The organism is Colwellia sp. MB3u-55, from assembly GCF_014076785.1.
GTDB lineage: Bacteria > Pseudomonadota > Gammaproteobacteria > Enterobacterales > Alteromonadaceae > Colwellia_A.
The window spans coordinates 57672-115342 of the sequence record NZ_JACGUS010000111.1; the positions used below are offsets into that span (position 1 = coordinate 57672).

52 protein-coding genes (2 of these 52 cut by a window edge) are annotated in these 57671 nt (G+C 37.8%); 26 read left to right on the top strand and 26 right to left on the bottom strand.

The window, feature by feature from the left end; all coding sequences use genetic code 11:
* A protein-coding gene (locus H4J66_RS09040) for an acyl-CoA dehydrogenase C-terminal domain-containing protein (RefSeq protein WP_182173430.1) crosses the window boundary here: on the bottom strand, window positions 1-1277 show its 5' portion. The gene continues 520 nt to the left of window position 1, outside the view; 1277 of the gene's 1797 nt are visible here — the first part of the coding sequence; its start codon is at window positions 1275-1277; its stop codon lies beyond the left edge, outside the window.
* Window positions 1278-1740: 463 nt separating this feature from the next.
* Between H4J66_RS09040 and H4J66_RS09045 the strand changes: the two genes are divergently transcribed.
* From H4J66_RS09045 to H4J66_RS09065, 6 genes are all read left to right on the top strand, one after another.
* A complete protein-coding gene (locus H4J66_RS09045; RefSeq protein WP_182173433.1) occupies window positions 1741-2403 on the top strand; it encodes a nitroreductase in 663 nt (220 codons plus the stop codon).
* Window positions 2404-2878: 475 nt separating this feature from the next.
* Window positions 2879-3487, top strand: a complete 609-nt coding sequence (locus H4J66_RS09050; RefSeq protein ID WP_182173436.1) for a glutathione S-transferase family protein — start codon at window positions 2879-2881, stop codon at window positions 3485-3487.
* Window positions 3488-3526: 39 nt separating this feature from the next.
* Window positions 3527-4219 carry a crotonase/enoyl-CoA hydratase family protein gene (locus tag H4J66_RS09055; RefSeq protein ID WP_182173440.1) on the top strand — a complete coding sequence of 231 codons (693 nt, stop codon included), beginning with the start codon at window positions 3527-3529 and terminating at the stop codon, window positions 4217-4219.
* 79 nt (window positions 4220-4298) lie between these two features.
* Window positions 4299-5192 carry an alpha/beta hydrolase gene (locus tag H4J66_RS09060; protein ID WP_182173443.1) on the top strand — a complete coding sequence of 298 codons (894 nt, stop codon included), beginning with the start codon at window positions 4299-4301 and terminating at the stop codon, window positions 5190-5192.
* 91 nt (window positions 5193-5283) lie between these two features.
* Window positions 5284-5433 carry a hypothetical protein gene (locus H4J66_RS20350; RefSeq protein ID WP_259369097.1) on the top strand — a complete coding sequence of 50 codons (150 nt, stop codon included), beginning with the start codon at window positions 5284-5286 and terminating at the stop codon, window positions 5431-5433.
* Window positions 5434-5439: 6 nt separating this feature from the next.
* Window positions 5440-6069, top strand: a complete 630-nt coding sequence (locus H4J66_RS09065; protein WP_259369098.1) for an alpha/beta fold hydrolase — start codon at window positions 5440-5442, stop codon at window positions 6067-6069.
* A 109-nt stretch (window positions 6070-6178) separates the two neighbouring features.
* Here H4J66_RS09065 and H4J66_RS09070 read toward each other — a convergent pair whose 3' ends face one another.
* From H4J66_RS09070 to H4J66_RS09160, 19 genes are all read right to left on the bottom strand, one after another.
* Window positions 6179-7351: a VWA domain-containing protein gene (locus H4J66_RS09070; RefSeq protein ID WP_182173447.1), complete on the bottom strand. Its 1173-nt coding sequence runs from the start codon at window positions 7349-7351 to the stop codon at window positions 6179-6181.
* 5 nt (window positions 7352-7356) lie between these two features.
* Complete coding sequence (locus tag H4J66_RS09075) at window positions 7357-8190, bottom strand: MoxR family ATPase (RefSeq protein ID WP_182173449.1); 834 nt, start codon at window positions 8188-8190, stop codon at window positions 7357-7359.
* Between the two features lie 47 nt (window positions 8191-8237).
* Entirely contained in the window at window positions 8238-10340 is a 2103-nt protein-coding gene (locus tag H4J66_RS09080; RefSeq protein WP_182173452.1) for a molybdopterin-dependent oxidoreductase, read from the bottom strand.
* Between the two features lie 87 nt (window positions 10341-10427).
* Window positions 10428-11105: a hypothetical protein gene (locus H4J66_RS09085; RefSeq protein WP_259369099.1), complete on the bottom strand. Its 678-nt coding sequence runs from the start codon at window positions 11103-11105 to the stop codon at window positions 10428-10430.
* A gap of 90 nt (window positions 11106-11195) precedes the next feature.
* The gene (locus tag H4J66_RS09090; RefSeq protein ID WP_182173573.1) at window positions 11196-12194 is read right to left on the bottom strand and encodes an NADP-dependent oxidoreductase; all 999 of its coding nucleotides are present in this window, start codon (window positions 12192-12194) and stop codon (window positions 11196-11198) included.
* Between the two features lie 54 nt (window positions 12195-12248).
* Complete coding sequence (locus H4J66_RS09095; protein WP_182173576.1) at window positions 12249-13307, bottom strand: patatin-like phospholipase family protein; 1059 nt, start codon at window positions 13305-13307, stop codon at window positions 12249-12251.
* A gap of 219 nt (window positions 13308-13526) precedes the next feature.
* Complete coding sequence (locus H4J66_RS09100) at window positions 13527-14651, bottom strand: zinc-binding dehydrogenase (protein ID WP_182173455.1); 1125 nt, start codon at window positions 14649-14651, stop codon at window positions 13527-13529.
* Window positions 14652-14756: 105 nt separating this feature from the next.
* Window positions 14757-15182 carry a DoxX family protein gene (locus H4J66_RS09105; protein WP_182173458.1) on the bottom strand — a complete coding sequence of 142 codons (426 nt, stop codon included), beginning with the start codon at window positions 15180-15182 and terminating at the stop codon, window positions 14757-14759.
* Window positions 15183-15317: 135 nt separating this feature from the next.
* A complete protein-coding gene (locus tag H4J66_RS09110; protein ID WP_182173461.1) occupies window positions 15318-16985 on the bottom strand; it encodes an AMP-binding protein in 1668 nt (555 codons plus the stop codon).
* An 82-nt stretch (window positions 16986-17067) separates the two neighbouring features.
* Complete coding sequence (locus H4J66_RS09115) at window positions 17068-18249, bottom strand: acetyl-CoA C-acyltransferase (RefSeq protein WP_182173464.1); 1182 nt, start codon at window positions 18247-18249, stop codon at window positions 17068-17070.
* A 46-nt stretch (window positions 18250-18295) separates the two neighbouring features.
* Window positions 18296-19219 (bottom strand): SDR family NAD(P)-dependent oxidoreductase, encoded by a 924-nt coding sequence (locus tag H4J66_RS09120; protein WP_070376881.1) that lies wholly within the window; start codon window positions 19217-19219, stop codon window positions 18296-18298.
* A gap of 41 nt (window positions 19220-19260) precedes the next feature.
* Complete coding sequence (locus H4J66_RS09125) at window positions 19261-19722, bottom strand: MaoC family dehydratase (RefSeq protein ID WP_182173467.1); 462 nt, start codon at window positions 19720-19722, stop codon at window positions 19261-19263.
* Between the two features lie 40 nt (window positions 19723-19762).
* Window positions 19763-21568, bottom strand: coding sequence for an acyl-CoA dehydrogenase (locus H4J66_RS09130; RefSeq protein ID WP_182173470.1), 1806 nt, complete (start codon window positions 21566-21568; stop codon window positions 19763-19765).
* 49 nt (window positions 21569-21617) lie between these two features.
* Window positions 21618-22379 carry an SDR family NAD(P)-dependent oxidoreductase gene (locus H4J66_RS09135; protein WP_182173473.1) on the bottom strand — a complete coding sequence of 254 codons (762 nt, stop codon included), beginning with the start codon at window positions 22377-22379 and terminating at the stop codon, window positions 21618-21620.
* Window positions 22380-22444: 65 nt separating this feature from the next.
* The gene (locus H4J66_RS09140) at window positions 22445-23488 is read right to left on the bottom strand and encodes a phosphotransferase family protein (RefSeq protein WP_182173476.1); all 1044 of its coding nucleotides are present in this window, start codon (window positions 23486-23488) and stop codon (window positions 22445-22447) included.
* 52 nt (window positions 23489-23540) lie between these two features.
* Window positions 23541-24749: an acyl-CoA dehydrogenase family protein gene (locus tag H4J66_RS09145; RefSeq protein WP_182173479.1), complete on the bottom strand. Its 1209-nt coding sequence runs from the start codon at window positions 24747-24749 to the stop codon at window positions 23541-23543.
* Window positions 24750-24875: 126 nt separating this feature from the next.
* The gene (locus tag H4J66_RS09150; protein ID WP_182173481.1) at window positions 24876-25991 is read right to left on the bottom strand and encodes an NADH:flavin oxidoreductase; all 1116 of its coding nucleotides are present in this window, start codon (window positions 25989-25991) and stop codon (window positions 24876-24878) included.
* Between the two features lie 88 nt (window positions 25992-26079).
* Window positions 26080-26850 carry an SDR family oxidoreductase gene (locus tag H4J66_RS09155; RefSeq protein ID WP_182173486.1) on the bottom strand — a complete coding sequence of 257 codons (771 nt, stop codon included), beginning with the start codon at window positions 26848-26850 and terminating at the stop codon, window positions 26080-26082.
* 36 nt (window positions 26851-26886) lie between these two features.
* On the bottom strand, window positions 26887-27612 hold the full coding sequence (locus tag H4J66_RS09160; RefSeq protein ID WP_182173487.1) for a histidine phosphatase family protein: 726 nt from the start codon (window positions 27610-27612) through the stop codon (window positions 26887-26889).
* 313 nt (window positions 27613-27925) lie between these two features.
* Between H4J66_RS09160 and H4J66_RS09165 the strand changes: the two genes are divergently transcribed.
* The 3 genes from H4J66_RS09165 to H4J66_RS09175 all read left to right on the top strand — a co-directional run bounded on the left by H4J66_RS09165 (window position 27926) and on the right by H4J66_RS09175 (window position 30380).
* Window positions 27926-28825 carry a LysR family transcriptional regulator gene (locus H4J66_RS09165; protein ID WP_182173488.1) on the top strand — a complete coding sequence of 300 codons (900 nt, stop codon included), beginning with the start codon at window positions 27926-27928 and terminating at the stop codon, window positions 28823-28825.
* Window positions 28826-29130: 305 nt separating this feature from the next.
* Complete coding sequence (locus tag H4J66_RS09170) at window positions 29131-30120, top strand: permease (RefSeq protein ID WP_182173491.1); 990 nt, start codon at window positions 29131-29133, stop codon at window positions 30118-30120.
* A gap of 23 nt (window positions 30121-30143) precedes the next feature.
* On the top strand, window positions 30144-30380 hold the full coding sequence (locus tag H4J66_RS09175) for a thioredoxin family protein (protein ID WP_182173579.1): 237 nt from the start codon (window positions 30144-30146) through the stop codon (window positions 30378-30380).
* Between the two features lie 121 nt (window positions 30381-30501).
* Here the strand turns inward: H4J66_RS09175 and H4J66_RS09180 are convergent, their stop codons facing one another.
* The 4 genes from H4J66_RS09180 to H4J66_RS09195 form a co-directional block, all read right to left on the bottom strand.
* A complete protein-coding gene (locus tag H4J66_RS09180) occupies window positions 30502-30912 on the bottom strand; it encodes a hypothetical protein (protein WP_182173493.1) in 411 nt (136 codons plus the stop codon).
* Between the two features lie 73 nt (window positions 30913-30985).
* Complete coding sequence (locus H4J66_RS09185) at window positions 30986-31999, bottom strand: glycosyltransferase family 2 protein (RefSeq protein WP_182173496.1); 1014 nt, start codon at window positions 31997-31999, stop codon at window positions 30986-30988.
* The gene (locus tag H4J66_RS09190) at window positions 31989-33269 is read right to left on the bottom strand and encodes an oligosaccharide flippase family protein (protein WP_259368595.1); all 1281 of its coding nucleotides are present in this window, start codon (window positions 33267-33269) and stop codon (window positions 31989-31991) included. The genes H4J66_RS09185 and H4J66_RS09190 overlap by 11 nt, the downstream gene beginning before the upstream one ends.
* Window positions 33270-33460: 191 nt before the next feature.
* Window positions 33461-34927: a sigma-54 dependent transcriptional regulator gene (locus tag H4J66_RS09195; RefSeq protein WP_182173502.1), complete on the bottom strand. Its 1467-nt coding sequence runs from the start codon at window positions 34925-34927 to the stop codon at window positions 33461-33463.
* 306 nt (window positions 34928-35233) lie between these two features.
* On the opposite strand from H4J66_RS09195, the gene H4J66_RS09200 reads away from it, so the two are divergent.
* The 17 genes from H4J66_RS09200 (at window position 35234) to H4J66_RS09275 (ending at window position 56079) form a co-directional block, all read left to right on the top strand.
* On the top strand, window positions 35234-36520 hold the full coding sequence (locus tag H4J66_RS09200; RefSeq protein WP_182173505.1) for a response regulator: 1287 nt from the start codon (window positions 35234-35236) through the stop codon (window positions 36518-36520).
* A 15-nt stretch (window positions 36521-36535) separates the two neighbouring features.
* Window positions 36536-36922: a heme NO-binding domain-containing protein gene (locus H4J66_RS09205; protein ID WP_220463260.1), complete on the top strand. Its 387-nt coding sequence runs from the start codon at window positions 36536-36538 to the stop codon at window positions 36920-36922.
* Window positions 36923-36924: 2 nt separating this feature from the next.
* Window positions 36925-37080: a V4R domain-containing protein gene (locus tag H4J66_RS20790; protein WP_220463261.1), complete on the top strand. Its 156-nt coding sequence runs from the start codon at window positions 36925-36927 to the stop codon at window positions 37078-37080.
* 1 nt (window position 37081) lies between these two features.
* The gene (locus tag H4J66_RS20625) at window positions 37082-38032 is read left to right on the top strand and encodes a sensor histidine kinase (protein ID WP_182173508.1); all 951 of its coding nucleotides are present in this window, start codon (window positions 37082-37084) and stop codon (window positions 38030-38032) included.
* Window positions 38033-38324: 292 nt separating this feature from the next.
* A complete protein-coding gene (locus H4J66_RS09215) occupies window positions 38325-39056 on the top strand; it encodes a glycosyltransferase (protein WP_182173511.1) in 732 nt (243 codons plus the stop codon).
* Window positions 39057-39239: 183 nt separating this feature from the next.
* On the top strand, window positions 39240-40535 hold the full coding sequence (locus tag H4J66_RS09220) for a WecB/TagA/CpsF family glycosyltransferase (RefSeq protein ID WP_182173514.1): 1296 nt from the start codon (window positions 39240-39242) through the stop codon (window positions 40533-40535).
* Entirely contained in the window at window positions 40535-41215 is a 681-nt protein-coding gene (locus H4J66_RS09225; protein ID WP_182173517.1) for a sugar transferase, read from the top strand. Before H4J66_RS09220 ends, H4J66_RS09225 begins: the two co-directional genes overlap by 1 nt.
* 303 nt (window positions 41216-41518) lie before the next feature.
* Window positions 41519-42796 carry a polysaccharide biosynthesis/export family protein gene (locus tag H4J66_RS09230; RefSeq protein WP_182173520.1) on the top strand — a complete coding sequence of 426 codons (1278 nt, stop codon included), beginning with the start codon at window positions 41519-41521 and terminating at the stop codon, window positions 42794-42796.
* Between the two features lie 7 nt (window positions 42797-42803).
* Window positions 42804-44195 (top strand): hypothetical protein, encoded by a 1392-nt coding sequence (locus H4J66_RS09235; protein WP_182173523.1) that lies wholly within the window; start codon window positions 42804-42806, stop codon window positions 44193-44195.
* A 386-nt stretch (window positions 44196-44581) separates the two neighbouring features.
* Window positions 44582-45850 (top strand): O-antigen ligase family protein, encoded by a 1269-nt coding sequence (locus tag H4J66_RS09240; RefSeq protein WP_182173526.1) that lies wholly within the window; start codon window positions 44582-44584, stop codon window positions 45848-45850.
* Window positions 45843-46985: a polysaccharide pyruvyl transferase family protein gene (locus H4J66_RS09245; protein ID WP_182173529.1), complete on the top strand. Its 1143-nt coding sequence runs from the start codon at window positions 45843-45845 to the stop codon at window positions 46983-46985. The genes H4J66_RS09240 and H4J66_RS09245 overlap by 8 nt, the downstream gene beginning before the upstream one ends.
* Entirely contained in the window at window positions 46945-47889 is a 945-nt protein-coding gene (locus H4J66_RS09250) for a glycosyltransferase family A protein (RefSeq protein WP_182173531.1), read from the top strand. The genes H4J66_RS09245 and H4J66_RS09250 overlap by 41 nt, the downstream gene beginning before the upstream one ends.
* Window positions 47890-48175: 286 nt before the next feature.
* Window positions 48176-51442, top strand: a complete 3267-nt coding sequence (locus tag H4J66_RS09255) for an LruC domain-containing protein (protein WP_182173534.1) — start codon at window positions 48176-48178, stop codon at window positions 51440-51442.
* 11 nt (window positions 51443-51453) lie between these two features.
* Window positions 51454-51984, top strand: coding sequence for a hypothetical protein (locus H4J66_RS09260; protein ID WP_182173537.1), 531 nt, complete (start codon window positions 51454-51456; stop codon window positions 51982-51984).
* A 218-nt stretch (window positions 51985-52202) separates the two neighbouring features.
* Window positions 52203-52451 (top strand): DUF3297 family protein, encoded by a 249-nt coding sequence (locus H4J66_RS09265; RefSeq protein ID WP_182173540.1) that lies wholly within the window; start codon window positions 52203-52205, stop codon window positions 52449-52451.
* Between the two features lie 247 nt (window positions 52452-52698).
* A complete protein-coding gene (locus tag H4J66_RS09270; RefSeq protein WP_182173543.1) occupies window positions 52699-53847 on the top strand; it encodes an ATP-grasp domain-containing protein in 1149 nt (382 codons plus the stop codon).
* 117 nt (window positions 53848-53964) lie between these two features.
* A complete protein-coding gene (locus tag H4J66_RS09275) occupies window positions 53965-56079 on the top strand; it encodes a S9 family peptidase (protein WP_182173546.1) in 2115 nt (704 codons plus the stop codon).
* 97 nt (window positions 56080-56176) lie between these two features.
* Here the strand turns inward: H4J66_RS09275 and trxC are convergent, their stop codons facing one another.
* Both trxC and H4J66_RS09285 read right to left on the bottom strand, forming a co-directional pair.
* Entirely contained in the window at window positions 56177-56632 is a 456-nt protein-coding gene (gene trxC, locus H4J66_RS09280) for a thioredoxin TrxC (RefSeq protein WP_182173549.1), read from the bottom strand.
* 308 nt (window positions 56633-56940) lie between these two features.
* Window positions 56941-57671, bottom strand: the 3' end of a protein-coding gene (locus H4J66_RS09285; RefSeq protein ID WP_182173552.1) for an EAL domain-containing protein. Its footprint extends 1201 nt past the window's final position; 731 of the gene's 1932 nt are visible here — the last part of the coding sequence; the start codon falls outside the window, past its right edge; its stop codon occupies window positions 56941-56943.

Consider the following 57671-nt stretch of genomic DNA (forward strand, 5'->3'; position numbering starts at 1 on the left):
ATGCCCCATTCTTTTATAAAACCATGTCCACCAAAAACTTGTACACCATGACTTGTACATTCGAAACCTAACTCTGTTAAAAATGCTTTTGCAACAGGCGTTAGTAAGGCTAATTTGTTTTCTGCATCAGCTTTAAGATCAGCATCATCTGATGCGTGGGTTATATCAACTAATTGCGACAAATAACCAATTAGTGCTCTACCCCCCTCAGAAATAGACTTTTGCGTAAGTAACATACGACGAACATCAGGGTGCACAATAATAGGATCAGCTGGTCCATCTGGATTTTTAACGCCGCTAATCGAACGCATTTGCAAACGATCTTTTGCATAAGCTAATGAACCTTGAAATGCCGCTTCAGCTGCTGCAGAACCTTCCATTGCTACACCTAAACGAGCAGCATTCATAAAAGTAAACATGCAGTGTAGGCCACGGTTCTCCTGTCCAATTAAAAACCCTTTAGCGTTATCAAAATTGATAACACAAGTGGCATTAGCATTGATACCCATTTTATGTTCAATTGAACCACAACTCACAGCATTTCGGTCTGCTTTTGTGCCATCATCATTGACATTAAACTTAGGAACAATAAACAAAGAGATACCTTTACTACCTTCAGGAGCACCTGGTAGGCGTGCGATAACAATGTGTACAATATTCTCTGATAAGTCATGCTCTCCGGCCGAAATGAATATCTTTGTGCCGGTAATCGCATAGCTACCATCATCGTTTAATATAGCTTTAGTGCGCAACATGCCAAGATCAGTACCACAATGTGATTCAGTTAAACACATAGTGCCTGTCCAGCTACCTTCAACTAATTTAGGCATATACTGCAGTTTTTGTTCACTGGTGCCATGAGCTTCAATTGTTGCTTGTGCCCCATGACTTAAACCAGGGTACATAGCAAAACTATGATTAGCAGACGACATCATTTCACTAATGGAAGCATTAAGAGAATAAGGTAAACCTTGCCCACCAAACTCTTCACTCTGAGATAATGTTGGCCAGCCACCCTCAACGTATTGTTGATAAGCATCTTTAAAACCATCTGGCGTAGTTACTACACCGTCTGTCCACGTACAACCTTGCTCGTCACCGATTTGATTTAAGGGTGCAATAACTTGTTCAGTAAACTTGGCTGCTTCTGAGATAATAGCGTCCACCATATCTTCACTAGCATCATCGTAACCTAATTTCTTATAGTGTTTGTCGCAGTCTAATAATTCTTGCATTACAAACTTAATATCACGAACTGGGGCTTTATATTCAGGCATTCTATTGACTCCAAAAATTTATTATTAACCGTTGACTTCACTATTCAACATTGCTTTAACCAAGTGGTCATACCACTGATATTATCGATATGAGATAAATTAGTCAAATGAATTTAATTTATCCCTAACTATTCAGTATCCATATAATAAAAGTTAATGCGCTTCTGAAATACCCAGTGAAAAATAACCACTTACTATATGATTTTAGAATAGAGCGTGATAATAATTATTCATTGGTTTTATAAAGATAACAGTTCTACCATCAGAAATGCGCTTAAATCTCTTTTAACCTTATTACAGTGGCTATCTATACCCTTTTGTAACAAGTATAGATCACTTTTTTAAGCGATATATACGGTTAATAGTTAATTAAACGTTACCAAAAATTTAATCGCTGTTAAGCTAAGTCTCATTTACAATGTCCCTTAATATGAGACTATTTTAAAATTATAAAGGAGTCTCAATGTCTATAACCACCCTCTTAGAAAAACGTAATTCAGTGCGTGCTTATTTGGAAACACCGGTCAAACAAGCATTATTAGAAGCTATTTTTACACAAGCACAACGCGCTCCTTCAAATTGCAATGTACAACCTTGGCAAACTTGCGTAGTGTCTGGCGCAAAAAAAGAATCATTGAAAAATGATCTACTCTCAGCAGTTATGAGTGGTACTCCACCAAACCCAGACTTTAACTGGCTACCTAAATACGAGGGTATCCATAGAGACCGCCAATTTGGTTCAGCTAATGCACTTTACAGTGCTATTGGTGTTACCCGCGAAGACAAACTGGGTCGTCAAAAAGCGATGATCCGCAATTGGAGTTTTTTTGATGCTCCCCATGTGGCCTTTTTTACTATGGATAAATATCTCGATATTATGGGTGCGGTTGACTTGGGTATTTATGCGCAAACTCTTTCGCTCATTATGGCTGAGCACGGTTTATCAAATTGTATGCAAGGGGCATTGGGGCAGTTCCCAGATCCAATCAAAAAATCCTTAAACTTACCAGAGCAAAGAGGTGTTTTATTTGGTATGTCATTTGGTTACGCTGATATAACTGCGCCGATAAATAAAACTCATACTGATCGCGAAGATATTGCCAGTGCGGTTAGCTTCTTTAAATAACGACTCACAATAACAATTAATAAATCGTCATCAGCGATCATGTTTTGTTCAATACGATGTTCAATAATCATATTGGAAATATATATAAAATATTTACCCATTAGATAATAAAGAATACTGAAAATCAGTATAGATAGTACTGAATTAATTATATTTGTAAGACAAAAAATGTACCTATTGGTATATTTTAAATTACGATGGGCATGGGATTAGCTATTTCCATTGGTCTAATTAATCCTTGACTGGTATTACCTATTATTGGCTTTAGTTTGACATATTTCATGTTATTAACGCTGAATATGCCGTTGATATTCTACTTAGGTTGTTACGTTCAAATATCATTTAACACAAAAAAGCCTTAACTCAATACATGCTAAGCTAACGTACCTATAAAAAAGGTAAAAATTTAATCTTACTACCAAGCGACACCTATTCATTAAGTTGATAACAATGAATTTCAAGGAAAAATGTAAACATGATTACTGTACATCACCTTAACAAATCACGTTCTAAACGCGTTATCTGGTTGTTAGAAGAGCTTAATATGCCTTATAACATTGTTAAACATCAACGTAACCCGCTCACAAATTTAGCGCCTGAAAGTTTAAAATTAATTCATCCGCTAGCAAAAGCCCCTATTATCGTAGATGGTGAGGTTACTTTGTGTGAGTCTGGCGCGGTTATGGAATATATTCTTAACCATGCAACGGCGAGTAATTTAAGGCCGAGCATTGATTGTAATGAATATTACCATTATTTAGAGTGGTTACACTTCGCAGAAGGGTCCTTAAGTTTACCTGTGATAACGACCTTGCTGATGTCAATGGAAACTCGTGAAGGCACTCAGCTTCTTGATGGTTACATTGCTAAAGAAAATCATCTCGATTTTTCATATATCGAAAATACTTTAACCATAAGGCGTTATTTTGCTGGTGATTCTTTTAGTGCTGCTGATATTATGATGGCAGTGATACTCGAAATTGCAGAAAGTATTGGTTTGTTAGAAAACAAAGACAAAACTAAAGACTATCTCGTTAATATCAGAAAAAGACCCGCATATCAAAAAGCGGCTCAATTTGGCTAACAGCCAGTGATATCAATTTTAACAACTATAGGAAAGAACATGGAATTAATAGATTTTGAACTCGATGAAAACATTGCAACGATAACTCTAAAAAATGGCAAGGTTAACGCTATTTCTCATCAAGTAATAACAGAAATCAACAGCGCTTTAGATCAAGCAGAAGCAGCAAAAGCGGCCGTTATTTTAACAAGTCAACCAGGAATATTTTCAGGTGGCTATGATTTAAAAACGATGAAAGAAAGTTCTGACTCTGCCGTATCGCTAGTTACAGCAGGCTCAACGCTTACTCGCCGTATGTTATCTTTTCCCTTTCCTATTGTTGGCGCCTGTACCGGCCATGCTATTGCCAAAGGTGCTTTTTTATTACTCAGTTGTGATTATCGCATCGGCACATTAGGTTCATTTAAAATTGGACTCAATGAAGTGGCTATTGGTATGACCATGCATCAAGCTGGCCTTGAACTCGCTAGAAACCGAGTACCGATTAACTATTTAACGCGTTCGGTAATAAACGCTGAATTGTTTGATCCAGAAACAGCTGTATTAGCTGGATTTCTTGACACATTAGTTGAACCCGACCAATTAATGGCAACGGCAAAAGTGGCAGCTACCCAACTGTTAACCCTAAATATGACAGCACACCATGGTACTAAACTAAGAGAAAGAAAAGACATACTAACGGCATTAGATGCGGCAATAGCAATAGATTCAACGATGACCTTGAGCCTATAGTAAATCTACCATGTCTCACTAAAGTATTTTCTTAGCGCTACATAACAAGAATACTCACAGTATATTAGGCCGTTAACGTATGATAAAAAATTTCACCCTGTTTTCTGTTTTATTATTTATGTGTGTTTTCTTTAGTGGTGCATGGTATTTTTCTTCAAAAATATTAATACTGCCAATTACTGAGTGCACACAAGCCCGTTTTGCCTTTTGTGGAGAGCCAAGTGAACAAGGCCTCAGTTTTGAAAACGTTGCTTTTAACACCGATGATGGCCTAACACTGCCGGCTTGGTATATGCCTGCAGATAATGACACCCATAAAGCGATATTATTAGTACATGGTAGAACAGCAAACAGGTCCGAAGGTATGCGCTACGCCAAGGCTATTGTTGCTGCCGGTTATAATGTTTTAGCTATTGATCTGCGTCATCCACGCCAAGACCCTGCTATTATTTCAACGATGGGCTATCACGAGAAAAAAGACGTCACAGCCGCTTTAAATTATTTAGTTGATAAGAAAAATATTAGCTCGATTGGTGTAATGGGATTTTCTATGGGCGCAGCAACTAGCATCATAGTTATGGCAAAAGACTCTCGTATAAAAGTGGGTGTTTTTAGTGGTAGCTATGCTAATTCGATGGACGTACTCGCTGAACAGGCAAAAGTACTCTACGGTCTTCCTCGTTTCCCATTAATGCCAATGGTAGCAAAATTTTTTGCTTGGCGCGGCGATTTAAAAATTGATGAAATTAATCCAGAAAAATACATCGCAAACATCTCGCCTCGACCTGTTTACATTATGCATGGCACAGCCGATAAAACCGTAGACTTTAAACACGGACAACGTTTATTTAGTGCCGCCAATGAGCCGAAGCAATTTTGGCAAGCTGAAGGTGGCGAGCACACTAAACTATGGCAACTCAACCCTGAAAAAGCTGAAAATAGTGTCGTTGACTTTTTTAATCGCTACCTTTAAAAGCTCTTCAGTTTAGTCTTAACCCTTTAACAATAAGTTCAAGGGTAATAATCTTTTATATAATTTTTATCATAGGTGTCTATAAACGTATATGTCAAAACCTGTAATCAACTTTGTCCATGCCAATGGTTTTCCAGCAGGAAGTTACCGCACATTTCTATCATTGTTTTCAAATGATTATTCAACCATTGCTTTAGAACAATATGGTCACGATGATTGTTACCCCATTCATAATAATTAGCAATTTTTGGTCAATGAGCTGGTTAACTTCATTAAAAAACAAGACCAAAAGGTCATTTGTGTTGGCCATTCTTTTGGTGGTGTCATTTCTTTTATGGCCGCTTGTCAGCATCCTGAACTATTTCGTGGTGTCGTCATGTTAGACCCTCCTGTATTTTCTGGGCCATTATCTTGGTTTTTAAAACTCGCTAAAAAAACACCTTTTATTGATAAAATATCTCCAGCGGGTCGAGCTAAAAACAGGCAAAAACATTGGCCGTCTGATACGCAATTAGTTAATAATTTTGCTCAAAAGAAACTTTTTAAGAATTTTGATGCCCGATGTCTACAAGATTACGTAGACAGTGCCGTGACATTAAAAAATAAAAGATGGGAATTAATGTTTTCACCCGACGTTGAAGCCGATATATTTAGACACCTACCTTGCAATTTAGCAACATATAAAAATAAACTGACGGTGCCATCTGCATTGATTTATGGTGATAAAACAGACGTATTGCCGGTAAGTTACTTTAATCGATTTGCTAAAATGAATAACATACCACTGACTAAATTAGCTAATGGCGGACATATGTTTCCGCTTGAACAACCCGAAGCAACCGCGTCTATAATTACTAACATTATTAAAGATTGGTAAGTAATGTAATAAAAGAGAAGGTGCTATAAAACGGCTTTTATTAGCCCTTCATTCATTACAGGCAGGTAAAGCTACAACCGTCCTTGGTTGTAATTTACTAGTGGGATATTTAGCTGAGCGCTTTTATCGCTCGACCTATGCCATCGACCGTTAAAGGATACATTCTATCGGCTATTAACTGCCTAACAATAGAGATTGAGTGATGATAATCCCAATGAGTCTCTGGCTGTGGGTTTAACCAGGCGACCTTATTAAAATGACCAAGAATTTTATGCATATGAAAGGTTCCTGGTTTTTCATTCCAGTGTTCAACACTGCCGCCAGGTGATGTTATTTCATAAGGCCCCATAGTGGCATCACCAACAAATATAACTTTGTAGTCCGAACCAAAGGTTCTAATGATTTCTTCTAAATCAATAGTGTCAGTGCGGCGTCGGCTATTGTCTTTCCATAATCTTTCATAAACACAATTATGAAAATAGAAAAATTCAAGGTGTTTAAACTCGGTATGTGCCGCTGAAAAAAGTTCTTCACACGTATGTATGTAATCGTCCATAGAGCCGCCGATATCAAAGAACATCAATACTTTTACTGCATTATGACGTTCAGGCTCCATATGAACATCGAGCATACCGCCATTTTTCGCCGTTGAGGTAATAGTAGTGTTAATATCAAGCTTTTCACTTGCACCGGTACGGGCAAATTTTCTTAGTTTTTTTAGCGCTAATTTTATATTTCTAGTGCCTAATTCTCGGTCTTGATCAAAGTTTCTAAATTCTCGCTTATCCCACACTTTAACCGCACTATTATTACGATTTTTATCTTGCCCTACCCTAATACCTTCGGGGTTATAACCATAAGCGCCAAAAGGAGATGTACCACCAGTACCTACCCATTTATTGCCGCCAGCATGGCGTTTCTTTTGTTCTTCAAGGCGTTCTTTTAACGCTTTCATTAGCTCGTCTAAACCACCTAATGCCTTTAACTTGTCTTTTTCTTCTTGGCTTAGGTGCTTTTCAAATTCTTTTCTTAGCCAATCCTCAGGTAATATTTTATCAAATATATCAATTACTTGTATACCTTCAAAATATTCAGCGAATGCACTATCGAATTTATCATAATGAATTTCATCTTTAACCATAACAATTTTAGCTAGGTGATAAAACTCTTCCACATTAGCAAAAACAACCCCCTTTTTTAATAGTGCAATTAAGTCTAATAACTCACGTAAACTACAAGGAACTTTATGTTTTCTTAACGTTATAAATAAATCTATAAACACAACAACTACCTGTTTCTGCGACTAATAAAGGCGAGTTTTTCAAGTAGTGAGACATCTTGTTCATTTTTTAATAGCGCACCAAATAGAGGAATAATACCGGACTGCTTATCGATTAATACCTCTTGAGCAACATCGTCTGCGACCAGTAGTTTCAACCAATCGATTAACTCTGATGTTGAAGGCTTTTTCTTAATACCTTGTAAGTCTCTCAGTTCAAAAAACACTTCTAAGGTATGCGCTAATAACTCTTTTTTTACATCAGGGTGGTGAACAGCAATAATCTGTTCCATTTCTACTTTTGTTGGAAACTTGATGTAATGAAAGAAACAGCGACGTAAAAATGCATCGGGTAGCTCTTTTTCATTATTAGACGTTATAATAATGATCGGACGTTGCTTTGCTTTAATAACTTGTTGCGTCTCATAAACATAAAACTCCATCTTATCAAGTTCTTGCAGTAAATCATTAGGGAACTCTATATCGGCTTTATCTATTTCATCAATTAATAATATCGGACGTTGCTCTTCTTCAAACGCCTGCCAAAGTTTACCTTTAACGATGTAATTAGCAATATCATGCACACGTTCGTCGCCTAACTGGCTATCTCGTAATCTTGATACGGCATCGTATTCGTATAAGCCTTGTTGCGCTTTAGTTGTTGATTTAATATGCCATTGATATAGCTTACAATTAAGTGACTTTGCTAATTCTTCAGCTAATTGCGTTTTACCCGTTCCCGGCTCACCTTTAATCAATAGTGGCTTTTCTAGGGTGATCGCAGCGTTTACCGCTAAGCGAAGTTCGTCTGATGCAATATAACTCTCTGTACTGTTAAACATGTTTTTACCTATTTTAGGGCTTAATTATAGTCTAATTCGACTAACATCTACGCAACGTTAATTGCGACCGGTGTACCATTTAAAGCAGCATTACCGGTTAAAGTATCTACTCGACTTGCATCGGTTAAATCATTAATACTAACACCTGGTTGCTTGGCTGCAACCGACATCTGGGTGCCTTTTTGATTATGTCCCCAGCCTTGCGGCATACTGACCACCCCACGTTGAATATCGTCGGTGATCACTACCTCTATTTTCACTTCACCAACCATTGAGCTCACCATAACAGATTGACCATTGCTAATGCCTAATACCTTAGCATCATCTGGATGAACCTCTAAGGTACAAGGATTTTTGCCTTTAATTAAGCGCTCGGAATTCTGTGTCCAGGTATTATGACTTTTCACTAAACGGCGACCAATTAAATCGAATGGATAATTAATATCACGAGCAGGATGAATAATAACATTTTGCAAACGCGGTAAATCATTAATATAGAGTTGCGGCACTAAGTTTACGCTACCTTGCTCGGTTTTTATCCGCGCTTCGATACACGGCATTAACGGTCCAATATCGATACCATGAGGATTGTCGATTAATTTTGCTAAGCTCATACCTTGTTTACCATAAGGACCCTTTTGCAATTCCATATCTAAGATCATTTCTGGTGTGTATTCATCAATGTCTGTATCTGTCATTCGTGCCGCTAGCTCCTTCAGTATTTGCCAATCGGTGCGTTGATAGTCTGCTGGTTCAAACAATGGCTTAGAGTATTTGACGGTATTTCTCACTGAAAATGAATTGAAGAAAATATCAAAATGAGAATTTTCAAGACCGGTTGTTGCCGGTAAAATAATATTAGCGTGTTTAGTGGTTTCATTAAGATAAATATCGATGGCGACCATATAATCTAATCCTGAAAACGCTTCAGCTAATTTATGTCCACTCGGTGAAGAAAGCACAGGATTACCTGCTACCGTAATTAAGCTTTTTATTTGACCTTCACCGGGGGTTAATATCTCTTCAGCTAATGTTGCAACCGGAAACTCACCATTGAAAAAAGGTAACTTTCTGACACGACTCTTATATTGCCCAAAGGAGCTTTTATGACCCTTCTTGTGATTTCTTAATAAATCAAAAGCGGGCTGTGGAAACATAGCACCGCCTGCTCGGTCAAAATTGCCGGTTATAATATTAAGCACATTGGTTAGCCATTGGCATAGACCACCAAACGTTTGAGTAGATGCGCCCATACGACTGTAACACACCGCTGAGTCTGCAGTTGTCATATCATTGGTTAACGTTCTAATATCACTTGCCGGTATACCGACATGCTTAGCCACTGATTCGGGTGAATAATCATTAGCGATATTTTCCAACACATTTAGTCCATCAACCCTATCTGCTAGGTGGCGAAGATTAACGCTATTGGTTGTAAAAACACAGTGGATCATCGCCAATAACAAGAGTGCGTCTTTTTCTGGTCTGATAAACAAATGTTGATCGGCAATTTTAGCGGTTCGGGTACGGCGAGGGTCAACAACAACAATTTTACCTCCTCGTTTTTGAATGGCTTTCATTCGGCCGATAACATTGGGTGCCGTCATCATACTACCATTAGAGACCACAGGATTTCCGCCAATAATCATCATAAAATCAGTGCGGTCTATATCAGGCACGGGGATTAACATACCCGCACCAAACATAAAATTAGCGGCAACATGATGTGGCATTTGATCGGTTGAAGCAGAACTAAAACGGTTTATCGTCCCTAACGATTTCATAAATGGTTTTAGAAAAAGCGCATTACCTAAGTTGTGCGCGTTAGGGTTACCTAAGTAAACCGCCAAAGCGTTACGGCCATGTTCTTTTTGAGTGCCTTTAAGTTTTGCGACTATCTCGGTAAAAGCTTGATCCCATGAAATATCTTCCCACCCATTAGCTGTCCGTCTAATGGGTGTTTTTAAACGGTCTTCGTCATTATAAAAATCTTCTAACGCCGTTGCTTTAGGGCAATTATAACCTTTACTAAAAGGGTCTTTTGGGTCGCCTTTAATCGATAAAATATGCTTATCTTGATACTTAATTTCTAAGCCGCACATCGCTTCACAAATATTACAGTTACGGTAGTGCGTTTTGATATCACTCATAGTTATCTCCTAATTGGACCCATTAAAAAATGAAAACCTTCTTGGTCAGCGGCTTCTTTGCGGCTTAAAACATATTAATTATTGACGTTAAAATTTTTCTTCAAACCACTGTTTTGTCAGGCCAATACTGACCATACTTTTAAGCTTAAACAATGCCATCCAATCACCATCTTGAGGAACAGCATCGCCGCAACGGGGATCTGAACGTTGTAGCGCACCCGTCATTTTATGATCTATAGGTATAGTTTCACAGCCATGATCTGATTCACAAATGAAATCCCAAGGCTCTCGAGCCGGCGCATGACAAGCAAAACAGTTGCCACCAAAACGATTAACAACATCGACAAAACCACGCTTACCTATTTTTGACCCTTGTTCATTAACTTCTAGTTCAAAAAACTCCCAGTCACCCGTAGCGGGAAAAGTACCCGATTCGCGTTTAACCATGGCTTCTGTTGGCACAAGCTGCACAACTGACCCCACGGGGTACTTAGCGCCCTCTGGTGCATTGGCTGCGGCTAAAGTGCTTTTTATATCTCCTAAAAGATTATCAACATAAAAATGCCTGACCGGTGTCATATCTCTTATGCAGCTAAAGCTGTTCTCATCGACATTAACCTCTGTTATCGCTGCAACAGCGTTAACGACAGCAACACTTTGATCAGTATCTGGCGTCTTAACGGATGTTTCTGCGCTAACAGACAAAGATGTTAAACATGCAAACACTAAGGTGCACATCAGGTTATTAACAAGTTTTGGGGACATATTCATTTCCATTTTAATTAAGTATCGTAAAGTAAATTTGAGTTTTATTGATAAAAAAACACCTATAACCGCGCAGCATTAAGCTGACCATCAGAGTTTCACAATAAGTTTGCCTTTATTTTCACCGGTAAAAAATAAATTCAAGCCAGTCATAGCTTCATCAAAGCCATCTAAGATATGAGCACGATACTTAATTTTACCTTGCATTACATAGGGTGTTAGCTTTTCTAATAGGGCTGGGACTTCGCCAAAATGATCTGGCATAGTAAAGCCCTGTATTGTTAAGCGTTTCTTAATGATAGGGATCCAACTAGGTGCTAAGTCGGGTTCTGCTTTTGGGTAATCAGCAATCATCCCACAGACAACAATTCGACCATGAGCATTCATCCGAGCAATAACATGGTGTTGGGTTGGTCCACCGGTATTTTCAAAGTAGACGTCAATACCCTTTGGCGTTAATTGCGCTAATGTAGTCGCGATATCATCAGTTTTATAATTTATCGCGCCATCAAAGCCTAATTCATTTACCACCCAATCAGCTTTTTCATCACTACCTACAACACCAATGACAGTAAGTCCGTCGGCTTTAGCAAGTTGCCCGACAATTGAGCCAACTGAACCAGCCGCTCCAGAAACAACAAGTGTTTCCCCTTTTTGAGGCTTACCTATGCTGTATAATCCTTGTGTTGCGGTTAACCCCGGTAAAGCAAAAACCGATAAGATAGCTTCATCTGGTAAGGGTGCTGTTACTTTATTTAAACCCGTACCATCACTTAAGTAGTATTCTTGCCAGCCCATCATGCCCATAACGCGATCACCAACGTTGAAGTTAGCATGATTACTTTCAACGATTTCACCAATACCTGAACTGCGCATAACATCGCCAAGGGCAACGGGTGGAATATAACTTTCTGTATCTGCACTCATCCAACCGAACATTGCCGGGTCTAGTGACATATGTGATTGTTTAACTAGAAATTGGTTTTTAGCCACTTCAGGAATATTCTTTTCTACAACGTCAAACAAATCAGGTCCTATTGGACCACCAGAAGGACGTGCAATTAAATTTATCGCTTTATACGTTGTAATCATTATTATCTCTATGCGTTTATAGTATGTAATTGGCGTCTCTTTATTAAGAGACTATGCCAATAACTGATTTATACTCTTTATCTGGTTTAACTGTTGATTTTTATAAATCTGATCAAATGACTCCGCTAATTTTTCGCTGTCATTCATCACTTTTTGCCAATACCACATTCGCTGTTTGCGGTTCATGGCAATGAAGTCGTTTCTGTCAGGAATTTTATGGTGAGGTAATGCGTCAATAAACTTAGCAGAAGGACAAATCAATACCGTATTGTCGTAGTTTTTTAATCTTACTTTTCTTGTTAAACTTTTATCAAACCAACCCGCCTTAAGTGATGAGCTAAAATGGGGGTAAAGTGTTAATCCTGGATTTTTAATCTTAAAATCAAAATGATAATCAACAATACCACCATCTCGGTACATACCTTTTGGACTATTTTCAATATCACTAATACCCCGCATCACCAAGGGTATTGAACCTGATGCGAGTAACGCGTTACGAATATTGCCTGTTGAAAAAGATAGGCGTGATGTGGGTATGTTATCAGGGTCGCTAAGCTCAAGGTTACTATGGCTCGATTGAAAAATATAACGCTCATATTGGCTATTTAAGCGTGGGCGACTGATGCGATTATTAACATAGCTTTTTGCCAGGCCAAGTCCTTGAATAAATTTATTTTCATAAGCAACAAAACCGTTACATTTAGCTACGATGATATGTGCTTTAAAATGAAGGTTATCAACAATTTCTTGCTCGCCTGAAACTCCAAAAATAGCATCCATCATTTCTAATGCTTTTTCGCTAACCTCTGCAGGCTTGGCTTTAGCCGTGTAAGTAGTTTCATGATAATTTTTTGCGAGACGTTCTATTGCAGCGAGGGGATCTTTTTGAGCAAAACATGCATTTCTAAAAGCACCAACACTTGAGCCAATAAGGTTTAATGCTTGTTCTCTATTTTTAAAAAATTCACTAAAGAGGTATTTATCTAAACCATATAAAGTAAACCATTTAGGTCCACCACTCGCCGCTAAAAAAGAGCTAAATAAGTCAGGTGAAATTCCATTTTCTTTAATCGTCTTCATGGCTGAATCGCCAGCATATATTTCTAACATATTATCTTGTTGTTCACTTTTTGGTGACAATAATAAATCATTATAATCTCCAAGCCATGGTAAACGTTAGAAATAAATTAAACAAATGAATAGTACTTATGGTTCATTATTCACCAAATGAATTCGAGTTAACGAAAACGAGAAATATCACCAAGCTTAAGATAGTGAAAAGCACAAATGGGGAGACCAAACCCAAAGCGTTCAGTCTCCAAACAGAGGTTAACTATTTTTGTTGGGATTAATCAGATATTTTTCGCCTGTTTTCTTAGCATTGTATTGTAAAACAATCGCTGGGGTCATCGCTTGTTCAAAACTTAATTCTTCAGTAAACGCACAAGCAAAAGTGGTTTTTATCTCATCGGCCACTTGCTTTTGTAATTTTGCGATTTGTTGTGGTTGCAACTTACCTAAAAAGCTCATTAATAACCAACCGCCTATGCCCCATGTCATTCCGTAAGCGCGATTTAAGATACTTGGGGTGAAGTCTAACCCCCCATAAATATAAACTTGTTTATTAGTCTCTGAACCATAAGTATTAAAGCCAACAGCGTCTTTACTGCCAGACTGCTCCATTGCGTTCAGGATATCACTGACAATTTCGCCACCACCAATTGCGTCAAAGGCTAAAGTTGCCCCTGTTTTATCAATCGCTTTATACAAATCAGCCTTAAAGGTTTTACTCGATGAATCACAAATATATTGAGCGCCAATTGCTTTAAGTATCTCAGCTTGTTGCTGACTTCTAACAATATTGACCAAAGGAATGTCTTGTGCCAAACATATTTTATTTAGCATTTGTCCTAGACTTGACGCTGCAGCGGTATGCACTAATGCACTGTGCCCCTCCATACGCATGGTTTCTACCATACCTAAAGCAGTTAAAGGATTTACAAAAGAAGAAGCAGCATGCTTAGCTGTAGTCCCTTCATGGTGAACAATACAAGCTTGTGCGGGTACGCAACAATATTGGGCATAGGCGCCTCCGGTTAAAACCGCGACTGTTTTCCCCATTAACGACTGAGCAGCTTCACTATCACCGGCAGCAACCACAGTACCAGCGCCTTCATTACCAATAGGTAATACTTGATCTAAACGAGATTTAATTCGAGGTAGTATACTGCTATGCACAGGTGCACTGAGCGTTAATTTATCTGCACTTAATACCGCCTCGGCTAAATTAGCAGGTCCAAACATCGGCCACATATCAGATGGGTTGATGGGAGCGGCTTCAATACGAACGATCACTTCATGGGATTTAGGTGTCGCTACCTCGACCTCTTTTAAAGATAGTTCAAGTGTTCCGCTTGCAGAAATATGAGTAAATAATTGTTTTGAGTTTGTCATGATAAGATATTCTCCAGCTGTTTGTCGTCGTTTTATGACGTGGTAATTTTTATAGCGTTAGGTGCTAGGTTCGTGTTGTGTTGGCTACAATAACGGTTACTTCTATTAGCGTCTTTCAGGCTCAGTCACTTTACGACCCTCAAGACTAAACTTGCCGGTTCCTAGGCCAGTGATAATTAATAAACCGGCAATTATACCCATGTTTTTAAGGAAGTTTTGTAATTCATGACTGCGCGCCACACCTTCTGTCATTCCCCAAAAATCATGCATAAATAAGCTTATCAACAAGGTTAGACCCGCTAATATAAAAGCGGACACTTTACCTTTGAAACCAATAATGATGGCCACTCCACCAACCAATTGAATAATAATGGTTAACACTAATAATAACGATACCATAGGGACATTGTGCTGCTCCATGTAGGCACTGGTGCCCTCAAATTTGTTAATTTTACTTATCGCAGGGATAATAAAATAAAGGCCCATCAGTACACGTCCCAAAAAAAGACAGCTATTTTCTAATATATTCAAGGGTAAATCCTTATCGTGTTAATGAGTTTCTTAGCTTTCTAGCAGAATAAAAAACGCCTAAGAACTAGCATAACACTAGTCGTAGGCGTAAATACCCAGTCGATTTATTAGTTGAAAAAAGTCAACTTTGTCTACTTATGCAACGTCTTTACGTAACTCTTTTCGTAACACTTTACCGACATTACTTTTTGGCAACTCATCGATGAACTCTATCAACTTAGGACGTTTATAGTTTGTTAGCATTTCATGACAATGATCAAATATATCTTGCTCTGCTAAATTAGGATTTTTCCTGACAATAAAAACCTTAACCGCTTCTCCTGTTGTATCGTGTGGAATACCAATAGCAGCGGCTTCAAGTACACCATCATGCATAACGAGAACTTCTTCAATTTCATTAGGAAAAACATTAAAACCTGAGACGTTGATCATGTCTTTTTTTCGGTCAACAATTTTAAAAAAGCCATATTCATCCATGGTGGCAATATCGCCAGTAGCTAGCCAACCATCTTTTAGCACTTCATCTGTTGCATCGGGTCGGTTGTGATAACCTTTCATCACCTGAGGACCTTTAACCCACATTTCACCGGGCTCACCTAGCGTAACTTCCTGACCATCATCGCCAATTAAGCGAATATCGGTCGAAGAAACAGGTAAACCAATAGAGCCATTATAGCTTTGTTGATTAAAAGGGCTCATCGTCACTAATGGCGCACACTCTGTTAAACCATAGCCTTCTAACAATCTTGTTTTAGTGACTTTTTCCCAAAGTTCGGCTACCGGACGTTGTACTGACATACCGCCACCAAAACCAAGTTTTAATGGGCTAAAATCAAGTTGGTCAAACCCTGGGGTATGTAATAAAGCATTAAACAAAGTATTTACACCCGTGATAATAGTAAAAGGGTATTTAGCGAGCTCTTTAACAAAGCCTTTCATATCTCTTGGATTGGTAATTAAAATATTAGTACCGCCAAAAGGCATAAAACATAAGCAATTAGACGTTAGCGCATAGACATGATAAAGCGGTAAGGCTGTCACCATAATTTCTTTGCCAACTTCATATATATTTTTAGTCGCTGCATTTGATTGTTCAAGGTTAGCCACCATATTGCGATGGGTAAGCATGGCTCCTTTTGATGGACCCGTCGTACCACCGGTATATTGTAAGAAAGCTAGATCTGAACCAACCACTTTGACAGGCTTAAAGGTTAATTTAGCTCCTTTTGTCATCGCTTGATTAAACCTGACTGCTCCAGGAAAATTAAAAGCAGGCACCTGCTTTTTAACATGCCTAAGGACACTGTTAATAAGTAACCCTTTAACTGCCCCTAACCTGTCGCCTACAGCCGTAAGAACAATATGTTTAACATCGGTTTTATCAATAACTTTTTCAAGGACATGGGCGAAATTCTCGAGGATGAGAATAGCTTTAGTGCCTGAGTCTTTTAACTGATGCTCTAATTCGCGTGCTGTGTATAGCGGGTTAACATTCACCACGGTAAGTCCAGCTAATAAGGCACCAAATAATGCAATCGGGTATTGAAGAAGATTGGGGATCATAATCGCGAATCTATCGCCTTTAACTAATCCTAAATCTTGTTGTAAATAAGCCGCAAAGTCATGAGCTTGTTGACCAAGTTCTTGATAACTAATGCTTGCTCCCATATTAATAAAAGCGGTGTTATCTTGATATAACTTAGTATATTTAGTAAATAAATCTGCTAATGAGTTATATTTATCTGGGTCTATTTCGAAATCAACACCAGGTGGGTAACTCTTTTCAAGCCAAATTTTTTCCATTATATTTATCTCCCCAATCACAAATTGTTTACGTGGCATTATTATTATAGTTACGCCACGGTAAATGTTTTAATTAAAACGGTTAAAGTACTTCAAACAGACCCGCTGCGCCCTGTCCACCACCAATACACATGCTGATCACAACATATTTAATTCCACGACGTTTTCCCTCAATCAGTGCGTGCATCACCATACGTGTGCCACTCATACCATAAGGATGGCCAATAGAAATTGCACCACCATTTACATTCAGACGATCTTCAGGAATGCCTAATTTTGTCGCACAATATAAAACTTGTACCGCAAAAGCTTCATTGATTTCCCATAAACCGATATCGTCAATCGTTAAGTTATTACGCGCTAACAATTTAGGTATCGCATAAATAGGCCCAATACCCATTTCATCGGGTTCACAACCGGCAACGACCATTCCACGATACACACCCAAAGGCTTAAGACCTCTCTGCTCAGCTAAACCTCGTTCCATTAGAACAACGGCTGCAGCGCCATCAGATAACTGCGAAGCATTGCCGCCCGTAATAGCGCCATTATCTTTGACCGCCTTTAAAGCCGACAGTCCCGCTAACGTTGTTGATGGACGATTACCTTCATCTTTAGTTAAGGTGACTGCTTCTTTGCTGATATCGCCGGTAGCTTTGTCCATAACCAGCTTAGTACAGGTCACTGGCACGATTTCATCATCAAACCTACCCGCTTGTTGTGCTGCGGCGGTACGTTGTTGAGATTTAAGTGCATAGGCATCTTGCTCTGCTCGAGAAATACTATAGCGATTGGCAACGATTTCGGCCGTATCAAGCATCGGCATATAAGTTTCTGGTCGATAGGCTTTAACACTCGGGTCAACAGCTCTATACATATTCATTTTATCGTTTTGTACCAAACTAATGGAATCGCAACCGCCTGCAAGGACCACTTGTGCGCCATCACAAACAATATGATTTGCCGCAATAGCAATAGACATTAAGCCTGACGAACATTGACGGTCGATAGTCATGCCTGGCACAGAAACCGGCAACTCAGCCGCCATTGCCACTTGCCGACCAAAATTCATCCCTTGATTGCCTTGCGTTAGAGCGGCACCAAAAATACAGTCTTCAATTTCATTAGCATCGATTCCTGCTCTTTCAACGGCGGCTTTAACCGCAACAGCCGCTAAAGTTGGCGCCGATAAATCATTAAAGGCACCTCGGTATGCTTTACCTATCGGGGTACGTGCGGCAGATACTATTACGGCTTCTCTCATCATTATTCCTTTTAATTATTATGTAAACGACAAACAAGTCGTCTATTTACTCTTGCTGCTGTGACTTCATATAAGCCATAGCTTTGCTGACAAATTTCTCACCTTGTTTTGATCCAGAAGATAAAGCTGCTTGGCCTGCTTCATCGGTTAACTGTGACCACTGTCCGCGCACGGATTCTGGTGTTTGTGACGATTGTGGGATAAAACAACCTTGAGTTTCAAACATGCTTGCACTTGAGTAACCGCCCGCACCTGCACATAAAATAAAACGGGTCGGCGCATCGTCATCGCAAAGGGTTAGCAAACCAGCCGTTACCGCTTCAGGAGCAAATGCTTTTACAATTTCTTCAGGCATTAGGTCCTCAGTCATACGAGTGCCAGCGGTTGGGGCAAGCGCATTAATCCTAATGTTATTTTTAAATCCTTCAATCGATAGCGTATTCATTAACCCTAAAACTGCCATTTTAGCCGCGCCGTAGTTAGCTTGGCCAAAATTACCGTACATGCCACTGGATGACGTTGTCATCACAATACGGCCATAGTTTTGTTCACGCATGATATCCCAAACAGCTTTAGTACAATTAACGCTGCCCATCACATGAACATCCATCACCAAGGAAAAGTCTGCTAAGGTCATTTTAGTAAAGGATTTATCTCTTAAAATACCGGCATTGTTGATTAATATATCAACACGGCCCCATTTTTCCATGGCTTGATTAACCATGTCTTGTACCTCATCAAAGTTCGCAACATTTGCGCCATGGCTGATGGCTTCTCCACCATTTTCTTCAATTAAACGCACGACATCTTGTGATGCTTGTGAAGACGCTCCGCTACCATCGCGCGCGCCTCCTAAGTCATTAACAACGACTTTTGCGCCACGAGCAGCAAGCGCTAAAGCATGCGAGCGACCTAAACCATTACCTGCGCCGGTAACTATAGCGACTTTTCCTGTAAAACTGATTGTCATGATATTTCCTTAAAATACTTTAAAATTACTTTTTACTCTTATTATTTTACCATTTGTACTGAAATCCACTGTGCAACTAGCGCTGGTGTTTCACTGCCTTCAATTTCAATACTCACTTGGGTAGACAATCGATATTGTCCTGGTTTTTTTTCTTCAATCGCCAAGGTTGTTGCATGTGCTCGTATACGGCTATTGACCGCAACGGGTTGCAAAAATCTCACTTTGTCAAAACCCGCATTTAAGCCCATGTAAAATCCGTCAATAATAACGCTAAAGTCTTTAGCAAAATGAGAGAGCATTGATAGCGATAAGAAACCATGGGCAATAGTAGTGCCAAAGGGTGTCGCTTTTGCCTTTTTTTCATCAACATGGATAAACTGATGATCGAGTGTACAATCAGCGAATTGATCAATTTGTTGCTGAGTAACTAAGTGCCAAGGCGTTGGTTTAGCTTGAAAACCTATATAATTTGCTAATTCTTCTTTGTTAATTATAGTTGGCATAAGGTGTCTCTATTATTTAACTGTTATTTTAATGACTCTTTTAAAACCATTCAGCTTTCATCTGATAAGTGCTGTCATCACTTTGTATCAACAACGCTGACCATAACGCTATTTGCGGTAATTCAAATCTGTAGAAATACTGTAAGGTTTGCAGTTTTCCTTGATAGAAATTTTCATCACTTTGGTGTGGTTTATTTTCAAGCGCTTTCGTGGCAACAAGGCCTTGTTTGAGCCATAACCAAGCGACGATCACATGTCCAAACAACTCGAGGTATTTAACCGAGTTAGCTAAAGCTAAATCAATGTTTGTAGTGGTCATTGCCCTTAATAGCGCTTCAGTAGTTAGCTGTAAACTTTTTACCGCTGTTGATAGTTGTTGGCTAAATTCAGTTAAACGTTGATAATGTTTGGCTTGTTCTATCGTTATATTTATTTCAGTTAATGTCGCTAAGTATCCTGCCATCTTATTCATTGGCACCTTTCGCGTTAACAAGTCCAACGACTGAATACCCGTTGTACCTTCATGAATCGCGTTTAAACGATTATCACGATAAAATAATTCCACGGGGTGTTCATTAATATAGCCATGACCACCGAGTACTTGAATGGCCAGGTCATTGGCTTTAGTGCCGTACTCAGAGGGCCATGTTTTAATAATAGGGGTAAGAAAGTCTAGTAAGAGATGTGCGTGCTCTTTTTCTTCAGCACTAGCTGCTGTTTTCTCATCATCACTCAATTGTGTGCCATAAAGTACTAATGAAAATGCGCCCTCTGCGTAAGCTTTTTGTGCGAGAAGCATTCTTCGTACATCGGCATGTTCGATAATATTAACCATAGGTGATAGTGGATCTTTACTCGAGGGCAAACGACCTTGTGGCCGATTTTTAGCATAATCTAATGAGTACAAGTAACCTGCTATACCGATAACCGCCGCACTGGTTCCAACCATAATGCGTGCTTCATTCATCATATGAAACATATATTTAAGCCCTTGGTTTTCTTCCCCCACTAAGTAACCAACAGAACCGTTCTTTTCTCCAAAACTCAACGAAGTGGACGTTTGAGCCCGCCCGCCCATTTTATGAAATAGTCCAGATAAGGCGACTTCATTGTCATCGCCAATGGAGCCATCGTCATTAAGCAAAAATTTGGGCACAACAAAAAGTGAAATACCTCTTATACCTTTTGGCGCGCCCGTTAATCTCGCAAGCACTAAGTGAACAATATTTTCACTAAGATCATGATCACCACCCGATATATAAATTTTATTACCACTAATGCGATAGCTACCGTCTTCGGCCTTAGTCGCTTTAGTGATTAAATCACCTAAGCCTGAACCACTGCCCGGCTCTGTCATCGCCATTGTGCCCATAAAACGACCCGCACGCATCGGTTTTACCCACTTTTCAATGAGCTCTCCACTGCCATGCGCGCTAAGTAAGTTAGCATTCGCGGTGGTTAACATGTTGTAACCTAAGCCGACACCTCCAGCGACAGTTAAATATGAAGTAGCGATGCTGGCAATGATTGGCGGCAGTTGCATACCACTGGTTTCATAGTCTGCGGTCGCTGAAGATAAACCCGAGGCAATAACAGCATCAATAGCGGGTTTGAGCTCAGGAATTAAATGTACCTTTTTACCATCAAACGTCGGTTGGTGAGTATCAAGTTTTTGACGAATAGGTAAAAAGTGTTTTTCTGCTATAGTTTTAGCCGTAGCAATTACTTCGTTAAATGTATGACGGTCATGATCTTGATAACGCTCTCTTTTTAAAAGAGACTCACTATCAAAGAATTCATACAGCATAAATTCAATATCTCGTTGATTCATTAATTCACTGGCCATAGGGGTCTCTTCTTATTAACTATTTAAAAAAGTAACACAAAATCATTGTTTACTGCGCTGATACACCGCCATCAATCGCGATACATTGCCCGGTCATATAAGTGTTAGCGGGTGACAGCATCATTAGCATTACGGCAACAACCTCTTTAGGCTCGGCTAAACGTTTCATTGGCGCACCTAAACTCATTTTACTTTGCATACTTTCATCAGCCATGTCAGTGACCATTTTAGTTAAGGTAAAAAAGGGACATATCGCATTGATACGAATATTATGACGACCATATTCAACTGCGCCTGTTTTTGTTAAACCAATAACCGCATGCTTTGCCATAGAATAAGCTGCAACTTTTGCTGCACCACCAAGACCTGCCATTGAGCTAACGTTTAAAATGGCGCCACCTTGTTGCGTTAGCATCTGCTTAATTTGATGACTCATGCCAAACTGCACCCCTTTAACATTAATGGCAAATTGTCTATCCATCAGGGCTTCGTCAATTTCGTGTAAGGCATGAAAATCATGAGCAACACCTGCATTATTAACACCAATGTCAACACGGCCAAATTTTTCAATAGCTAAGTCGACCATAGCTTTACAATCTGCATTGTTAGCAACATCGCATTGAAGTGCGAACACCTCAGCGCCTGAAGCTGCAATATCGTTGGCTACCTTGTTAACACCTGCTTCGTTAATATCACTGATCACTAACTTAGCACCACGCTGAGCTAATTCTTGGGCTAATAACATACCAAATCCCTGAGCAGCACCCGTAATAACAGCAACTTTTCCGGTAAAATCTAATAATGGATCCATTTTTTTTCCTTAAAATATTATTTGAACGTGTTTATTGTCATGGTGCTAAATTGAATAGCTAGCAGCTATTTTCTGACCTTTTCTTGCGCTATTATCTCAAGAGCCATCAGTGCTAGAGGTTCGACAAACTGACCAATTTTACTGGCATTTTCATTCGACGCATTGCCCTGTGACGCTCTTTTGGCAACACCTTGAACAATGGCGGCTAACCTGAAAAAACTAAAGGCGAGATAAAATGTCCAGTTATCTATCTTTTCAATACCCATACGCTGACAATAGGTAGCCACATATTCTTCTTCTGTTGGAATGCCCAGACTGGCTCTATCTACCCCTTTTAAGCCATCGATACTACCAATACCTTGAGGCATACGTAATCCCATACATTGATAGGCTAAATCAGAAAACGGATGTCCTAAGGTTGATAGCTCCCAGTCAAGAATGGCTATAATTTCTGGTTTGTCTTTGGCAAACATCATGTTATCTAAGCGAAAGTCGCCGTGGACTAAACAAACTTTGCCATCATCTGCGGGTAAATTAACTTCAAGCCATTGGTTTAACTTGTCCATCGCTATTATTTTTTTGAGTTCTGAGGCACGGTATTGCGCGCACCAACGATCATATTGACGTTGAAAATAATTACCTGCTTTTCCGTACTCACTTAAGCCAACACTTTCAACATTGATGCGATGTAAAGCAACCAAAGCATTATTCATTGCGTCATACATTTTACTGCGATATTCATTAGTTTTGACTTCTGCTAATGAGGCACTCCAATAAACGCTACCATCACAATATTCCATCAGATAAAACATCGAGCCAATAATGCTAGTGTCTTCGCAAAGGTGATAAACCTCAGCGACAGGAACGTCTGAAGATTTTAACGCGGCTAGCACTTTATATTCACGGTCAACCGCATGTGCTGATTTTAGGAGTTTTCCTGGTGGTTGGCTGCGCAAGACAAATATTCCTGACTGCGCTATCACTTTATAAGTTGGATTAGATTGTCCACCTGAAAATTTATCGAGCGTAATGGGACCGATAAAACCATCAAGATGAAGCGCTAAATAAGCGGTGAGTTTTTCAACATCAAAAGGTACGTTTGCTGCCATGTATTTATTCTCTTTCAGATTTAAGACGATTAATTTCAATAATCATTTAATGTTATGTCGATTTCTTTACTAAATCTCGTCCAAGTTGCATCATGTGAACTTGATCAGGACCATCTGCTAAACGCAAGGTTCTTTGAGCCGCATATGCATGCGCTAAAAAAGTATCCTGACTAACCCCTACCGCGCCGTGACATTGAATAGCTCGATCAATAACATCAAGCGACATATTCGGTGCAACTATTTTTATCATGGCAATAATATCTTTCGCCGCTTTATTACCTTCAAGGTCCATTTTTTGCGCCGCTTTTAACGTCATCAAACGCGCTTGTTCAATTTGACAAGCTGAAATAGCAATATCTTCGCGTATTGATTGTTGTTTTATCATCGGACGACCAAAGACAATACGTTCATTAACACGCTTACACATTAAATCTAACGCGCGTTGAGCAATACCAATCGAACGCATACAATGATGAATACGACCAGGACCTAAACGCCCTTGCGCGATTTCAAATCCTTTACCTTCAGCAACAATAATATTGTCGATAGGCACTCGAACATTTTCAAAAATAATTTCGGCATGCCCTTCTGGCGAATCATCATAGCCAAACACCTTCATTGGGCGAACCATAGTGACACCGGGTGTTCTCATTGGCACTAGCACTTGCGATTGTTGAATATAACGATTTTCATTGTCGGGGTCGGTTTTGCCCATAACGATCATAATTTCACATTGTTTACGGCACGCGCCACTGATATAAAACTTTTTACCGTTGATGACATATTCATCACCGTCACGTTCGATACGTAATTCAATATTGGTCGCATCACTTGAAGCAACTTCAGGCTCTGTCATGGCAAAAGCGGAACGGATTTTCCCTTCAAGTAGCGGCTCTAGCCACTGTTTTTTCTGGGCTTCACTGCCATATTTAGCGAGAACTTCCATATTTCCTGTGTCAGGAGCCGCACAATTAAACACTTCTGGCGCCCACATCACTTTACCCATAATTTCAGCTAAAGGTGCATATTCTAAGTTAGTTAAACCAGCACTATATTTGCCATAACTCAAAGGTAAAAATAAATTCCATAGCCCTTCTGCTTTTGCTTTCGCTTTTAGCTCTTCCATTAACGGCGGTGTTGACCAAGGCTCTTGTGCAACTTGTTCATGCATTTTCTGTTCAGCAGGATAAACATATTTATCCATAAATAAATTTACACGATTTATTAATGCGTTAACTTTGTCACTGTATTCAAAATCCATGAGAGATCCCTTTAATTTAATAGCGCCCGTTTACTAACGAGTGCAGTGAGAATTTTTTTGTCACGATATTCAAAAATCATTGTCGGTTCAAAGTTGATTAATCAACCGACAATTGACTTAATTTATTTAACTTAACTTCATTAACGCTTCTTTATTAAATGGGGCTATTTGGTCTTCTTTTTTATCTCGTATTTTGTTGACCCACTCTGGATCAACTAATAACGCTCGGCCAATAGCAACCAAATCAAATTCATCATTATTTAGGCGCGTTAATAAACCATCAATTCCGGTTGGGTTAGAAGCACCGCCCAGGTCCATACTACCTTCACCGGTGAAGTCACTGTCGAGCCCAACACTGCCCACGGTTATTACCGGTTTATGGGTTATTTTTTTCGTCCATCCGGCTAAATTCAGCGTCGAACCTTCAAATTCTGCTAACCAAAAACGGCGGGTGCTCGCATGAAATATATCGACCCCAGCATCACTTAATAGTGTTAAAAAAGTCGTTAACTCTGCGGGTGTTTGGCAAAGTTTTGCATTGTAGTCTTGTTGCTTCCATTGAGAAAATCTAAAGATAATAGGAAAATCTTCACCAACAGCGGCGCGAATTGCTTGAACAATTTCAACACCAAAACGGGTACGATTTTCTAATGAACCTCCATAGCCATCATTACGTTTATTTGTGCCTTCCCAGAAGAACTGATCAACCAAGTAACCATGAGCACCATGAACTTCAACGCCATCAAAGCCGATATTTTTAGCGTCGAGAGCAGCTTGTGCAAAAGAAGCAACAACTTCTTCAATATCAGCTTGGCTCATTTCAATGCCATTGGGGGTACCAGGTTTATATAGGCCAGATGGACTATAGGCAGGTACTGATTTATCGGGGCCAATACCTTCTTTTCTCACTGAGCCAACATGCCAAATTTGTGGCACGATTTTACCTCCAGCCGCATGTACCTCATCGACAACATGTTTCCAACCAGCTAAAGCTTCTTCACCAAAAATAGCCGGAACTCGCTCATAGCCATTAGCCGCTTTATGCGAAATAAAAGTACCTTCGGTAATAATTAAACCGACATTACCTTCTGCTCTTCGTCGATAATATTTTGCTACATCGGTATTGGCAATATAGTTAGGCGAAAAGGTCCGAGTCATTGGAGCCATAACCGTACGATTTTTTAACGTAAGTGCACCTGATGAAAATGATTCAAAAAGTTTGGCTGAATTATTATTACTCATTGTGTTTCCTGAAATTTATTAATATTAAATATTGCAGCAGACAAATTAATGCCAACGGTTGCCAAAGCCTTGTTCATAACTTTATTACCTAACCAATTAAATAACCACCATCAACGTTAATCGCAGTGCCTGTCGTGTAACTTGATGCATTTGAAACTAAGTAAAGTACAGTGCCAGCCATTTCTTCAGGCTGCGCAATACGCTTCATCGGCACGTGATGCAGCATTTGTTCAAGTATCTTGGGATTATTGACTAATGTTGACGCAAATTTTGTATCAGTGCCGCCGGGTAATAAAGCATTAACTCGAATATTAAATTGAGCACACTCTTTGGCAAAGGTCTTAGTCATAGAGATAACCGCGGCCTTGGTAATGGAATAAATCCCCTGAAAGTCACCAGGAATAACACCGTTAATAGAAGCTACATTGACAATAGCGCCACCATTATTTTCTTTCATTAGCTTTGCCCCAATAACAGACATGAAAAAATATCCGCGAATATTCACGTCGACTGTTTTTTGAAAAGCACTTAAATCAGTATCTAACACATGGCCAAAATAGGGATTTGCCGCAGCGTTATTAATTAAAATATCAAGCTTGCCATGTTGTTCTTTAATCAAAGAAAAAATGTTTTCTATTTGGTCCATTTCTCCAATATGACAAGGTATAGCTTGAGCGCTGCCACCTGCGGCAATAATATCGTCAACAACAGTTTGGCAACCTTCAACTTTACGGCTAGAAACAATGACATGTGCGCCACTTTGCGCCAATAATTTAGCTATTTGCTCACCAATGCCACGACTTGCGCCAGTAACCAAAGCGATTTTTCCTGTTAGATCGAATAAGTTAATCTTGTTCATGTTAAGTCTCCTTCTTAGTTGCTAATATTTTATCGATTATCTAAACGTCACCCAGTCTTCACCTGCAAGGGTCAAATGACTATAATTGTTAAAATAATCAATGCTTAAATTCTTCTCTGAAAAGAGTAATTTAGTAACACCAGTATTGCGTGACTGTTGATTGATGATTAATGTTTTTTCATCAGATAAGCCTAAAACATGCTGAATAATGACAGCTATGGTGCCACTTGAAGTAAAGATACAAATATTGTTTGTATGTTGATGCGCTTGTGTCGTTGTTTTTCTTGCCGTTAGTTCTTGCTTAATGACATCTTGCAATGCGCTAATACAACGTTTTTTAAATTGACTCCAACTTTCTTTATACTCATTGTCGTGCTTGCCACTTGTCCACCGGAGCAGTGCATTGGCAAACTCTTTTTGAAAAGCTTTATTTGCGCTCGGATGTTTACTCATTATCGTAGCCATTTTTGAAAAATCTTTCCATTGTGCATCATAACAAGTTAACAATTCTTGATGATTAAACTCATTAAACCCTGAATGCAGTATCACGTGTGATGGTTCACTTTCATAACCCAGTAAGAAGTGTTCTAGGGTTTGTCCGTGTCGCAGCAAATCACCCGAGTAAATTTTTTCTGGTGCAGACATGGCTTGCCAATACTTACCCAATAAGCGCGATTGTTCACTGCCTTTTTCAGACAAGAGGTCGTAGTCGGCTTTACCAAAAGAGGCTTGCCCGTGACGTATAAGATAGATGGCCGTCATGCGTTTACCCTTTCACAAAAATAGGTTGCGGTTTTAATAGCGCGCTTATTATCATCTTCATCATTAATTGAGATTCTTTAAATATCTGTTTTTTCTATATATTGATATTAATTGCCAGTAAACAATTAAACAAATGAATAGTTATTATGACCTACTATTCATCTTATAAATAAAGAAGCCGATATATAATAACGATTGATTAAATATATGACCCTAATTAAATTAAATAATAAACTTAATGATTAACTATTCATTTTATGAATACAATGGCAATATTAATTTATTATTTTACGAATTAGGTTGAAAAATAACGATGAAAGTCGACTTAAATTTATTTGTGGTCTTCGAAGCCATTTACTGCGAAGGCAATATTACCAAAGCAGCATCAGCACTGAATTTATCACAGCCAGCAGTGAGTCACTCTTTGAGTAAACTACGCGCACATTTTGACGATCCACTTTTTGTGAGACAAGGCAATGAAATGCGTCCTACTGTAGTGGCTAATAATGTAGTTGCAGATGTTCGTGAAGCTTTACGTCAATTACAAATATGTTTAGCACAGTCAAAACAATTTCAACCGATGACCTCGCGTAAAAGTTTTACCATATCCTTGCATGTTGCCTTAGAAGCTTCTTACTTGCCGCCTTTGATACAGAGAATTCATAAAGAAGCGCCCTGGGTAAATATACAAAGTAGCCGCCGAGTTAATCGCCATGAACTGGAAAACAAACTCGCCAGTGGCGACATTGACTTAGCCATAGATACTTTATTACCCGTTAGCGACAATATATTACACACCCAATTAGAAAAAGATAAATTAGTCGTTATTGCACGTAAAAATAATCCACAAATTAACGCAATACTCGATTTAGAAAGCTACTTGGCGATGGACCATATTTTAGTGTCGTCGCGTTCTACAGGACCAAGCATTGAGGATTTCGAATTAGCTCGTCTTGGATTACAACGTAAAATAGGTTTGCGTTGTCAGCATACATTTTCAGCATGTCGGGTTATAGCAGGTAACGATATGTTACTCACGGCAACAGAAACAACCGCTAAAATGTACGCACAATTACTCGATTTGGTTATATACCCATTACCTGTAACACTACCTGATATTGATATGCATCTTTATTGGCATACAAACCTAGACTTTGAACCCGCTAACAAATGGCTTAGAAATAAAGTCATTCAAGCAACACCCGGCGTTTAAAGGCCCTTATTGCTAGATATACCCTTTGCCTAACGCCAAAAATAGCGCAAAGGGAAAATATCGATACTCAACGAACTCACCTACTAATACTACCGTCTTTTTATCGGCAGTAATTAGCGACAACCTGACTTAAGTCAAAGTATAACAACGCTGTTCTATTATAATAATGAGTATATCAATCGCTTATTATTGTCTTTTATCGGTTTAAATTTTACCGTTAAGGCTGTTTAAAACCGTGTTACAAAATCCATACTACCTTAGCGAACTTATTTTATTACTTATTATCCATCTCGATAGGGCAGCTTATGTTTGAGATATTTACCGATTTAGCCACATGGTTAGTTGTTGATATATTTGGCTTATCTAGAACAACAAAACTAGGCGATGCCCTTCATTTTTTTATCGAAGACACCACTAAGATATTCTTTTTGTTATTGATAATGATCTACGCTATTGCTTTATTAAGAGCGTCAATGAATGTTGAAGGTATTCGTGATTATTTAGCCGGTAAACATTCAAGGGTTGGTTATTTACTTGGCTCAAGTTTTGGCGCAATAACGCCGTTTTGTTCTTGCTCGAGTATTCCAGTATTTTTGGGTTTTACATCAGCAGGGATCCCTGTGGGTATAACGATGTCATTTCTCATTACATCACCACTGATAAATGAAGTAGCAGTATTGCTGTTACTTAGTTTATTGGGATGGAAGTTTACCCTGCTTTACATTGTGGTTGGGATGTCTGTTGGCATATTAGGCGGTATTTTTCTTGATGCCATCAACGCTGAACGTTGGTTGCAATCTTTTGCCGCCAAAGCGTTAGAACGCGGTCAAAACACGGTAAGAGTTAAAGCTAAACAATCTGCAATATTATCGTTGAAACAAAGACATACTTTTGCAAAGGAAGAGCTCAGCGAAATTTTTGGACGAGTATGGAAATGGGTCATCGTAGGTGTAGGGTTAGGCTCAGCTTTACATGGTTTTGTTCCCGACGGTTGGATTCATGCGCATTTAGGCGATGGGCAATGGTGGTCAGTTCCTTCTGCAGTTTTACTTGGCATACCTTTATATTCTAATGCGACCGGTGTTATTCCTGTCATGGAAAGTTTACTTAAACAAGGTCTTCCTGTAGGTACCACAATGGCTTTTTGTATGAGTACTGTAGCTGCAAGTTTTCCTGAATTTATCTTATTAAAGCAAGTCATACAATGGCGGTTATTGGCGATTCTTTTTATCCTATTGCTTAGTGCATTTACTTTAATTGGTTGGACATTTAATTTTTTAAGCTCCTTTATTTAACACCTAACTAAAGAGAAAATATTATAAAAGAAATAAAAGTACTGGGTACTGGCTGTACTAAATATATAAAGACTGTTGAAAAAATTTCTAAAATAGCTAAAGAACTCAATATTAACGTTCTGGTAATAAAAGAAACAGACCTCGAAATTATTATGGAATATGGCGTAATGACTACCCCCGCAGTTTTAATTAATAATGTTAATGTCCATAGCGGTTCTATCCCAGACAGAGATGCTATTCGGTCATGGTTAATCAACTAAGTGTATCTGGCAAGTGATACATACGGCTTAATAACTAACAGATAGCATTATCAAGCTGTAAGCAATGTTATATAAAAATCTATCATTATGCCTGTTAAAGCATTTACTTTACGTAAAATCGCTAAAAAAGATTTTTGAATGCATCCCAAATACCTAAAGATTCATTTGGAAAAAAATCTATTCCTAACCATGATTTTAATAAATAAATTAACAAAAACACACAACCAATTATGGCTAAACCAAAGACGAATATAAATAATAAAAACATAGCAAAAGCAATAAAACGTTCAGTGTGTGTAAGCCCCCTTCTATTAATACCCACTAGAAAAACAATATAGAAACTCCAAGGGAGAAAAGGCAATGCTAATGTAGGTCTAAAATCTACATTGTGACTTCGCCAGTCTTGCGAACTAATGCTTTTTTGTAATGCTTTGCGTTGTTTATAAGTGAAACTTTCTGCAACAGATTTATCCATGCCACTTAATAGCTGATTAACTTTTGAGCTATCATCTGATTTATTATTACGCGCCATAGTGCCTCTAATTAACTATTATAAGTAGTACAAGAACTGATATAGATTATAGGTCTTCATTACACTTTTAACCTTATTGTTTAATTGAACTATTGCCAAAATTTAACATGGCAAACTTCTCTATTCGCCGATATAGCTTGCTCGGTAAAAACTTTAACCAAGCACAGCCTAACGTCATTATCGTGCGACTAGGCTCTTGAAAAAGAATCCTGTAATTACAAAAAATTGCTTGATGAATAAGCTTAAAAGCTGTCAGTTTACTTTCAGACTGTATCGCCCGTCTAGCTAAATAACGAAGCTGATATGCCCTTGCTAAGCTATAAAACTGTTTGAAAAAGGTTGGATCAGAAGCTTGGTTTAGCATAACGGCATGTTGCCAACTTGAATACTGCTTATCAACATCTGCTGAAAGGCCAATATCGTTAACTCGATAATAAGTTAAAGGTTTGGCAATACCAGCAAATTTCCATGCAGTGGTTAATGCTATGCGAGTCCATAATTCGATATCTTCAGATTGTCTCAAACTTTCATCAAAATACATTTTTCGATATTTATCTCTTTTAACACCAAAATAGCCAATTTCTGCTAATAACGCTCTTCTAATCACTGGCGATGAGCCATTACCTACTGGATTACGACAAAAAATATGTTGTTTAGTTATATTGCTCAGCTTAGGAAATTGACCAACACCTAAAAGTGCGCCTTCTTTATTAATAAACAATGACGGACAGTAACTTACCCCTACCTTAGGGTTCGCTGATAAATGTTGAATATGTTTAGCTAATTTATCTTTAGCCCAATAATCGTCAGCATCAAGTAAAGCAACATATAAACCACGAGCCGAATCTATACCGGTATTTCTTGCACCAGACAAACCTCGATTAGTTTGGTGAATAAGTCTAATTCTAGGGTCTGTAAATTTATTCACTTTATTTAAGGTATCATCAGTACAACCATCATCGACTAAAATAATTTCAAAATTATGATAGGTTTGTTTAAGAACGCTATCAATACTTTGTTCAATATATTTTTCAACGTTATACATTGGAATAATAACTGAGACTATTGGAACAGCATTAGATTTCATGTGATTTATTCCTATTAAATAAAGTGCGTAGATTATAATTTAAGGGTTTTAGAACATTAATTAAGTAAATGGGGATTAAGCAAAATAGATTGCTAAAAAAGATAACAACGGCAAATTCCATTGGCTCTTTTGGCATCATAATAATGAGCGTGAGTAAAGAAACTGACAGGCAAACTAAACGAGTAAAGGTTTCAAGGTGGTATTGCTCTGTTGCTCGCTGAAAACAACAAACAATATCAATAATTAAATTAGGTAGTGCCACTAAACATAATATTGTGATGATAGGTACAGCTGACGACCATTTATCGTCGAACAAAATTGGTACATAAATAGGAGCAATTAAGGCCTGAAGAACGAATAAAAAACCAATGAATAATGTAAAAGCAAATATTTTCTTTTGTTGTGCTAATAACTGCCCTTGCCGAGCTAACTTGCAAATATAAGGATATAAAGCAGCCATATAAACTTGGTTAATTGACTGACTTAAACCTACCCCAGCATTTTTTGCAAAACTATAAAAACCAAACAACTCAGGGGTTAGTAACTTACCGGCAATAAAAGTATCGGCATGAACTCGAATTCCACGTAAAAATTCCGTATTAAAAAGCTTTCCTGATGTTCTTAACATGTGCTTGATTACAGTTTTATCAAAACCAACCCCATATGATTGAACCGGTGCGAATGAAAATAGCAACAACCAAAACAGTGAAAAGGCAATTTTACCCAAAGCAACAGCAAAGATATCAGCCCCAAGTAAAGCTGCTACCGCTATAGATACATTTTCGATGATGACACAAACACCATTTCTGATACTAAACCAACGCATTTTATTAGCGCGCTGCAACAAAAATATTTTTACACTCACCCAAGGGTATAGCAGATAAATTACAGCCATTATTTTTAGTAATGAGGCAATATTATCATTGTCATAAAGTGATGATAGAAAGTCTGCAGAGCTCCACTGACCTATGGCGATAGTAAGACAGATAGCCCATTGGATGACTATACCACTTTTTGCAAAACTAGCCACTTGCGCTTGTTTGCAGTTAATAATTTGACTACCTACACCGGCTCGTAATATTAATGCAAAGACATCGTGAAAGGCCAGCGCTAACATAGCTGTACCATAAGAGATTGGCGATAATTGTGCGGCAAGTACAACGATAGTGAAAATTCTAGAGACTTTAGCAACAAACTCTGCACTAAGTAACCAAATAGTATTTGATAACAGCTCAATTACCGCTTTAACTTGCGTCCTAAATAAAGACATTAACTGCACTAGAACACTCCTAAATTATCATTGCTAAATCGTTAACAATGATACAATCAAGTTTCGTTCCAATGTTTAAATTATTTTAATTCACTGATTATTATATGTTTTATTTTGTACCTAGGTGATGTGCTGATAATAATTTGCACTTTGAAAAATTTACCAGCGCTTTTTGCAAATTAAAAATGGTATTAATCTAGCGTTGGTACTTGCCATTGCTGAATTTTTCGATAAAGCGTTGATGGACTCACACCTAGCTCACTGGCCGCTTTGACGATGTTATCTTCACACAAGGCAATCGCTTGTTCAATGGCATACTTTTCGACATCAGCTAAGGTAATTATTGAAGGTGTTAAATTAGCTGTATTGAGCATCGGTGTCTGCATATTTATATCATCTTGTGCCGAGGCAACCGCTTTTTGCGGGGGAGGTGTTGCAAGAGCAGGCTGCTTAAACTGCTGACCAAGTTGCTGAACAATCACTTGTTCAGAAATTAAGGGTCCTTCAGACATAATTGTTGCGCTATGAATAATATTTTGCAGTTGTCTAACATTACCTGGCCAAGAGTACGATGTAATTAATGCCTCAGCCTTAGTTGAGAAACCCACAAAAACTTTTTCTTCAATTTTACTAAAGTGACTTAAGAAATATTCAGCTAACTTCACAATATCACTACCACGTTCATTTAAAGCGGGTAACACGATAGAAATGACATTGAGCCGATAAAAGAGATCTTCACGTAGTTTCTTTTCATCAATGGCAACTTGAGGGGCTCGATTGGTTGCACTGATAAAACGAATGTCTACTTTTTCTTCTTTACCGCTACCGACCTTTTGAAAACAACCAGTTTGAATAAAACGTAATAATTTAGCCTGTAAACTGATATCCATTTCACCAATTTCATCAAGAAATAAGCTGCCGCCGTTGGCCAATGACGCTGCACCGTCACGATTTGAAACAGCACCAGAAAATGCTCCTTTGATGTGACCAAAAATTTCTGATTCCATCAGTTCTGAGGGTATAGCGGCACAGTTGAGCGCAATAAAAGGTCCGTTTTTTCTTTTACTTAAGCGATGAATTGCCTGTGCAGCAACTTCTTTTCCTGAGCCACTAGGCCCAGTAATAAATACAGAGGCACTGCTGGGGGCGCTTTGTTCGATACAAGAATAAACAAATTGCATCGGAATTGAATCACCAATAAAGCCTTCAAATTTTGCTTTATGATATTTTTGGTATTGATCAATCGTTCTTCGCATTAAGGTACGCTCAGCAAGTATATGCTGAAGGTGTAATGCTTGCTTTAACTTAACAATAAGTTCGAAATTATCCCAAGGTTTATGTAAAAAACCCCAAATGTGCCCTGAATTAATCGCATCAAGTACCATATCCATGTTGTCACAGCCCGTTAAAACAATACGAACAGTTTCAGGTGAAATTTGAGCAACTTGTTCAAGTAATTGATTGCCGTCCATATTGGGCATATTGATATCAGAAACAATGACATCAACATGACATTTTTTAATCACTTCAAGTGCTTCACCGCCGCTAGCAGCTGTTAAAATAGTCGCATCCACTTTACCCGCAATACGTTGTAGCGATCTTAAAATAGCGGGTTCATCGTCAACAAATAAAATGACTGATTTATTCAAATTTTGCATTTTTTTCCTTAAAATCAACACTAATGCCCAATAACTTTTCTATAAAACAGTGTTACATTTAGCTATAACTATTTTTTATTCCATATTTAAAACTTAAGGTATCGCCTCAACAATTACAAATATTGTTAAGGTAAATTGACTTATTAATTATAATAATATCAATAATTTTTGAATAAATAACCGTTATAGCTATAATATATGTATATTATTTATCACTATAAAGTAAAAAATAGATAATATAGTGGTCGTTATAATTAACATCATTAAAACTATTTATTTCAGTTGTAAAGTTTATAGGGAGAGATTATGTCAGATAGTAGTACCCAAAATGCTTTGTATTCAGATATGACTGTTTTATGTGTTGATGATGAACGAATTATACTCAGGACTTTGCAACGTTTATTTCACCGCAAGTCATATAATGTCATTATTGCTAATAGTGCTCAAAACGCACTAGAAATTTTAGAGAAAACGCACGTAGATATCATTATTTCTGATATGAGAATGCCTGAAATGGACGGCGCAGCGTTATTAGCAATAGTTGCTAATTCACACCCAGACACTTACCGAATAGTATTAAGTGGTTATGCTAATTTTGAATCAACCGTGGCAGCAATTAATTTAGGTAAAATCAATCGTTTTATCAATAAACCGTGGAATAATAATGACCTAATTAATGCTGTTGAAGAAGGTTTGGAGATCACCCATTTAAAAGAGGAAAACCATAATCTAAAACGTAAAATTGAAAAGAAAAGTAAATTACTTAAAAGCCTAAATCATGACTTAGAGGGAAAAGTAAATTTACGCACCAAACAAATTAGAACGTCATTAACAAGAAATGAACAAGACAATAAAGCCTGTGAGAAAATGTTATTTAACTTCATTGCGATCAGTCCTGATCTTAATGCTGATTTTGCGAAAAATGTAGCACAATTAGCCGGTCGATTAGGAGAAAAGCTCTGTCTAGATAAAGAAGCATTGCATGATATTTGCTTATCAGGTTTTCTCAACGAAATTGGATTGTTAGGGTTTGATTCGACCATTGTTTGTACCCCCTTTAATTTACTCAATTTCGAACAAAAAAAGATTTTTTTGACTCAGGGAGATATTGCTCAACAAATTCTCTCGCCAGCGCAACGTTTAAATGCTGTAAAAGCAATACTAACCTATCAATTTCATTCACTAGAAGAACTAAAAAATAAAGTTAATAGTAAAACATTGCTTGCCTGTAAAATAATAAGTGTTGCAAGAGATTATTGGCGATTTTCTTGCGGTAAGATTGATGTTAAAAGGCTAGATCATAAGCAAGTACTGGTCGCGTTAAATAAATCGAAAGGTATTAAATATTCCAAAGAAGTTTTAGATATATTAATGGCCAACCCCGAATTAGTTATTAATAATATTTCTGAAAAAGGCTTAACGACACGACAACTTTTACCCAACATGATATTAAAATATGGTTTGTTTTCTGCAAATAACTTGCTTATTTTAGCTGAAGGACATGAGTTTACCGAACACACAATTAATAAGCTAATTGAATACGAGATTAATCAAAAACACCAATTTAAGATTGTTATTGAATCATTATCATAATTTAAGGAAATGACCATGCAAGGTTATATATACACCATATTTTCCGAAATGGTCATTGAAAAATTAGGCATGTCTGCATGGAATGAGTTGTTAGATAAAGTAAAACCAAATTCTGAAGGTATTTATACTAAAAGTATGCAGTATGAAGACTCCGAAATAATGTCTTTTGTTGCTGAACTATCGACATTAACCCAAATAGATCCGCCGACGTTAGTTCGCACCTTTGGTGAATATTTATTTATCCATTTACTTAATCGTAGCCCTGCTAACTTATCACATATTGATAATTTAAAAGATTTTCTCATTTGTATTGAAGGTGTTATTCAAAAGGAAGTAAAGCGTGTTTATCCAGATTCTTACTTACCAAGTTTTAAATTCGATGAAAACCTAATGGCGATTTAATTATGTTTTATCAATCTAAGCGCAAGTTATGCCATCTTTGTGAAGGATTAATTTCGGGTGCTGCTCAACACTTTAAACAAGCTATTGTAATTGAACAGTCTGAATGCATGCATGATGGAGCCAATAAATGTAAATTAGTAATATCTTTCAAGGATTAACATGACTAAAGAAGACGCGTATAAAACTGCCTATATCCGCGAAAAAAAGGCACGACAGTTGGCGGAAAAGCTACTTGAGGATAAATCACGACAATTATACGAAAATGTTTTAAACCTTGAAGGGGTTGTTGCAGAATTAAAAACAACCCAAGCACAACTTATCCAATCGGAAAAGATGTCTTCACTGGGACAACTTACGGCTGGTATTGCGCATGAAATTAATAATCCTATTGCTTACTCGTACAGTAACCTCTTTTATTTATCTGAAAATATTACTGAATTTTTTAAACTCGACAAAATTATACAAGATAATTTACCTCTCAAAGATAACGTTGACTCAATGTTGCAACAATATCAAAGTATGCGTAAAGAAATTGATGCTGACTATTTAATAACTGACATTCCTTCTCTGTTAGCCGATACCATTGAAGGAGTAGAGCGCGTTAAAAACATAGTTAACAATTTAAAGAAAATTTCTTATAAAGGAGATGAAGCCTTTACCGCTTTTAGTATTAATGACTGCATTAAAGAATGCATTAAAGTATCTGCTAATGAAATAAAATACTCTATGGCCATTAATCTAGAACTTTCTGATTGTGGTGACGTTATGGGGCAACCATATGATTTAAATCAGGTCTTTATTAACTTATTTATGAATGCTTCACATGCCTGCTCAGCCCATGGGATATTGACCATTACAACAACCCAAGAGCAAGACAACGTCATTATTTACGTGCAAGATAATGGTAGAGGAATAAGTGAAGAAAACATATTAAAAATATTTGATCCTTTTTATACCAGTAAACCTGTTGGCGAAGGTACTGGTTTAGGTTTGCCGATATCACATGGCATCATTGAAAAGCATCACGGTACAATTACAGTCACGAGTGAAGTAGGTGTTGGTACATGTTTTAAAATAAGCCTACCGCTTGCAAGTCCACCGATAAACTAACACGCGACACTTTTTCCCTAAACTAACCTTTAACTATAAAGTGTTGGTTTAGATGCCTTTATTCGCTAGCACTAGCATAAATCTTGTAACTTATAATATTTATCAACGGAAGTTCGCATTTTGCAACAGCCCAAAAAAAATTCACCATCTTTATCTATATAATACTTTCTTACTCGCTGTTAGCCCATTAGAAGAGCGGTTTATCAATAATGGAGTAGTTATTGCAATACTTAGTTGAGCACTTTTCACAGATAGAGAAGTTATTAACCCATTTGCAGTAAAGGTGACATTTATGACCAATACAACATTAGTACTCAGCATTGCCTTAAATGGTTACCAGTTGATGTATAACAAAGAACTAGCAACACACAAAAACTATGCTAAAAAGCAAGGATACTGCCATCAAGCGGTAACTCGGCCTTATATTTCTAAATTAGGTGTAGAGTGCTGTTGGCTTAAGTTAACGCTAATGCGAACAGCTTTACTCTCGGGATATGACACTGTTATATTTTTAGATGCTGATACAGTGGTAAATGATAATTGCCCCGCTTTAAAAACAATAGTAGAAGATGAAAAATATATTTATATGGCCAAAGGTTATTCTAATCGCTTTAATTCTGGTGTACTTATTGCGCTGAATAATAAAAAAACCATTGCATGGCTGACCAGTATTATTGATTCCAGACTTGCTAGCATACAAAAAATAAACAAGGTTGGCTGGGGTGAAAACGGTCATGTCATAGAATTAAGTAAAGGGGTGAGTTTTATAAAAGAGATCGAACAAAAATGGAATAATACTTTTGACTATGACTTAAGTGACTATATTCGACACAGCAATTGTGGCCCTATGCGCACCAGCATTATCAATAATTTATTTCATAAAATTGTTTTCGCTCTCTCTGCCCACATACTAGCCTTTGTTAATAGAAAACAACCAACGTCAGTTCCAGCAAGAGACGAAGACGACCTGTCGCGAGAAACAAATATCATCTTATCGCTTTATCCAAAATTAGTCCGTTGTTAGCATCTTAAAATAAATTGCAAAATGATAATTTAAATTTTTATTTTGCAATTCAGTACTTTATTTTTTTAAAAAAATCAGCCACAAAAAATAAAATAATTATAAAACAGACACATAAAACAAAAATCAAGTTGGCACAACTTAAGCAATGTACACGTTAACTGATAATAATTTAGGTTAGCTGAAATGATAAAAACTAAAATTTCACTACAAACAAAAACTCAATCGTTTACACACTACGATGCCATTAAGCATCAATACCGTGGCAACATTGTCGATAAGCCCATAGCACTGATCCTTATATTAATACTGCTTCCCTGTTTCCTGTTAAATATAACCTTGGCGATAACGACAAGAAGAAACTTATTTTCAAAAAAATACAAGACTGATGCATTAAGCAGAAAGGTAACATTACACCGTTTTAGTTGTGGCCTTTGGGTAAAAACTGCGGTTTTGTTTGATATTTGCTTAGGTAAGATTTCTTTTTGCGGTATTCCCTTAACTCATCGACTTTCACCCGACATGCAGTTTTATGTCCTTAACCAAATTAAGTGTAAAACAGGAATTTTTAGTCTTTATGACTTGCACCTTAAAACAGGGATAACGGTGATGACGCCCGAGCAACTACTTGAACAACAACTCAATGGTAACTTAGCTAATTATCTAGCGCTTATGAGTAAAAGTTTTATCTCGATTATTATTTATGGCCAAAAAATTAAAAGACTTAAAGAATCTAAGTACTTATCTTTGTTTGGTTTAGACGTTAAAAATACTTCAATGGCGGAAGCTGTTGAATGGATAACATGTAGTGATATACCTAAAAGTAAAACGAAAATAGGTTTTTTTATTAATGCGCATTCCATTAATTTGTCGATTAGCAATCCAACCTTCTTTAACCAATTAACAAAAGCTGATGCATTGTTCGCTGATGGCTCTGGTATGAGATTAGCAGCAAAAAAAGCAGGTTTCTTGCTTAATGGCAACAATAACGGAACAGATATGTTACCTCACCTTTGTAAAAAATGTGTTGAAAGTAGTCAATCTTTATTTTTCTTCGGTGCTAAGCCAGGGATTGCAGATCAAGCAGCAAATGAATTAAGCGCTCAATTTCCAGGACTCAATATTGCAGGTACCGAGCATGGTTATAGAGGCACTGAGAGTACCCAAAAAATTATCACCACAATAAATAAAAGTGATTGCGACATTTTATTAATTGCTATGGGCTCACCTATACAAGAACAATGGTTACTTGAGCACAGAGACCAATTACGATGCAAAACAGCATTAGCCGTAGGTGGATTATTTGATTTTTATTCTGGCAGTATTTCACGTTCGCCGATGTGGTTAAGAGAAATTGGGATGGAGTGGATTTGGCGCTTAATGCAAGAACCTCGTGAAAAATTTAATCGTTATGTTATTGGTAACCCACTTTTTTTATATAGAACCTTTTTACTTGGCTCAGTAAATACTGGAGTAAAATAATGACTATTCAAATATTAAATAAAATTAAAAATCAGGCGCTATTTACTAAAACACACAAAGCTATTGTTATAAATTACCAACACAAAGGCATTCCAGTTATTTTACAGCAAAGCATTGCCCTACTTGCGTTAATACTCATTAGCCCAGTACTGCTAATCGTGATTATTTTAATTAAAACAGAAAGTCTGGGTGGTGCGTTATTTTATCAAACTAGAGTGGGTGAAAATGGTCGACATTTTAAAATGTATAAATTTAGATCAATGTATTTAAAATCTGACCCACTTTTTAAAGAACCAGACCCTTCTCAAAGTTCTCGTAAAGGTGTTTGTAAGAAGTACATTAATGACCCTAGAATTACCAAGATTGGCCAATTTATTAGAAAATATTCTATTGATGAGTTACCACAATTATTTAATATTGTTAGAGGGGATATGTGCTTAGTAGGCCCAAGACCCGCATTATCAATTGAAACTTATGAATATGATAATTTTATCCAACCAAGATTATTTACTAAGCCTGGATTAACCGGTTTATGGCAAGTATCTGGTCGTGCAGACACTAATTTTGAAGAACAATTACAGTTAGACAAATGTTACATTAAGCAACAAAGTTTTTTAATGGACTGTAAAATAATAGCCTTGACCATTCCAGCTGTATTAATGGCCAAAGGTGCTTATTAGTTGGAACAACCTATAACATTTAGCTAAAGTCTAAAATGACTTAAAAATAACAGTAAGTTGAATTGATTAACGCATAATCAATTCACCTTACTGTTATTTTTTATAAAAGCAAAGTAGCCATATATTCGGATAAAAAGGCTTTTGCAAAATAGATATAGCCCATTGCAAATTGCAAATTCATATTTACAAATACCTATCGATTACAAAAAAACCTATAAAATACAACAAGTAAAATAAAAATAATCAGTTGGTACGTTAAGTGCAATAACGGTGTAGAGAGTTAAAATCGTTATGGAGAATTCAATGTCGTTTCACCCACCTAAAAATTACAAAATAATGCCAGCGCTTATCGCGCTCATTGGAATTTTAGTTTTACAGGGTTGTGCTAAGCACTCTTCCGTAGATATTGATAAGTCTGCACTTAGATTTTATGGTACGCCAGCTGACAATGGTGATGACTTTATTCATCAGCAAGCACCTAAAACGCTATTTTCAGATGGATTAAATTGCAGTCAGTTTCAAGACATGGGCGCAGCCCTAAATTATAGAACAGACAAGCCATTAAATTTACATTCGTCAAACATGAAAGCTTCAGCAGAGAATGACCCTATTCTTGCGCAAGGTTCATTATTAAGTCCAGGGGATTTAGTTGAAGTGCTTATTGAAGATGGTGAAGGTTTTAATGGCCGTTATATTGTTGATAACGCGGGATATGTAAAACTACCTATTATAGGTGTTGTTTCAGCAGGCGGTGCGACAACCAATAAATTAGAAACCAAAATTGAATTAGCCTTAATTAGAGCAGAAATATTTCAACCCTCCAGTGCTAGCGTTACCATATACGTATTAAATTGGTCATCAATTGAGGTTTCTGTGGCAGGTGCGGTTTTTCAACCTGGTACGGTATTAATTAATAAGAAACCAAATGGTATTCAAAATGCCGAACATTTAGATGCTTTTGGTGATTATTCAACGACGCGATTATTGTCTGAAGCGATCAGAGCAGCTTCGGGTATTCGACCTGATGCAAAATTAGATCAAATAATTTTACTGCGGAAAGGCTGGCAGGTTCAAATAGATATGACAGGGATGTTCTCTGGAGAATTAGTTAAGGATTACCCATTAGTAGCAGGTGACCGCATTATCGTACCCAGTACCGGTTGCTTTCAAGCACACTTAGTCAGACCTAGCTTAATTACACCTAAGGGATTTCGCGTTTTTATGTCTAACCTCATTGATTCAGCCGGAGATAATGCAAGTGCAGCCGTAGATAGATATTCAACCAGCCTGCCCTATGGTACACGCTTATTACAAGCAGCGGTTTCTGCTAATTGTGTCGGTGGTAAAGATTGGACCAATGCGCCACGTCGAGTAGTTCTTGCGAGTAAAAATCCAATTACCGGTGAAACACAAGTTATTGAGCGCTCTGTAGAAGCGTTAATGACGACACCAAATCAAGGCAATATTAACCCTTACTTAATGCCTAATGACGCCGTTGCCTGTTACGACTCAGATATTACTAACTTTCGTGATATCGCCAAAACAGTTGTCGACATCCTGCTTCCTATTAAATTGTTATAAGTGAATTATGAAATATCCTATCGTAACGTTAACGTCATTTGGCCTATTCAGAGCAAGAATATACTCAGTGTTAAAGCGCCCTTATTTAGTGATTGGTTTAGCTTGTTATTTAGTTGTTGCATTGCTTATTATGCTTTATTTGAATAAGGCTCCGTCATTTACCAGTGATATGGAAATGGTATTACCTGGAACAGGTAGCAGTAACAGTGTATCACTGGATAATGTCGGCCAAGTTGTTTCACAAACTAACACCCCTTTTTCTGGTGGTGGCTTTAACCCACGTGTTAATTATAAAGAGATGCTATCAAGTCGAGGTGTTAGGGGGCGTGCTGCTGAAAAACTAAATATTTCGCTTGATGAACTTGGTAAGCCAAAAATTAAGCTCACCGAGCAAACCTCTATTATTTCATTGGAGATGAATGCTGGCAGCTCAAAATTAGCACAAGAAAAAACCTTTGCTATCTATGAATCTTTACAAGACGAGTTGAGTAATCTTCGCGCCGATGAAGTGTTACGACGAGACCGGAGTATCAACCATGTTCTTGACCAATACCGGGAAAGAATGAATATAACCCGTAATGCTATTGTTGATTTTCAACAGCGATCCATTGTTGTTTCAACCGTTCAAATGAATCAATTGGTTAAAACCTTATCCGGTGTTAAAGAAAAACGACTTTATGTGAAAGCTGAAACAAGGCAATTACAAGAATATATTTATCAATTAAGTGAAGAGCTTGGGGTTTCACCCAAATTAGCAGGACAAGCATTCGCCCTGCAATCAGACGTTGAATTCAAAGCTTATATTACCGAATTAAAAGAAAGTATCACTCAACTCACCGAATATAGCTCTCGATGGGGTGTTAATCACCCTAAAGTGAAAGCACAACAAAAAAGATTAAACTTTACCCGAATTGCGATAAACCAGAGAAGCAGGGAAATGTACGGTGTTAATTCAAGTGAGATATTCAATTCCTTAAATTTGGATTTGAACCCAAAACGGGCTGAGTTATTCGCTGACTTAATTGCAGCTTATGCAAAACAAAAAGGCCAAGATTCAATGTTTGCTGATTTAGGACGTTCTATTGAACATCTCGGTGACCAATTAAAGGTGTACTCAAGAGAAATAGTCGAATTAGAGCGGTTACAGAGAGAATTTAACATGGCAGAAGCTATTTTTACCTCAGCAGCAGCAAGATTAGAAGCAAGTAAAGCAGACATTTTTGCCTCGTATCCGGTATTGCAAATGCTGACAACCCCCTCTTACCCAATGAAACAAGGTAGTCCTAAAAATATCATTGCCTTTGTTGTTGCTGTAGCTGGGTTTTTATTCATTACCTTTGGCTTATTGGTTTTATCACAACGCAAAAAGTTAATTCAAGTTTTACTCAAGAAAAACTAATTTGGCTAATAGAAGTTAATCCTATCAATTCTTAGTCGCCTTGATATAGCGTTAGTTTTAGCCTTGTCTTAGGCTGCTCCTTATTTTATCAACCCTATTCCCCAAATTGTGAAGGTTAAATCTATAAATAATAAAGATATTTTATAAAGACATAATGAATTGCAAAATGAAAACCCTATTTTTATTTTGCAATCAAAAGACAACACCCACCTCAACCAGAGATAATAAGCCATATAAAATCAACAACTTAATCAGCAAGATGGAGTTGGCACAGTTTAAGCTACAAGTAGGTTAGCATCAATTTATTAATGATTAATGCAATGCTGGCTAAAGATAATAATACTTTTATATTAAGCCTTTATTCATCCATTTGGACAACTTAACTTATGATTTCACACCACCCCACTGCAAGTTCTACCGAAGAAAGGCTAGTTTGGTTTGGGTTAACACTTACCTATCCATTCTTCGCATTCGGTGGTCTTTATGTTATGGGTTCAGTGATAGGTTGGATGATCTTTATTGTGGTTTTATTACGTTGGTATGTAAACGGAAAAGATAAAAATGCAGTTATACCGGCCATTGTTTGGTTATGGATCCTCGGTGGTTTTTTTATGTTAGTCGCGCTACTCATTGGTCATTCAAATTGGGACCTGGGACTAGCGAAAACCATTAAGTCTTCGATTGGTTGGGCAAAAGGATGGGCACTGATGCCGCTATTTTTATTTATTGGTGCCTTTGTTGATATTAAACCGCAGTTAGTGGTTAGAGCCGTATGCGTTGTTTCGTTTCATTCGTTAATTTTTGCCAGTGTTACTGTTGTTCTTTATATGGTTGGCGCCCCGGGTGATTTATTTATATCACCGCTACAAGTGATTGGCGGACCCGGTGAAAGCTTCTTTACAGTGAGTTTATTTGGTTTAAACCCTGAAACTGGTGGTGGTCGTTGGAGGTTTTTTACTCCTTGGGCACCTGCTGCAGGATTTATGGCATGTATATTTTTAATTTTTATTAGCCAAGAGAAAGAACCTTTTTGGAGAAACTCTGGTTTAGCCGGTAGTTTCATCATGTGTTTACTCTCACAATCACGTGCTGGTTGGGTTATTTATATCGCATTAGCGCCACTATGCTTTTTCAGTAAACATTTTAAAAATCCACTGCTTATTATACTTTTTGGCTTGTTCATTCCAGCCATTTTATTATTAGGCGAGCCGTTATTTAATTTAATCACTAACAGCTACGAAGACATTAAAGCTTCGCGCCCTGATTCAACACGAGTACGTAATACGCTAGAAGTACTTGCATTGCAACGTTGGGAGTCAGAAGCGCCAATTTGGGGACATGGCATTGTTGAGAAAGGACCAAAAATCGTTGAAGGAATGTATATAGGTTCACATCACAACTGGTATGGACTGTTATTTGTCAAAGGCATAGTAGGACTTTTAGCATTAGCTATACCTTTAACGTTTACCTCTATCTATTTATTTTGGCATAGCCTTAAAAGCGAGATTTGTTATACCGCTGCGCTGATGACAATCGTTTTTATCTGTTACTCATTTTTTGAAAATCTAGAAATATTAAGTTTTATTTATTGGCCAGCACTTTTATGGATAGGCATTGCCCTTAATCCACTAAAATCAGGAGAAAGACATGCTTAAGAAATACGATGCTTATTTAGTAGGCTATTACGGCATGCAAAACAGCGGCGATGATGCGCTGATGTATGTAACGGCCTGGGCGGCTCGACACATTATTGGTTGTGAAAATACCTTAGTAGGTTTGTACGGCGATTACCGCAGAGAAACACAAACGGATCATCAACTACCGCTCAAGTTTAACCAGCAATTTCCGGGGCAAAATAGGTTACTGCATTATAAAGCTGCACTTCAAAGTAAGCGTATTATTTTTGGTGGTGGCTCGGTTTTACACAGTGAAACAGATATAAACCTTAAAAGACAATTAATGTCTTTATCAAGCCCTAAGAATAGCTTAGCAGTAGGCGTTGGAATTGGTCCGTTCAATTCAACTGCCGCAGAAAAAGCATGTGCAAAATTTTTAAATGAATGTGGTTATATTGGCGTCAGAGACAGTGAAAGTTTAGACATTGCTCAAATTATCGCCCCTAATGCTAACGTTAATAAAACGTTTGATTTAGCACCATTACTGCTGTGTTCAGATAAATATAAACCTGAACAAGTCGAACGTAAAGGCATTGCACTGTCGTTATGCTCTGTTGCTATTAATGCGATGGGCAAAACAAATAAAGGTGCTGAACAGCAAAGGTTTCACCAATTTACTCAGTTAATAACACAGTTATACGCTCAAACAGGTGAACTTATTACCTTAATTGAGTTTAACGGACATAGCTCATTAGGCGATTGGAAAATCAACAATAATATTATTGCTCGTTTAAACAAAACGGTGCCCGTAACGATAGAAAAATATCAAGCAGATCCCATTAAATTACTCGAAAAACTGGGCACTTATAAAGCTATTGTTAGTATGCGTTTACATGGTTCTATTTTAAGTTATTTAGCTAACACACCCGTACTGTCAGTTAATTATCACAGTAAATGTAAAGGTTGGTGTGAAGAGATTGGCCTAGCACAAGACTATCAAATAGATTTATTTAATCTCAATATTAAATCAATTGTTAATCAAATCGTAAAGGGTTTATCAACAAATTTTATACCGCCAACGTTATCAGTTGATAGCGCTTTAAAAAATTCTTTATCTAACTGGAGTGATCAAAATGAAAAATATAAAATTTACTGTAATTATTCCGCTGTTTAACAAAGCCGAACATATCTTAAGAACACTTAACAGTGTCGCATGGCAGAAATACCCCGCTACTGAAATTATTGTTATTGATGATGGCTCTACCGATAATGGCGCCTTAATTGTAAAAAATGCCGAAATGGAAAATATAAAACTCATACAACAACAAAATCAGGGCGTGTCTGCCGCTCGTAATAATGGTGTTGAGTTGGCAAGCAATGAATACATTGCATTTTTAGATGCGGACGACCAATGGTTACCCTTATTTTTAGATGAGATAGCTCGCTTAATTGTTAAATTCCCTCAAGCAAAGTTTTTTGGAACACGCTACCAAATTGTCGAATCTGAGCATAACTATATAGATGCAAAAATAAAACTAAAAAACATCGACCCAGAGGGCGTGATATTAGCTGATTATTTTGATATTGCCTCACAAGGAGACCTACCTTTCACTATGTCTTCTATGGTCATTCAACGGTCATTATTTAACGACATTGGTGGTTTTACTCTGAATGAACCTATAGGTGAGGACCAAGATTTATTCTGTCGGGTTGCGTTAAATACAGATATTGCTTATTCACCAAATATTCACTCTCTTTATCATAAAGATGCGCAAAACCAAGCAAGTAAAAATAATATTCCTACTGCAGAGTGTGGTTTTAGTCTTCGGATAACTGAGCAAGCATCTCAATTTAAAGGGAATAAAAGCTCAACCAATATGCTTAAGTATAGTGCAACACATTTGTGTCACTTGGCAAAACTCAATATTGGTGATGGGCATTTTTCCCAAGCGAGGACTTTATTATCAGACCCTCGTTGTAAACTAAAACCTAAACACTTAGTGGGACTTTATGGATTGTCATGGATAAAACAAACAAAACAATGGCTAGTCAATGGCTTTCAATATAAACAGTTATAACAGTTATAACAGTTAACCAGATGACCGCCAAAAGCCGCATCTCAATAGAGCCGCGGTTTGATCCTTTATCAGTCCCCATTAATAAAATAGTAACCTTACTTTATTCTATTTTGCAAAATGATAATTTTCGCAAAACAAAAATATAAAAACTAATATAAAAACTAATATAATAAAATTAATATCAAACAATATCAATAACTTAATCACAAACCCCATCTTGGTTCATTACTTGCAACACCTATCTTAAGTAACAAATAAGATTTTACATACAATTGAGGGCAATAAGATGAAAAGGAATAATGCTTATATTTGGGATCACAATTTGGCTAATATTGATGTTAACGCATTAATAAGTAATATTATGGGTAATGGCGCCATACATTATAGACGCGCAGCAAAACAAGCGAGTTTGGTCATATCCAATTGTCTGTTTTTTGCCCTATCTACTGCACAGGCTAGTAATGGACCTTTATCAGATTCAGCGCTAAATAACCAATCACTTTATGCCAGCGGTTATATAACGATGGGTGCACGCACAACCGTTGGTGGCAATGCTCAAAGTGCTACCGCAATTACGCTCGCCGCCAATGCGGTGGTAGGGGGTAATACAGAAGCCGGAACTGCGGTAACCCTTGGCGCTGATGCAACTGTTGTTGGCTATATTGAAGCGGGATCTACTGTAACCTTAGGTGTGGCTGCAATTATTGAAGGTTCTATTTTGGCTGGAACCACCGCTACCGTCGGTGCTGACGCCGTTGTTAATGGTGAACTTGTCGCTGGAACCACCGTAACGATTGATGCAACGGTGGAAGTTGTGGGTGATGTTTTAGCTGGAACGACAGTAACAGTTGGTGCGGGTTCAATTTTTCATGGTGATGTTGATGCCGGAACCACCACAACCATCGGTGCTGGTGTTCAAATTGATGGGATCCTTACCGCCAATTCTTTGCTGGTACCTCCTTCTCCCCCCTTAGTAACCAATCAAGAAGCTTTACTTACATCGATACAAACAACGTTGAAAGCTCTGGGCACAGGCACAGAGCTTGTTTCTATTACGTTTGGGACCAACAATGAAACGCTCGAAGCAGGCATTTATAGTACGATAGATTATCTAACCATCACTGGGGGAAAAACCCTCACACTTGATGGTAAAGGTGTCGATGGCACATGGATTTTTAATATTGCTAACTACTTAAGTTTTGCGATTGATGCAAAAGTAATATTGTTAAATGTAACCGACAACAGCACCGTTATCTGGAATGTCCTAGGCGACAAAACTGGCTCGGCGGGTTATACCCAACTAGGTGCAGGCGCTGAAACCACAGGCTTCATTTTTGCTAAAGGCTTCGTCCAGACCGGTGCTAATGCTGTGATAGAGGGCATAGGTAATGATTGTGGGGGGGCTTATTCTGCGACAAATTTTATCGAATTTGGCGCAGATAGCGTAATCGGACAGCCGGGGTGTACTAACGGTATGACCTTGTCAGTAAGCGAAGCTATCGTTGGAAAACCTTTTGCGACTTGTCCCGCCGAGGCTTTTTTAATACAAGATACCTTGGCGACGTTATATAGTGTTCAATTGGCCACAGGACAATACCTGCAACTATCAAATACCATGGGAACAACTAATGAGCTTAATGCCATGGGCTTTAATACTCACGATCAATTCATTTATGCCTGGAGCAATGAATTCGAACAACCTGTTCGTATTAATAGTGACTATCAAGTTACCTCATTGACTACATCAGGATTACCAGATGTATCATTTGATGTCGGTGATATTGCCATTGATAGCAATATCTATTACATCTATAAACCGGGTGCTTCTTACGGTTTATATGCTATCTCCTTAGATTCATCAGATGCTAACTATCTGATAGCTCAACTGATTATAGATGGCAGTAGCTTGGATCTGGATATTTTTGATATGGCCTTTCATCCATCTGATGGTTTTGCATACAGTGTCGATAGCCAAGGGGACCTATATCGTATTGATGTTAATAATGGCAGTTCTACATTAATTAATAATATTGGTGAAACAGGAATATTTGGTGCTGTTTATTTTGATGTTGATGGAAACCTTTATATTAGCCGTAACAACGATGGTAAAATATTTAAAATAAATACTAATGAAGCCAATCCAGTCGCCGATTTATTTTCTTATGGCCCAAGTTCAAGCAATAACGATGGGGCACGTTGTGCATTAGCCCCTGTTATTGCGACAGATGCCGCAACAATAGATTTCGGTGATGCTCCAGCCTCATATGGTAGTCTCGCTGTAGATAATGGTGCTCGCCATAGTACCGAAAATAATTCTATCTTTATGGGTACTAGCGTTGATGCCGAATTTGATAGCTATCAATTTCCACTAAGTGATGATGAAACAGACGGTAATAATGATGATGATGGTGTTGCTTTTGTCACAGGTATAGAAGTCGGTAACCTAGCAGTACTTCAACTTGTTGCTTCATCTTCAGCCTTTGTAAATGCATGGATAGATTTTGATGGTAACGGTTTTTTTGGAACCGATGAGAAAATAATTGATGCACTACCTGTTATTGCAGGTAGTAATATCATTTCATATGAAGTGCCGACATGGGCTGAAGTGAACAGTACTTGGGCACGTTTTAGAATAAGTAGTACTGCCGACTTAGGTCCAACGGGTGGAGTTAGTGATGGTGAAGTTGAAGATTATATTGTGGATATAACAGAAGCTAACGTTAGCATAGAGTATTACCCAAGTGCTTCTGGCTGGGCTACTATTGCCTTTGAAGATAATTGGCCAATAGTAGGCGATTATGACTTCAATGACTTAGTGATGAACTATCGTATTAGTGAATATATACTTGATGGTGAAGTTATTCGAGTGAAAATTGAAGGACAAATTGCCGCTGTTGGCGGGTCTTATCACAACGGATTTGCTTTTCAATTGCCTGGTATTAGCAGAGAAAAAATTAACGAAGATGCTATCCGCTATACCATTAACAACGTGCCTCAGCTCAGCTCACCTTTAGAGCAGGGGCGTGATAAAGCCATCGCAATAATTACCAACGACATATGGGACTATGTAAGTGCGGGTGAAAACTGTAAGTATTACAGAAGTGAACCAGGTTGTGGTTCTAAAATTCAAATGCATTTTTCAATGACACTGCCAATGACCCATGCAATTCCTAGTGAAGAAATGCCTGCGTTCCCTTATGACCCATTTTTATTCGCTACTGAAAGCTATGAACATGGTTATGTATTCGGACAGGCTCCTGGTAGAGCATACGAAATACATTTGCCCAATAAAGCCCCTACCGAAGCTTTTAGAACAGACTTTTTTAACAGAGGTGAAGATAAGAGCGAACCTGATAATGAGCGTTACTTTGTTAATGAGAATGGTATGCCTTGGGCGATCAATGTCGGTACACAATGGCAATATCCTCTTGAATACATGGATGTAATTTACGCTTACCCCTTGTTTTCTAGCTTTATTATCAATGAAGGTCGTATTGATGATGACTGGTTTATAGAAAATAATGCCAATATAAATAATACATTTTTAGATTAAAGGAGTGACATATGAATAAGCTATATATTAGTGTTCTATTAAGTGCTTTATTAACAGCATGTGGCGGCGGTGGTTCGGCCGGAGAAACAGTATCAGTTACGCCACAACCGGTAGTAGAAGAACAACAGCCAGAGATTATTTTACCCGACCCAATTGTAACCCAACCTGTGGTAACTGAGTTTATCTTAGCAGAAACTAGTCCCCTAGAAGCAGGAGACGTGTTAGAAAGTAGTGCACAAACCAGTGGTGATATATTAGTACCTGATGGCTTTTCATTAAATAGTGAGCGTTCATTTAATTTAACAATAATCAGGTCTGATGATGATGATCAAGCTGCCTATTTATCACTGTGCAGTGATTATCAAGAAAATAGCGATGGGAGCTATAACATTAATTATGATAGCTGCTTACTAAGAACATCATTGAATGAAGCGGTTTTTGAAACTGTAATTACCGTCACTAATGATACCGAGGGTTTAGTTGCAGCATTATGGTTTCTCGATGGGAGTAGGAATCCAATCATCAAGGATTGGCGCTTCTAATAACGGTATTGCAACGATGAGTAGATTGACTTGAATAGCCTTTAGTTTTTCTACTCGATAACGGCTTTAAGTATTGAAGATTATCCCCCTTACCGGCGTTATAAACTTGAGGTTTATTTAGACTTTTAAACAAAGGCTAAAAATTTATCACAACAGCGCTTGAGCGCTATCTATATATTGCCTACAATAGCGCAATTTTTTTATCATAGGTTACAAACATGAACGATACTACATCGCTACCCGCTTTACCCGATCGCCTATCAGGTAATCCCCGAAGCCCACATCATGTAGAAGAAATTTTTCAACACGAGATAGGTATTCGACTTAATGGCAAAGAACGTTTCGATGTTGAAGAGTATTGCATCAGCGAAGGTTGGGTAAAAGTCACCATGAACAAAGCATTAGACCGTCGTGGTCAGCCACTTTTAATGACGGCTAAAGGCACAGTTGAAGCGTTTTACCGTTAAGCCTTATCAATAAAAAATAATAAGCTAATATGCCTTCTCCAAGGCATATTAAATATGTGTCAGCAAAGCGTTATCTACCTCGCTGCCTGACCCTACTTAACAATACAACGACGATCCAAATTTCTAGACTGTTTGAAATTTTCATCCATCCTATTCTACTGCGCTAAATATTCTTATATATTAATTTATATATATTCACTAGACTCAGCAGATAATTATGTGATTTAGAAATTATCAGAGGTACTGAGTGGCGAATGTATTAATCGTGGGTAGAAGAGGTCGATGTTATCGAGCCGCATTAAAGCTGGGCCATAACGTTTTTCTCTGGAGTGATGGTCCCCTTCACGAAAGTCGAAAAGAAAAATTGTCGGGCTGTATTGAAACATCATTTGAAAGCGCAGAAAAAATGCTTTTAAAAGCTGAAATAGCAGCAATTCGTGAATTTAATATTGAATATGTTATCGCAGCCACTGAATCAAGTGTCGATATTGCTGCTATGGTTCGTCAAGAATTCAAACTGACAGGCACGCCACTTAACATTACCCGTATCTTACATAATAAAAACGAGATGAAGCTCAAAGCTTTAGAGCACAATATTCCTATTACAAAATTCCATCTCATCAATGATAAAGATACGCCACAAGAATTAGTTGATAAGTTAGGCCTGCCACTTGTTGTTAAACCTTTAGCCGAATCGGGTGCAAGAGGTGTTATGGTGCTACAAAGCTTAGCGGAAGTAGCATTGCATTCAAAGCCCGGGCTACTGGCTGAAGCTTTTGTTGAAGGTAGTGAAATTAGCGTAGAAACGTTTATCCATAATGGTGTGCCTATTTTTCATAATATAACCGACTACCTTCACCGATGGAAAAAATCAATATTACCGGCAAATTTAACCCTCGCATTGCAAGAAAAAATTATCGCGATAAATGATCAAGTCATCAAAGGATTTGGCGTTAAAAATGGTATGACTCATGCTGAATTCTATCTGACTAAAACGGGGCTGGTATTTGGCGAAATGGCCGTTCGCCCACCAGGTGGTTACTATATGGAACTCATTCAATATGCCTATGGTTTCAACCCATGGAAAACCTATGTAGAGTTAGAAACTGGAGCGACTCCAACCCCGTTACCTGTCAAAGCTAATAAATTTGCTTGCGTACTCATGATCCATCCTGGTCCAGGAACTATTGATGAGATTTTCGGTATAGAGCAATGCAAAGCACTCAAAGAAATAGACCAATTTAAACTTAATATTGCAGCTGAAGATGAGGTTTACCCACACGACAGTACCAGCAGCGAGGTGGGTCATGTATTTATGTCAGGTGATTCACAAGAGATATTACTTGAGCAATTAAAGTTTATCGAAGATAACCTGATCATTAAGATAAAAAAATAGCGAGCTCTCATAGTCTCTTTAAAAGCGTTCACTTAATATAAAAAAGCTCGATAGGCTTTTATCGCGCTTTTTCTTAAATTATTCTCATCTCATTTATTATTTAACTAGGAGCACTTAGTGCCAACATCATCATTTATATCAGCGTCATCAGACAATAAAATTATTGCACCAATAGCTAAAAAAATTCCTCACAAGATGGAAAAACACAATCACCAACGCATCGATAATTATTATTGGATGCGTGATGACCTGCGCAGTGATGAAAAAGTTATAGCACACCTTAATGATGAAAATAATTATGCTGATGCCATGTTGGACAAGCAAAAACCTTTACAAGCATTACTTTTTAATGAACTTAAAGACAGGATTGTCAAGGACGATAATACCGTTCCAGCAAAAGATGGAAAATATTGGTATCACAGCGAAATTAATGGCGAGCAAGAGTTTTCCAACTACTACCGAGCAACAAGTTTCGCAGGTGCAAATAAAACACTCTTATTAGATGTTAATGAGCGCGCACAAGATCATGAGTTTTATGATTTAGGCGACTTATCAATAAGTCAAAATGACCAAATCATGTCAATATCTGAAGATACCGACAGCCGTCGTATCTATACCATTAATTTTAAAGATTTAACAAAGAACTCTGATGGGCCAGATGCTTATTTAGCCGATATTCTTGTTGAAACTGAAGGACAAGTTGTTTGGTCGAACGACAATAAAACCCTTTTCTATGTAAAGAAAGATTTAGAGACCTTGCTTGGCACACAAGTATATCGCCATACATTAGGAACACCACAAGCTGATGATGTGCTTGTTTATCAAGAAGACGACCACCGTTTTTATATCAGCTTAGATAAGAGCAGAGATGACTCTCAACTTTATATTTGTTTACATGCCACTGAATCGACACATTACTTAGTACTTAGTGCCGATGAGCCCAATGGGCAGTTTACCGAATTATTACCTTATCAAGAACAACATGAATATCACGCCGATAAAATGGGTGAATTTTTTTATATTGTGACTAACTACCAAGCTAAAAACTTCAGGTTAATGAAAGCGACGGCTGCGCAAATTGATGATATCAATAACTGGCAAGAAATTATTCCCCACAGAGAAAATGTCCTGGTTGAAGGCATTGAATTATTTCACCGTTTCATTGTAATAACCGAAAGAGAAAATGGTCAAATTCGTTTTATCGTGCACACAACTCAGGGAGAAAATGCCGGTCATCACTATCCACTATCTTTTGATGACCCCTGTTATTTTGCTTGTCTTGACGAAAATCCGGAGCCAAACAGTACCATCGCAAGGTTATATTATTCTAGCTTAACAACACCCGATTCTTTATTTGAATTTGACTTAGCAACAGGTGAGCGAAAATTACTGAAACAGCAACAAGTCTTAGGAGACTTTAACCAAGATGATTATCAAGCAGAACGTCTATTTATTAACGCTCGTGATGGTGCAGCAGTACCGGTATCAATTGTTTATCGTCGCAATAGTTTTAAAAAAGATGGTACCAACCCACTTCTTCAATACGGTTATGGTGCTTACGGCTTAACCATAGACCCTGATTTTTCGAGTCAAACGTTAAGTTTACTTGATAGAGGGTTTGTTTATGTTATTGCCCATGTTCGTGGCTCAGAAATGTTAGGCAGGCAGTGGTATGAAACCGGTAAAAAGGCGCTTAAACAAAATACCTTTAATGACTTTATCGATGTTACTAAGGCATTAGTTGCCCAAGGATATGGTGCTAAAGATAAAATATTTGCTTCTGGCGGTAGTGCTGGCGGCTTATTAATGGGTGCGGTGGTCAATCAAGCACCGGAACTATACTTAGGCATTGGCGCTCATGTGCCCTTTTTAGATGTGTTAACAACGATGCTCGATGAAAGCATACCGCTAACCACCAATGAATATGACGAATGGGGTGATCCAAACGAAGCAAAAGCCTACCAAGATATTTTATCTTATTCACCAATGGATAATATCACTGCTCAACACTATCCAAATATACTGGTGACTACCGGATTACATGACTCTCAGGTTCAGTACTTTGAACCAATGAAGTGGGTAGCAAAAATGAGAGAGCTTAAAACAGATGATAATTTATTGTTGTTTAAGACAGATATGGACGCTGGCCATGGCGGAGCATCAGGACGATTTAAAAGTTTAAAAGAAAAAGCTTTAGAAATGAGCTTTTTCATCTCGCTATTAAACGAATAACGTTAACTGATAAAATCGTTTAACTTGTTACTCACAAAGATAATCTTTGTCCCTTGTGAGTAACCGCAGCACCTATAAAGAATGTTCTTTAAGATACTTATAATGTGTCTGTCATTGGCAAATTTTCAGTTAGCCATTGTTTAAACTGTGCTTTGGGTAAGGCTCCGGACATTCGAGCAATTTCTTTACCATGATGAAATATCATTAAAGTAGGAATAGAACGGATACTATGCCCTCCTGCGGTATTTTGATTACTTTCAGTGTCTAACTTCACAAAACAAGCCTGTGTAAACATATCTGCAGCAACCTGTTCAAAAGTGGGTGCAAATTGTTTACAAGGCCCGCACCACGGTGCCCAAAAGTCGACAACAACAGGTAAACCATTGTCGGTAATATAACGGCTAAAGTTTTTATCGCTACCAATAACAGGGTTAATAGAAAGCACAGCTTTACCACACTTACCGCATAGAGGCTGGTCATTGAGCTTGGCCTTAGCTAGACGATTTTTCGTACCGCAACTTGCGCAAACTATTTGAATAGGTGAATCAGTCATAGTAAATCTCACTAAAAAGTATTTTAAAATTCGTTTAATATAAAAAGTAAAATATAAAAATGGTTCTGAACGGGCTTTAATTCAAACAACTAAATTAAGACCGTTAGTTACAGACTAATATAACTAGTTACTTATTGAAATATATCTATTTATAATGAAAAGCCGCATCAATTAAACTTTACCCTTATCTGTTTTTCACATTACCTGATCATCTATTAACCCATGCTTTGATATTTACTTTTTTCACTGTTTCATTAGCTCGAGTTAGGCTAAATCATTAAGGCATTCAAACTTTAACACCCATAGGTTTAACTGGGATTAATATTAACGTCTTCAACCGGACAAATATAACCTTGATAACCCTCTGCTTTTAATGAATTAAAATCTGCTAATTGGGCTTGGTCTTCAATTCCAGTAATAATAACCGAGATATTTAGTCCCTTCGCCACATTGACTAGCGCACGGCAAAGTTCTTTATTTTGATTTAACTTCTCATAATAAGCGAAAGATAAGTCTAATTTAATATAATTTGGTAGAAGTTTTTGTAAATATTCTAAAGAGCCAATTTGGCGACCACACTGGTCAATACCTATCTTTGCACCCGCTGCTCTAACAATTTCTGCTAGCTGATAACATTGCTCAAACGAGGTTATGGCTGCTGATTCGGGTATTTCAAAAGAAATACGTTCGGCATAGACGGACTGCTTAAGATATTGCGCTAACCATTGAATAAATTGTGGATCTTTTAAACTATCATGCGTTAAATTAATCGCGATGCCCTCATCTGCAAGGGCCAAAATATTCTGCTGTTCGATTGACTGCAATAAACATCTGTCTAGCTGAGCACCTAACGATAACAACTCTATAAATGGCATAAACTCAGATGCGGTGACAATTTGTTTGTCTATGTATAAACGACAATATATTTCACGCTGAATTACATGTTGAGTCGTCATAGCTAAAATTGGCTGCCATTGAAAACTAAAATGGTTGTTATTAATAGAATCAACCAATTTACTGCGCCATTGTTCACGGCTAT

Bases quoted from the DNA above. Each gene is read 5' to 3' on its own strand.
- H4J66_RS09150 (WP_182173481.1), bottom strand. From the start codon at position 25,991: ATGAGTAATAATAATTCAGCCAAACTTTTTGAATCATTTTCATCAGGT.
- H4J66_RS09235 (WP_182173523.1), top strand. From the start codon at position 42,804: ATGAAATATCCTATCGTAACGTTAACGTCATTTGGCCTATTCAGAGCA.
- H4J66_RS09050 (WP_182173436.1), top strand. From the start codon at position 2,879: ATGATTACTGTACATCACCTTAACAAATCACGTTCTAAACGCGTTATC.
- H4J66_RS09190 (WP_259368595.1), bottom strand. From the start codon at position 33,269: ATGTCTTTATTTAGGACGCAAGTTAAAGCGGTAATTGAGCTGTTATCA.
- H4J66_RS20790 (WP_220463261.1), top strand. From the start codon at position 36,925: ATGTTTTATCAATCTAAGCGCAAGTTATGCCATCTTTGTGAAGGATTA.
- H4J66_RS09250 (WP_182173531.1), top strand. From the start codon at position 46,945: ATGAAAAATATAAAATTTACTGTAATTATTCCGCTGTTTAACAAAGCC.
- H4J66_RS09195 (WP_182173502.1), bottom strand. From the start codon at position 34,927: ATGCAAAATTTGAATAAATCAGTCATTTTATTTGTTGACGATGAACCC.
- H4J66_RS09075 (WP_182173449.1), bottom strand. From the start codon at position 8,190: ATGTTTAACAGTACAGAGAGTTATATTGCATCAGACGAACTTCGCTTA.
- H4J66_RS09130 (WP_182173470.1), bottom strand. From the start codon at position 21,568: ATGGCCAGTGAATTAATGAATCAACGAGATATTGAATTTATGCTGTAT.
- H4J66_RS09185 (WP_182173496.1), bottom strand. From the start codon at position 31,999: ATGAAATCTAATGCTGTTCCAATAGTCTCAGTTATTATTCCAATGTAT.
- H4J66_RS09260 (WP_182173537.1), top strand. From the start codon at position 51,454: ATGAATAAGCTATATATTAGTGTTCTATTAAGTGCTTTATTAACAGCA.
- H4J66_RS09100 (WP_182173455.1), bottom strand. From the start codon at position 14,651: ATGACAAACTCAAAACAATTATTTACTCATATTTCTGCAAGCGGAACA.
- H4J66_RS09145 (WP_182173479.1), bottom strand. From the start codon at position 24,749: ATGGATTTTGAATACAGTGACAAAGTTAACGCATTAATAAATCGTGTA.
- H4J66_RS09095 (WP_182173576.1), bottom strand. From the start codon at position 13,307: ATGTTAGAAATATATGCTGGCGATTCAGCCATGAAGACGATTAAAGAA.
- H4J66_RS09080 (WP_182173452.1), bottom strand. From the start codon at position 10,340: ATGAGTGATATCAAAACGCACTACCGTAACTGTAATATTTGTGAAGCG.
- H4J66_RS09220 (WP_182173514.1), top strand. From the start codon at position 39,240: ATGATAAAAACTAAAATTTCACTACAAACAAAAACTCAATCGTTTACA.
- H4J66_RS09255 (WP_182173534.1), top strand. From the start codon at position 48,176: ATGAAAAGGAATAATGCTTATATTTGGGATCACAATTTGGCTAATATT.
- H4J66_RS09135 (WP_182173473.1), bottom strand. From the start codon at position 22,379: ATGGATCCATTATTAGATTTTACCGGAAAAGTTGCTGTTATTACGGGT.
- H4J66_RS09265 (WP_182173540.1), top strand. From the start codon at position 52,203: ATGAACGATACTACATCGCTACCCGCTTTACCCGATCGCCTATCAGGT.
- H4J66_RS09060 (WP_182173443.1), top strand. From the start codon at position 4,299: ATGATAAAAAATTTCACCCTGTTTTCTGTTTTATTATTTATGTGTGTT.
- H4J66_RS09055 (WP_182173440.1), top strand. From the start codon at position 3,527: ATGGAATTAATAGATTTTGAACTCGATGAAAACATTGCAACGATAACT.
- H4J66_RS09140 (WP_182173476.1), bottom strand. From the start codon at position 23,488: ATGGCAGCAAACGTACCTTTTGATGTTGAAAAACTCACCGCTTATTTA.
- H4J66_RS09200 (WP_182173505.1), top strand. From the start codon at position 35,234: ATGTCAGATAGTAGTACCCAAAATGCTTTGTATTCAGATATGACTGTT.
- H4J66_RS09125 (WP_182173467.1), bottom strand. From the start codon at position 19,722: ATGCCAACTATAATTAACAAAGAAGAATTAGCAAATTATATAGGTTTT.
- H4J66_RS20625 (WP_182173508.1), top strand. From the start codon at position 37,082: ATGACTAAAGAAGACGCGTATAAAACTGCCTATATCCGCGAAAAAAAG.
- H4J66_RS09230 (WP_182173520.1), top strand. From the start codon at position 41,519: ATGTCGTTTCACCCACCTAAAAATTACAAAATAATGCCAGCGCTTATC.
- H4J66_RS09240 (WP_182173526.1), top strand. From the start codon at position 44,582: ATGATTTCACACCACCCCACTGCAAGTTCTACCGAAGAAAGGCTAGTT.
- H4J66_RS09155 (WP_182173486.1), bottom strand. From the start codon at position 26,850: ATGAACAAGATTAACTTATTCGATCTAACAGGAAAAATCGCTTTGGTT.
- H4J66_RS20350 (WP_259369097.1), top strand. From the start codon at position 5,284: ATGTCAAAACCTGTAATCAACTTTGTCCATGCCAATGGTTTTCCAGCA.
- H4J66_RS09170 (WP_182173491.1), top strand. From the start codon at position 29,131: ATGTTTGAGATATTTACCGATTTAGCCACATGGTTAGTTGTTGATATA.
- H4J66_RS09245 (WP_182173529.1), top strand. From the start codon at position 45,843: ATGCTTAAGAAATACGATGCTTATTTAGTAGGCTATTACGGCATGCAA.
- H4J66_RS09215 (WP_182173511.1), top strand. From the start codon at position 38,325: ATGACCAATACAACATTAGTACTCAGCATTGCCTTAAATGGTTACCAG.
- H4J66_RS09045 (WP_182173433.1), top strand. From the start codon at position 1,741: ATGTCTATAACCACCCTCTTAGAAAAACGTAATTCAGTGCGTGCTTAT.
- H4J66_RS09165 (WP_182173488.1), top strand. From the start codon at position 27,926: ATGAAAGTCGACTTAAATTTATTTGTGGTCTTCGAAGCCATTTACTGC.
- H4J66_RS09160 (WP_182173487.1), bottom strand. From the start codon at position 27,612: ATGACGGCCATCTATCTTATACGTCACGGGCAAGCCTCTTTTGGTAAA.
- H4J66_RS09205 (WP_220463260.1), top strand. From the start codon at position 36,536: ATGCAAGGTTATATATACACCATATTTTCCGAAATGGTCATTGAAAAA.
- H4J66_RS09120 (WP_070376881.1), bottom strand. From the start codon at position 19,219: ATGACAATCAGTTTTACAGGAAAAGTCGCTATAGTTACCGGCGCAGGT.
- H4J66_RS09115 (WP_182173464.1), bottom strand. From the start codon at position 18,249: ATGAGAGAAGCCGTAATAGTATCTGCCGCACGTACCCCGATAGGTAAA.
- H4J66_RS09085 (WP_259369099.1), bottom strand. From the start codon at position 11,105: ATGTCCCCAAAACTTGTTAATAACCTGATGTGCACCTTAGTGTTTGCA.
- H4J66_RS09180 (WP_182173493.1), bottom strand. From the start codon at position 30,912: ATGGCGCGTAATAATAAATCAGATGATAGCTCAAAAGTTAATCAGCTA.
- trxC (WP_182173549.1), bottom strand. From the start codon at position 56,632: ATGACTGATTCACCTATTCAAATAGTTTGCGCAAGTTGCGGTACGAAA.
- H4J66_RS09225 (WP_182173517.1), top strand. From the start codon at position 40,535: ATGACTATTCAAATATTAAATAAAATTAAAAATCAGGCGCTATTTACT.
- H4J66_RS09110 (WP_182173461.1), bottom strand. From the start codon at position 16,985: ATGGAAAAAATTTGGCTTGAAAAGAGTTACCCACCTGGTGTTGATTTC.